General features: G+C 68.6%; 46 protein-coding genes and 2 pseudogenes (1 of these 48 only partly in view). 20 read left to right on the top strand and 28 right to left on the bottom strand.

What is annotated here, in order from left to right:
* The 3 genes from WMF19_RS07175 to WMF19_RS07165 all read right to left on the bottom strand — a co-directional run.
* On the bottom strand, positions 1–85 hold the start of the coding sequence (locus WMF19_RS07175) for a WD40/YVTN/BNR-like repeat-containing protein (protein ID WP_437898383.1). 1091 nt of this gene lie to the left of the window's left edge; the window shows 85 of its 1176 coding nt (coding positions 1–85); the start codon lies at positions 83–85; its stop codon lies off the left edge, out of view.
* A gap of 1 nt (position 86) precedes the next feature.
* Positions 87–365: a MoaD/ThiS family protein gene (locus WMF19_RS07170; protein WP_272100930.1), complete on the bottom strand. Its 279-nt coding sequence runs from the start codon at positions 363–365 to the stop codon at positions 87–89.
* Between the two features lie 231 nt (positions 366–596).
* Entirely contained in the window at positions 597–794 is a 198-nt protein-coding gene (locus WMF19_RS07165) for a hypothetical protein (protein ID WP_437898381.1), read from the bottom strand.
* 209 nt (positions 795–1003) lie between these two features.
* Between WMF19_RS07165 and WMF19_RS07160 the strand changes: the two genes are divergently transcribed.
* Entirely contained in the window at positions 1004–1225 is a 222-nt protein-coding gene (locus WMF19_RS07160; protein ID WP_437898380.1) for a hypothetical protein, read from the top strand.
* 27 nt (positions 1226–1252) lie between these two features.
* Here WMF19_RS07160 and WMF19_RS07155 read toward each other — a convergent pair whose 3' ends face one another.
* A complete protein-coding gene (locus WMF19_RS07155; protein WP_437898379.1) occupies positions 1253–2074 on the bottom strand; it encodes a LamG domain-containing protein in 822 nt (273 codons plus the stop codon).
* A gap of 418 nt (positions 2075–2492) precedes the next feature.
* Here WMF19_RS07155 and WMF19_RS07150 point away from each other — a divergent pair, with 418 nt between their 5' ends.
* From WMF19_RS07150 to WMF19_RS07135, 4 genes are all read left to right on the top strand, one after another.
* Positions 2493–4208, top strand: a complete 1716-nt coding sequence (locus tag WMF19_RS07150; RefSeq protein WP_437898378.1) for a DUF1592 domain-containing protein — start codon at positions 2493–2495, stop codon at positions 4206–4208.
* Complete coding sequence (locus WMF19_RS07145) at positions 4205–5506, top strand: DUF1552 domain-containing protein (protein WP_437898377.1); 1302 nt, start codon at positions 4205–4207, stop codon at positions 5504–5506. Before WMF19_RS07150 ends, WMF19_RS07145 begins: the two co-directional genes overlap by 4 nt.
* Positions 5507–5930: 424 nt before the next feature.
* A complete protein-coding gene (locus WMF19_RS07140; protein ID WP_437898376.1) occupies positions 5931–6881 on the top strand; it encodes a hypothetical protein in 951 nt (316 codons plus the stop codon).
* A gap of 185 nt (positions 6882–7066) precedes the next feature.
* Entirely contained in the window at positions 7067–8554 is a 1488-nt protein-coding gene (locus WMF19_RS07135) for a UxaA family hydrolase (protein WP_437898375.1), read from the top strand.
* Between the two features lie 99 nt (positions 8555–8653).
* Here WMF19_RS07135 and WMF19_RS07130 read toward each other — a convergent pair whose 3' ends face one another.
* The 5 genes from WMF19_RS07130 to WMF19_RS07110 form a co-directional block, all read right to left on the bottom strand.
* Positions 8654–9967, bottom strand: a complete 1314-nt coding sequence (locus WMF19_RS07130; RefSeq protein ID WP_437898374.1) for an MFS transporter — start codon at positions 9965–9967, stop codon at positions 8654–8656.
* 31 nt (positions 9968–9998) lie between these two features.
* A complete protein-coding gene (locus tag WMF19_RS07125; protein ID WP_437898373.1) occupies positions 9999–11129 on the bottom strand; it encodes a mannitol dehydrogenase family protein in 1131 nt (376 codons plus the stop codon).
* Positions 11130–11146: 17 nt separating this feature from the next.
* Complete coding sequence (locus WMF19_RS07120; protein ID WP_437328027.1) at positions 11147–11275, bottom strand: hypothetical protein; 129 nt, start codon at positions 11273–11275, stop codon at positions 11147–11149.
* Positions 11276–11313: 38 nt separating this feature from the next.
* On the bottom strand, positions 11314–12327 hold the full coding sequence (locus tag WMF19_RS07115; protein WP_437898372.1) for a zinc-binding alcohol dehydrogenase family protein: 1014 nt from the start codon (positions 12325–12327) through the stop codon (positions 11314–11316).
* 195 nt (positions 12328–12522) lie between these two features.
* Positions 12523–13554 carry an amidohydrolase family protein gene (locus tag WMF19_RS07110; RefSeq protein ID WP_437898371.1) on the bottom strand — a complete coding sequence of 344 codons (1032 nt, stop codon included), beginning with the start codon at positions 13552–13554 and terminating at the stop codon, positions 12523–12525.
* 1156 nt (positions 13555–14710) lie between these two features.
* Here WMF19_RS07110 and WMF19_RS07105 point away from each other — a divergent pair.
* From WMF19_RS07105 to WMF19_RS07095, 3 genes are all read left to right on the top strand, one after another.
* Positions 14711–15799, top strand: coding sequence for a sugar kinase (locus WMF19_RS07105; RefSeq protein WP_437898370.1), 1089 nt, complete (start codon positions 14711–14713; stop codon positions 15797–15799).
* Positions 15796–16467, top strand: coding sequence for a bifunctional 4-hydroxy-2-oxoglutarate aldolase/2-dehydro-3-deoxy-phosphogluconate aldolase (locus WMF19_RS07100; RefSeq protein ID WP_437898369.1), 672 nt, complete (start codon positions 15796–15798; stop codon positions 16465–16467). The genes WMF19_RS07105 and WMF19_RS07100 overlap by 4 nt, the downstream gene beginning before the upstream one ends.
* 146 nt (positions 16468–16613) lie before the next feature.
* The gene (locus WMF19_RS07095; RefSeq protein WP_437898368.1) at positions 16614–17246 is read left to right on the top strand and encodes a glutathione S-transferase family protein; all 633 of its coding nucleotides are present in this window, start codon (positions 16614–16616) and stop codon (positions 17244–17246) included.
* 479 nt (positions 17247–17725) lie between these two features.
* On the opposite strand, the gene WMF19_RS07090 is transcribed toward WMF19_RS07095, so the two are convergent.
* The 3 genes from WMF19_RS07090 to WMF19_RS07080 form a co-directional block, all read right to left on the bottom strand.
* The gene (locus WMF19_RS07090) at positions 17726–19000 is read right to left on the bottom strand and encodes an IS91 family transposase (RefSeq protein WP_437893383.1); all 1275 of its coding nucleotides are present in this window, start codon (positions 18998–19000) and stop codon (positions 17726–17728) included.
* Between the two features lie 6 nt (positions 19001–19006).
* Positions 19007–19870, bottom strand: a complete 864-nt coding sequence (locus WMF19_RS07085) for a tyrosine-type recombinase/integrase (protein WP_437893382.1) — start codon at positions 19868–19870, stop codon at positions 19007–19009.
* Positions 19871–20128: 258 nt separating this feature from the next.
* Complete coding sequence (locus tag WMF19_RS07080) at positions 20129–21709, bottom strand: tyrosine-type recombinase/integrase (RefSeq protein ID WP_437898367.1); 1581 nt, start codon at positions 21707–21709, stop codon at positions 20129–20131.
* 426 nt (positions 21710–22135) lie between these two features.
* On the opposite strand from WMF19_RS07080, the gene WMF19_RS07075 reads away from it, so the two are divergent.
* Positions 22136–22399, top strand: coding sequence for a hypothetical protein (locus WMF19_RS07075; RefSeq protein ID WP_437898366.1), 264 nt, complete (start codon positions 22136–22138; stop codon positions 22397–22399).
* A gap of 889 nt (positions 22400–23288) precedes the next feature.
* Here the strand turns inward: WMF19_RS07075 and tnpC are convergent.
* From tnpC to WMF19_RS07055, 4 genes are all read right to left on the bottom strand, one after another.
* On the bottom strand, positions 23289–24953 hold the full coding sequence (gene tnpC / locus WMF19_RS07070) for an IS66 family transposase (protein WP_437898365.1): 1665 nt from the start codon (positions 24951–24953) through the stop codon (positions 23289–23291).
* Entirely contained in the window at positions 24950–25372 is a 423-nt protein-coding gene (gene tnpB, locus WMF19_RS07065; protein ID WP_437898364.1) for an IS66 family insertion sequence element accessory protein TnpB, read from the bottom strand. The genes tnpC and tnpB overlap by 4 nt, the downstream gene beginning before the upstream one ends.
* Positions 25366–25704 carry an IS66 family insertion sequence element accessory protein TnpA gene (tnpA, locus tag WMF19_RS07060; RefSeq protein ID WP_437898363.1) on the bottom strand — a complete coding sequence of 113 codons (339 nt, stop codon included), beginning with the start codon at positions 25702–25704 and terminating at the stop codon, positions 25366–25368. The genes tnpB and tnpA overlap by 7 nt, the downstream gene beginning before the upstream one ends.
* A 153-nt stretch (positions 25705–25857) precedes the next feature.
* Complete coding sequence (locus WMF19_RS07055; protein ID WP_437898362.1) at positions 25858–26271, bottom strand: transposase; 414 nt, start codon at positions 26269–26271, stop codon at positions 25858–25860.
* A gap of 283 nt (positions 26272–26554) precedes the next feature.
* Here WMF19_RS07055 and WMF19_RS07050 point away from each other — a divergent pair, with 283 nt between their 5' ends.
* A complete protein-coding gene (locus WMF19_RS07050; protein WP_437898361.1) occupies positions 26555–27316 on the top strand; it encodes a hypothetical protein in 762 nt (253 codons plus the stop codon).
* A 514-nt stretch (positions 27317–27830) separates the two neighbouring features.
* Positions 27831–30905, top strand: a complete 3075-nt coding sequence (locus WMF19_RS07045) for a DUF3616 domain-containing protein (protein WP_437898360.1) — start codon at positions 27831–27833, stop codon at positions 30903–30905.
* Positions 30906–31700: 795 nt separating this feature from the next.
* Here WMF19_RS07045 and WMF19_RS07040 read toward each other — a convergent pair.
* From WMF19_RS07040 to WMF19_RS07020, 5 genes and pseudogenes are all read right to left on the bottom strand, one after another.
* Positions 31701–31916 carry a hypothetical protein gene (locus WMF19_RS07040; RefSeq protein WP_437898359.1) on the bottom strand — a complete coding sequence of 72 codons (216 nt, stop codon included), beginning with the start codon at positions 31914–31916 and terminating at the stop codon, positions 31701–31703.
* 629 nt (positions 31917–32545) lie between these two features.
* Entirely contained in the window at positions 32546–32863 is a 318-nt protein-coding gene (locus tag WMF19_RS07035; RefSeq protein ID WP_437898358.1) for a tyrosine-type recombinase/integrase, read from the bottom strand.
* 204 nt (positions 32864–33067) lie between these two features.
* Positions 33068–33217: a hypothetical protein gene (locus tag WMF19_RS07030; protein ID WP_437901602.1), complete on the bottom strand. Its 150-nt coding sequence runs from the start codon at positions 33215–33217 to the stop codon at positions 33068–33070.
* Between the two features lie 150 nt (positions 33218–33367).
* A pseudogene (gene ltrA / locus WMF19_RS07025) lies at positions 33368–34857 on the bottom strand (group II intron reverse transcriptase/maturase); the annotation flags it as partial.
* An 842-nt stretch (positions 34858–35699) separates the two neighbouring features.
* Entirely contained in the window at positions 35700–36002 is a 303-nt protein-coding gene (locus tag WMF19_RS07020; protein ID WP_437898357.1) for a hypothetical protein, read from the bottom strand.
* 252 nt (positions 36003–36254) lie between these two features.
* Between WMF19_RS07020 and WMF19_RS07015 the strand changes: the two genes are divergently transcribed.
* The 3 genes from WMF19_RS07015 to WMF19_RS07005 all read left to right on the top strand — a co-directional run bounded on the left by WMF19_RS07015 (position 36255) and on the right by WMF19_RS07005 (position 39614).
* Positions 36255–37553: a patatin-like phospholipase family protein gene (locus tag WMF19_RS07015; protein ID WP_437898356.1), complete on the top strand. Its 1299-nt coding sequence runs from the start codon at positions 36255–36257 to the stop codon at positions 37551–37553.
* A gap of 164 nt (positions 37554–37717) precedes the next feature.
* A complete protein-coding gene (locus tag WMF19_RS07010; RefSeq protein ID WP_437898355.1) occupies positions 37718–38794 on the top strand; it encodes a trypsin-like serine peptidase in 1077 nt (358 codons plus the stop codon).
* A 403-nt stretch (positions 38795–39197) separates the two neighbouring features.
* The gene (locus WMF19_RS07005; RefSeq protein WP_437898354.1) at positions 39198–39614 is read left to right on the top strand and encodes a hypothetical protein; all 417 of its coding nucleotides are present in this window, start codon (positions 39198–39200) and stop codon (positions 39612–39614) included.
* 463 nt (positions 39615–40077) lie between these two features.
* Here WMF19_RS07005 and WMF19_RS07000 read toward each other — a convergent pair whose 3' ends face one another.
* The 4 genes and pseudogenes from WMF19_RS07000 to WMF19_RS06985 all read right to left on the bottom strand — a co-directional run bounded on the left by WMF19_RS07000 (position 40078) and on the right by WMF19_RS06985 (position 42358).
* Positions 40078–41130, bottom strand: coding sequence for a LacI family DNA-binding transcriptional regulator (locus tag WMF19_RS07000; RefSeq protein ID WP_437898353.1), 1053 nt, complete (start codon positions 41128–41130; stop codon positions 40078–40080).
* A 239-nt stretch (positions 41131–41369) separates the two neighbouring features.
* Positions 41370–41492: pseudogene (locus WMF19_RS06995) on the bottom strand (MYXO-CTERM sorting domain-containing protein); the annotation flags it as partial.
* Positions 41493–41686: 194 nt separating this feature from the next.
* Positions 41687–41899 carry a hypothetical protein gene (locus WMF19_RS06990; protein ID WP_437898352.1) on the bottom strand — a complete coding sequence of 71 codons (213 nt, stop codon included), beginning with the start codon at positions 41897–41899 and terminating at the stop codon, positions 41687–41689.
* Between the two features lie 288 nt (positions 41900–42187).
* A complete protein-coding gene (locus WMF19_RS06985; protein ID WP_437898351.1) occupies positions 42188–42358 on the bottom strand; it encodes a hypothetical protein in 171 nt (56 codons plus the stop codon).
* A gap of 233 nt (positions 42359–42591) precedes the next feature.
* Here WMF19_RS06985 and WMF19_RS06980 point away from each other — a divergent pair, with 233 nt between their 5' ends.
* Positions 42592–44193 (top strand): PAS domain-containing protein, encoded by a 1602-nt coding sequence (locus WMF19_RS06980; RefSeq protein WP_437898350.1) that lies wholly within the window; start codon positions 42592–42594, stop codon positions 44191–44193.
* A 233-nt stretch (positions 44194–44426) separates the two neighbouring features.
* Here the strand turns inward: WMF19_RS06980 and WMF19_RS06975 are convergent, their stop codons facing one another.
* Together WMF19_RS06975 and WMF19_RS06970 are read right to left on the bottom strand one after the other, a co-directional pair.
* Positions 44427–45020, bottom strand: coding sequence for a hypothetical protein (locus WMF19_RS06975; protein ID WP_437898349.1), 594 nt, complete (start codon positions 45018–45020; stop codon positions 44427–44429).
* 14 nt (positions 45021–45034) lie between these two features.
* On the bottom strand, positions 45035–46474 hold the full coding sequence (locus WMF19_RS06970) for a PQQ-dependent sugar dehydrogenase (RefSeq protein WP_437898348.1): 1440 nt from the start codon (positions 46472–46474) through the stop codon (positions 45035–45037).
* A gap of 408 nt (positions 46475–46882) precedes the next feature.
* On the opposite strand from WMF19_RS06970, the gene WMF19_RS06965 reads away from it, so the two are divergent.
* The 5 genes from WMF19_RS06965 to WMF19_RS06945 all read left to right on the top strand — a co-directional run bounded on the left by WMF19_RS06965 (position 46883) and on the right by WMF19_RS06945 (position 52471).
* The gene (locus WMF19_RS06965; RefSeq protein ID WP_437898347.1) at positions 46883–47281 is read left to right on the top strand and encodes a hypothetical protein; all 399 of its coding nucleotides are present in this window, start codon (positions 46883–46885) and stop codon (positions 47279–47281) included.
* Between the two features lie 463 nt (positions 47282–47744).
* The gene (locus tag WMF19_RS06960) at positions 47745–49133 is read left to right on the top strand and encodes an MFS transporter (RefSeq protein ID WP_437898346.1); all 1389 of its coding nucleotides are present in this window, start codon (positions 47745–47747) and stop codon (positions 49131–49133) included.
* Between the two features lie 60 nt (positions 49134–49193).
* A complete protein-coding gene (locus WMF19_RS06955; protein ID WP_437898345.1) occupies positions 49194–49991 on the top strand; it encodes a YoaK family protein in 798 nt (265 codons plus the stop codon).
* Positions 49988–51217, top strand: coding sequence for an MFS transporter (locus WMF19_RS06950; RefSeq protein WP_437898344.1), 1230 nt, complete (start codon positions 49988–49990; stop codon positions 51215–51217). The genes WMF19_RS06955 and WMF19_RS06950 overlap by 4 nt, the downstream gene beginning before the upstream one ends.
* Before the next feature lie 300 nt (positions 51218–51517).
* Positions 51518–52471: a hypothetical protein gene (locus WMF19_RS06945; protein WP_437898343.1), complete on the top strand. Its 954-nt coding sequence runs from the start codon at positions 51518–51520 to the stop codon at positions 52469–52471.
* Positions 52472–52597: 126 nt separating this feature from the next.
* On the opposite strand, the gene WMF19_RS06940 is transcribed toward WMF19_RS06945, so the two are convergent.
* Positions 52598–57619 (bottom strand): AAA family ATPase, encoded by a 5022-nt coding sequence (locus WMF19_RS06940; protein ID WP_437898342.1) that lies wholly within the window; start codon positions 57617–57619, stop codon positions 52598–52600.
* Between the last annotated feature and the right edge of the window lie 52 nt (positions 57620–57671).

The raw sequence follows: 57671 nt of genomic DNA, 5'->3' as shown, positions 1-57671 counted from the left end.
CCGCGAGGCGCGGCTTCCACGAGCCGTTCTGTCTTTCGACGATAAACGTGCCTTTTCGCGTGCCTACCAGAATACGGCTTGCCATTTTACCCTCCGCTCAACGCTTGCAGAATATGGACCTCGTCGTCGGCAGCGACCGCGTCGGTGAGTCCCTTACGGTCGCGGATCATCTGCTTGCCGACGAAGATGTTGACGTGCGTCCGCAAACGGCCGCGCTCGTCGCAGATGTAGAAGCCGATGCCGGGCGCGAGCCTCTCCAGGGCCGCCACGACCTCACCTGCTGTCGACGCCTCGACGACGAGGTGTTGGCCTTCGAGGTGCGGGAAGAAGGTGTAGAGATGGCGCGTCAGGTGGACAGACGGCATGGTGGGCTTGCCGTACTCCCGAGCTTGTCGCGCGTCAATTGGTTTTCAAGGCCGGCAGGCAAGACGCAGCCACACGCAGAGCCCCGATGTTTTCAGGGCCCAAGCATTCCCGCGCCCGTTCCCGCTTACGCTACCGCCGCCGCGGCCGCGCTGCGTCGAGGTGGGTTGATTCGGTGGGAGCTCGCGCCTTCATTTGGGGAGATGAGTTGCCGCTGAAAAGGGGTTGGCACGTTATGCAGGCTCCTCGGGGATCTCGGGCGTGCCGGGCCACGTGATGCCCACCTTCTGAGGCATCTGTCGAGCGAAGACCGTGGTTCGCTTCATCACGTCGTCATGGATGTGGCTCGCGAGGTGCTCGATCGGCGCCCGGACCGCGGGCGGTAAGCCGCGGAGCGAGGTGAACGCGATGTGGACGATGCCCTCGGTCACGTACCGGCTTCCCAGGATCGAGGCTCGCCGGTCGGGCCCGGGGGGTCGAGCTGCGGGGCGCGCTCCTCGCGAGCCCGGGCGGCGTCGGCCCCGCGCTGCTCTCGGTCGGGCGCCTCCGCTTCGCGCCGCTGCGGCCGTTCCAGGCGCGCCTGTCGCTCGCGGGGCTCGGGACGGCCCCGCGCGTCGGCGGGCCGCAGGGCAGCGCCACGGTGGCCCGGCGGCTCGCGCTCGTCGCGCTCGCGGTCCTCCCCTGGCCCGAGCTGCGCGTTCGCCCGATGCTCTCGGCCGGCGCGGGGGCGCTGCACGTGTCGGTCGACGGCGAGGCGGCGTGGCCGTACCGGGGCGTCCACAGCGCCCGGTGGGCGTTCTCGGCGGACGCCGGTCTGGGCGCCGAGATCGAGCTCGTGCGGGGGCTCGACATCTATCCGTGAGGAGAGGAGCGCCGCAGGCGAGCCTGCTCATCGCGGATCCGGCGGAGAGCGCTGCGAGAGCTCGGCGACCTCTGCCGGGACGAGCGCCCGGCTGTGGATGACGATGTCATCGACGTCCGCAAAGAGGAACCGACCCGCGCCCCCCCATCGACCGACATAAAGGGTGTCAGAGCCGGGCGCTATCGTCACGTCGATCGGCGCCGCCTGGTCGAGCTGCCCGTCGAGGTAGAGGGACATGGTGCGCGCCTCGCCGTCGACGACCGCGGCGGCGTGCGTCCACCGGCGAGGCTCCATGCAGAAGCAGATGAGGAATTGATAATCGCTGGTCTCCGGCCCTTTCCAGAACCCGAAGTGCATGCCCGGCGGCGACTGCGCGTAGTCGATGTTGATCTCCCATCCGCCGATGTTCTCCGTGCTGACCACGGTCGCCAGGACCTCGGGCGCGGGCTCATCGCTCGTCAGGCGCACCCACGCCGAGACGCTCCAGCTCGCGGTGGCGTTCGGGAAGCTGTCGACCGCCATGAACTCGCCCTCGCCGAGGTGCATCGCCTTGCCGAACCGGCCGTCTTGCACCCACGTTCCTCCGGTCAGCGCTCCGTCGCGCATGTTGCCAGAGGAATCGCGCACGACCGTGCCCTCTCCCTCGTCGAACGTCCAGTGCGCGACCATGCCCTGGGTCAGCGTCGCGGGGGCCAGCTCGATGGCGTCGAGCGGCCCTGCCTCGCAGGCCGCGAGCCCCAGCAGCGCGAGGGCGGCCAGGCGGCGGGGCATCGCGCGGCCGGGGGGCCTCGCGGCAGAAGCCGGCATCGCGGTGGTAACCCGCGGGGGCAGCGTGTTCGACCGCTTCATGGTCAGGCCCTCTCCGTAGCAGCACAGAGAGGCGGCGCCGAGGGACACGGCGGGCCCGCCGGTCCTGTCCCGATCTCGGCCAATCCCCGGTTCCGAGCTTCGGTGTCCTGAGGCCCCCGGCGGTGACGCGGCGCAGCGTGCTGGGCTGCAACATATCCGATCTTCCTGCGTCGCCTCGCAGCGCGCGTTTGACCAGAAATTTGTCATGGAGTGCGAATCGACTGGAGGGTGAGCCGCTTCGGGGGCGATCCGCTACTGCCAGATGCTCCCTGCGACGGCCGACCTGCTGGTCGCCTGACCCTCCCCGCGACGCTGCCGTCGCGAGACGTCGAACCTGCGGCTTTCTCTCTCGAGACGCCCGGGTCGTTGCAGGGGTGCGCTCGCGGAGCGGATGCGTTCACACGAGGAGATGAACACGATGAGACTTATCTTACGGACTTGCGCAGGGCTCGTCCTTTGCGCGCTCGCAGCCGCCTCATGCACCGGGGTGCTCGGCGGCCCAGGCGACGCCGAGGAGCGGCCTGGCGGCCCGGGCGACGTCGAGGAGCGGCCTGGCGGCTCCGTGGCTCCTGACCCGAGCTTCGACGGGACCCCGGCGGATCCCACCTCGGCGGGCGTCAAGGTGCTCCGCCGGCTCAGCGGGCGCGAGTACCTCAACACGGTCCGGGATCTGCTCGGAGACACCACGCTGCACCTCAACGATGTGCCCGTGGAGAATGACGATCCGGTCCTCGGCTACCATCTGCCCGGCCCGGTCGACAAGCTGAACGCCGAGCTGTTCCGCGACGCAGCCGAGAAACTCGCCGCGAACGCGGCATCACGCCTGAGCGCGCTCGTGCCGTGCGACGCGCAGAGCGCCGGAGAAGAAGCGTGCGCCCGGCAGTTCGTGACGGAGTTCGGCCTGAAGGCGTACCGGCGCCCCCTCTCCGCCGACGAGGTGGACGGGCTGATGCGCCTCTATCAGACCGGGCGAACGGAGATCGAGCTCGACTTCAACGGCGCGATCGTCTTCCTCGTCGAGGCGATGCTGCAGTCGCGGGGGTTCCTCTACCACTGGGAGAACGGACAGGAGCCAGCGATCGTCGAGGGGAAGACGGTGAAGCTGGACGGCTATGCGCTCGCCAGCCGCCTCTCGTACTTCCTCTGGGGGACGATGCCTGACCAGGCGCTGTTCGACGCCGCGGCCGCGGATCGGCTGGCGAGCGCGGAAGACGTGGCCCGAGCGGCGCGCCGGATGCTAGGCGATCCGAGATCGCGCGACGCCGTGGCCGATTTCTTCGATGACTGGCTCGACCTCTCGGCGGTCGCTCGCAAGCCGAAGGACGCCGACGTCTACCCCGAGTTCGACGATGCGCTGAAGCGGGCGATGTCGGAGGAGGTGCGGCGCTTCGTCGCCGGGGTCGTCCTCGATGGCACCGGGCGCTTCGAGGAGGTGCTGATCGGGACGAGCTCGTTCGCGAACGAGCCGCTCGCCGCGGTTTATGGAGTGAGCGGGCCGAAGGGCGAGGAGATGCAGCCCGTGTCGCTCGACCCGGCCCAGCGGTCAGGCATCTTGACTTCGCCTGCGTTCCTGACCGTGACCGGCGCGGCCGACGGCTCGCACCCGGTCAGGCGAGGGAAAGCCATCCTTAACCAGATCCTGTGTCAGACGCTCCCGCCGCCGCCGAACGACATCCCGGAGCCGAAGAAGCCAGATGAGGGAGGTACCACGCGAGAGCGCTTCGCGGAGCACTCCCAGCTGGCGTGCGCGAAGGGCTGCCATGCGCGCCTGGATCCGCTCGGCTTCCCGTTCGAGAACTACGACGGCATCGGACGCTTCCGGACCATGGACAACGGAGAGCCGGTCGACGCGACGAGCACCGTCGAGCTGGACGGCCAGGTCCACGCCGTGGCCGACGCGCGCGGGCTCAGCCAGGTGCTCGCCTCGAGCGAGGCGGTCCACAGCTGCTTCGCCAAGCAATGGCTGCGCTATGCGCTCGGTCGAGGCGAGACGGGGGACGACAAGGCCTCGTTCGAGTCAGTGGTGGATGCCTTCAAGGGCGCTGATCAGGACATCCGCGAGCTGATGGTGGCGCTGGTGAGCTCACGTACGTTCCGCTTCCGGGCGATCATGGAAGGAGAGGTGCTGCAATGAACCAGGCGCGATTCTCACGGCGAGCACTGCTCCAGGCGCTGGGCGTGGGGGCGGCCATGCTGCCGCTGCTGCACGCCGAGCGCGCGGCCACGGCGGCGCCGAGCGCGTTCCCGAAGCGCATGATCGCCGTGACCTGGACCAACGGCATCTTCCAGCAGAACTGGCTGCCGGGCAACGACGACCTGAACGCGGCGCGCCTCCCGACCATCCTGGAGCCGCTCGAGAGCTGGAAGTCCAAGGTGCTGATCCCCCAAGGGGTCGACCTGAAGGTGATGCTGGACGCGAACCGGACGTACGACGGGCACTTCAGCTATGGCGCGCTCTTCACCGGCGTGAGCCCCGCCCCCGGGGTCAGCGACGGCGTCGCGCCGTCGATCGATCAGATCATCGGAGACGATCTCAGGAGCAAGGGGGTGAGTTCGCCGCAGCTCAACCTCGGCTGCCGCCCCTATGGCTTCTCGACGAGCTGGGCGGGGCGGAATCAGAAGAACAACGCCGAGACGGATCCCTACCGCCTCTTCAACAGGCTCTTCGGAGGGGCGAGCCTGCCGGCAGCCCAGATCGACAAGCTGCGCAAGCGCAGGCAGAGCGTCCTCGATCTGGTGGGGACCGACCTCGAGCGCTTCGGCCAGCGCCTCGGGACGGAGGACCGGCTGAAGGTGCAGGCGCACCTGGACTCGATCCGCGCGCTGGAGCTGGACCTCGAGGCGGCGGCCTCGCAGCGCGCGTGCACGCCACCCACGATCGGCGAGGGGGGGATCAACTACGATAACATCAACGACTATCCGAAGCACGTCGACCTGATGATGAAGCTGGCCGCGGCAGCCGTGAAGTGCGACCTGGCCCGGACGGTCACCCTCGATCTCATCGACGACGGCGGGGGCAACAGCCTCACGTTCCCGTGGCTCGGCATCGGCAGCCCCGACTACCACGCCATCGCCCACGAGGGCGCGAACAACGCGACCCAGAAGACGGCGATCGATCGGTGGTTCTACGAGCAGGTCGCCACGCTCGTGGCGCAGCTCGCCGACTCCTCCGAGGGGGACGGGAGCGCGCTCGACAACAGCGTCGTCGTCGTCGCCAACGACATGAACGAGGGGAACTACCACGCCGTAGACAACATCCCGTTCCTGCTCGTCGGGAGCTGCGGGGGGTTCTTCAAGACCGGGCGGAAGGTCAAGCTGGGGAGCATGCCGCACAACAAGCTGCTCGCCACGCTCTGCCACGCGATGGACGTCCCGGTGAGCAGCGTCGGCGACGGCTACGGCGGAGACTGCGACGCGTTCTTGAAGGCTTGACCGACAAGCGAACCTCCGGGGCGATTCGCTCGGGTCGTACACCGGTGCTCCCGAGAGCGGAGCGCCCGAGCCGGGCGACCAGGCGTGGCCTGTCTACGGCTCCGCGTCCTCGTGCATGGCGAAATTTCAAATTCATCGAGAAAAGCACGGCGCCCGCGCTTGTGGTGATGGAGTCCACGCTGCTCTCACGACCCAACTGCGGGACCTGCCCTGGGCTGATGGACGCGATGAGCGAGGCCGATCGCACCGATTGCGAACGCACGATTCCAGCATCGTTCGTGTCACTCTTCCCATCGAGAGTTCTGCGCGCGCCGAGGGGGTCTTGACATCACCCCATGACAAAAGTATCAAGGTGGGTCCGCTTGCTTGGCTCTCGGAGAGCCGGAGGTCCACCATGCATCGTGTTCACGCTGTGAGCCTTACCTTGGCCCTCATTGCATTCCACGTGGGCTGCAATTCAACTTCCTCGGACTCGAGCTCCGGTGGAGGCGACGGAAGCGGTGGCGCGACCAGCACCGGTACGACCGGCAGCGGCGGGGCCGGCGGCCACGGCGGGGGCCTCACGAGCAGCTCGTCGAGCGGCGGCGGACAAGGCGGCTCGGGCGGCGGCGGACAAGGCGGCTCGGGCGGCGGCGGGCAAGGCGGCTCGGGCGGCGGCGAGACCTCCCTGACAGGCTGCGCGTCCGGCAGGTACATCCTCTGCGAGGATTTCGAGGACACCGACGTGGGCGGCGTTCCGCAGGGCTGGACCAAGCATGGTGAGCCGGTCGCGGTCGCCGACGATCAGGCCGCGCACGGCAAGCACGCGCTGAAGATGGGCCCTGTCGCGAACGGGGAGCGGCGCATCTATCACGACGCTTCTCAGCTCGGGAGCGGGCACTGGGGCCGGATCCGATACCGGGTGCAGCGGCCGGTGCCTGACGCGTTCGTCCATTCGACGCTCGTCGCGCTGTACGGCAACGGCCCCACGACGGGCGCCCAGGAGGTCCGCGTCGTGGACACGGTGAAGGAAGACAAGGACGGCTGGAACAATGACGGCAACGGGTCGCACATCCAGTACCTCTACAACGTGCAGCCCGCGGGGGCGGAGTTCGGCAAGGGGAGCACATACCGCTGGTACTATGAGGACCAGTGGCACTGCGTCGAGTGGCACATCGACGGTCCAACGCAGCGCTACGACTTCTACCTGGACGGCGAGCTCCTCGACGAGATCAGCATCGCGAACGGGCCGGGCAACTACTCCGGCTCGGAGATCCCGGACGCGTTCAGCGAGGTCCGGGTCGGGTGGAACAACTACCAGAGCGCGCCGCCGGGGTTCACGGCGTGGATTGACGACGTCGCGCTGGACGACGAGCGGATCGGCTGCGAGGAGTGAAGTTCTGCTCGTAGATCGCGCCGAGGATCCGCGCTACTGCGCGTGGTTCCCCGTCGGTCCCCTTCGGGATGTGGACCCGCCGCACGGGCGGCGCGCGGTACGTGCCGGGCTTCGCGCGTTCGAGCAGCGACCTGAGGTTGCCCTCCAACTTGCCGCGCCAAACGACGCCGGTTACCATCGATGGAATGAGCTTGGCTGCCTCCCTGTTGCAGATCGATCCCCGAGATGATGTGGCCGTCGCCGTGCGCGGCCTGGCCGCCGGCGACTCGGTGGCCGACGCGATCACCGCCCGCGTCGACATCCCGGCCGGACACAAGGTGGCGCTGCGCGCGGTGGCCGCCGGCGAGCTGGTGCGAAAGTACGGCTGGCCCATCGGGCGGGCGACAGTGGACATCCAGCCGGGCGATCACGTGCACACGCACAACCTGGCCACCGCGCTCTCCGGCCTCGACACCTACACCTACGAGCCCACGAACCCTGATCCCCTTCCCGCCACCGAAGACCGCACCTTCATGGGCTACCGGCGGAAGGACGGGCGGGTGGGGACCCGCAACGAGATCTGGATCCTATCGACGGTGGGCTGCGTCGCGCGCACCGCCCAGAAGGTGGCCGCCGAGGCGGACAGACGCTTCAAGGGCCGGGTGGACGGGGTCTACGCCCTCACCCACCCCTTCGGCTGCTCCCAGCTGGGGGGCGACCTCGATGCCACCCGCCGGATGACCGTGGCCCTGGCCGGCCACCCGAACGCGGGCGGAGCGCTGATCATCGGCCTTGGCTGCGAGAACAACCAGCTCGGCCCGCTCCTCGAGAGCGCCCCGCACCTCGATCCCGATCGCCTGCGGTCCTTCACCGCCCAGACGGCCGACGATGAGCTCGAGGCGGGCCTTGAGGCCGTCGAGGAACTCGTGAGGATCGTCGAGCAGGACCGCCGCGAGCCCTGCCCCGTCTCCGACCTGGTGATCGGTCTCAAGTGCGGCGGCTCGGACGGCTTCTCGGGGCTGACCGCCAACCCGCTTGTGGGCCGCATCGCCGACAAGGTCTGCGCCGCCGGTGGCTCGGCCATCCTGACCGAGATCCCGGAGATCTTCGGCGCCGAGCGCCTGCTCATGACCCGCGCCGAGAGCGAGGCGGTCTATGAGGGCATCGTCGGCGTGGTGAACAACTTCAAGAGCTACTTCATCGCCCACGGCGAGCCGGTGTCGGAGAACCCCTCGCCCGGCAACATCGCGGGCGGCATCACGACGCTGGAGGAGAAGTCCCTGGGCGCGGTGCAGAAGGCCGGCCGAGCCCCGGTGACCGAGGTGGTCCACTACGGCGGGCAGATCCGCGGCACGCCGGGCGTGGCTCTGCTGGAGGCCCCCGGCAACGACGCCGTCTCGTCCACAGCGCTCGCAGCCGCCGGCGCGACGGTCATCCTCTTCACCACCGGCCGGGGCACGCCCCTCGGTTTCCCCGCGCCGACCCTCAAGCTCGCCACCAACTCCAGCCTGGCCCAGCGCAAGCAGCGCTGGATCGACTTCGACGCCGGCCGCATCGCCTCGGGCGAATCCATGGACGCGGCCGCCGACGCCCTGATGGACCTGGTGCTGGCCACCGCCTCGGGCCGGTTAACCCGCGCCGAGGAGAACGGCGAGCGCGAGATCGCACTTTGGAAGCGGGGCGTCACCCTTTGAGCCTACGACGCCTGCCGGAGGCCACGCTCGGCCTCGTTCCGCCGCACGTCGAACGGCCCGCCTAGCCTCCTCCGGTCAACGAGCCGGATGGGGACGACCTCATCCTACGCTAGTAGGCGAGCTATCTCTGTCAATATCCAGGCTGGGGTACCTCGCGGCGATCGGCGCCGACCTGCCCTGGAGCGGCTCGATCTTGCCGACGATGACGAGGTAGCTGAACGCGCCGAGCAGGCAGAAGCCGCCCGCCACGACGAGCGGGATCGTGAACGATCCTTTGGTCAGCGAGACCATCACGCCGGTGAACGTCGTGATGACGATGCCGGCCAGGTTCGACGCAAAGTTCTGGATACCGCTGATCGAAGCCACGTGGCGCGGCGTGGGCGCGACGTCGCCGGGAAGGGACCAGACGCTGGCGCCGGCGAACGCAAGGCTCGCGTAGGAGATGCCGAAGCAGGCGAGCATCAGATAGATGTTGGAGGTCAATGCCGACAGCGTGATCGCCGACGACACAAGCATGCCGCCGACCATGCAGGTCTTGCGCGCGGCGGTGAGGCTCCAGCCGCGGCGATAGAGCGCGTCGGAGACGAAGCCGCCGATCCAGCCGCCCGGGATCGCCATCAGCGCGGGGATCATGCCGAGCGTGCCGAGCGACTTGAGCGAGAAGCCGCGCGTCTGCACGAGGTAGCTCGGGAACCACGTGATGAAGAAGTAGTTGGTGAAGTTGAGGCAGAAGAAGCCGAGCATCATGCCCCAGAGCGTGCGGTGGCGGAAGAGCGACGCCCACGTCACGTTGCTCTGCGCGTCCTCGGCGGGCGCTGCGTGGACGACGTCCTGCGCGCCCGTCATGTCGCCATGCGCGGGGCTGCGGTAGATGACGACCCAGCCGAGGATCCACACCGCGCCGAACAGGCCCGTGATGATGAAGGCCGCCTTCCATCCGAGCGAGTCGATGATGAGCGCGACGAGAGGAATCGACAGCGCCGAGCCGACGCGCGCGCCGCTGTCGAAGATGCCCGTCGCGAGCGCGCGCTCGCGCGGCTTGAACCATTGGCTCACGAGCTTGGCGCAGGCCGGGTAGGCGCCGGCTTCGCCCACGCCGAGCAGCAATCGGCAGCCGAACATGGCCGCGACGCTCGACACACCGGCGGTCGCCGCGGTGAAGAGCGACCACCAGCCGACGGCGATCGGCAGCGCGATGCGCGCGCCCACACGGTCGACGAACCAGCCGAACGGCATCTGCATGAGCGCGTAGGTCCAGAAAAAGCCGCTCATGATGAACCCCATCTGGGCGGGGCCGATCCCGAGCTCCTTCTCGATCTGGGGCGCCGCGACCGCCAGATTGGCGCGATCGATGTAGTTGACGGCGACGGCGAGAAAGCACAGGAGGAGCACGACCCAACGCATTTTTCTCATCTGCATGTCTCCTTTGGGCAGCCTCACATGCTCATGCGGGCACGGCCGTGCGAAGCGCCGCGTGCAGCCGGGGCTGATCGAGGTTCAGGCCGAGCTCACGCGCGAGCTCGATCACGGGCCCGAAGCGGCGTCGCTTCTTCTCGCCGTGGTTGCGCGCGATATCGGAGAGCCGGTGATCGAGGAACGGGTTCTGGAAGCGCTGCCGCACCTCGTCGAGGTAGGCGCGCGCGGCAGCGCCCTTGCCGAGCGCATCGAAGACGGGCACCACCTCGTCGCGCCAGAGCGCCTCGAGATCGGCGCGCAAGGCCGGATCGCGCATCGCGCGCAGCGTGTTCTCGTCCGAGGGGCGCCCGTCCAGCTGCCAGCGCTCGGCGAGGTAGGTGTGCCCGAGGTTCAGGAGCAGCAGCTTCAAGCGTTCGTAATGGAGCAGGTCGTCCGTCACGATCATCGCTTCATGCTGGCACGGCAGCACCATGCCCTCGCGCTGCTCGATAGCCCAGAGCGCGTAGGGCTCGGCGACAGCGCCGACGGGGCGGATCGGCTCGGAGACGATCCGGTCGACGAGCGAGTTCACCCAGATGCACCTGTGCTCGATGTAGCGAAGGAAGGCAGCATCGGCGCCCCATTGGCGCGCGAGGCCGGCGACGAGCGCGCGCAGCGTGTCACCGTTGTTCGAGACGAGCTCGCAAGGCAGCAGCGTGAGCGGCGCGGCGCCCGCATCGAAGCGCGCGCGCAGCAAGATGACGAGCTTCGCGGCGAACCCGCGCGGCACGCCCGCGCCGGGCGCGAGCAACGTCGCCGTGTCCTCGGGCAAGCAGGCGTATCCGCTGTCGCTCGTGTTCGAGATCACGACGCGCGCATCGTTCGCGAAGCGCTCGCGCACGAGCGGCCAGTCGGTGTTCGCGTCGAGCGCTTCCGTGATCGAGCTGCATTCGATCGTCGTATCGACGACCTCTTCGCGGCGCAGCCCGCGGATCCGCACGGGGTAACGCCCCTGCGCGCGCAGCGCGTCGATGCGCGCGCGGCTCTCGGGGTTCGACGTGGTCTGCACCACGGTGAGGGTCCCGAGCGCGCGGCCGGCGCCGAGCGCCTCCGAGATGAAAAGGTCCGCGTGAGCCTGCAGGAACCGGCTCGTGCCGAACTGAAGAATCGGATTGCCCATGTCAGTGCTCCGGCGGCTCAGCAGGCGCGTACCCACGCGAGGCTCGTGTGCGCGAGGCTCCCGGTCGCGCTCGGCAACACGGTCGACCCGGGGTCGTGCTTCACGAGCAGGTTGTTCAGCTGCAGAAACTGATGGATCGTCTTCATCCGAAATCCCTTCAGTGAAGGCGCCGAATCGCGGACGCTCACGACATGCTCACCATGATCTTGGACGTTCGACCGGGGTGGGCTGCCCAGTCGGCGAGCGCCTCGGGCACGCCTTCGATGGGGATCGATCTCGAAATCAGGATGTTCGGGTCGAACGTGCGTCGCTCGAAGAAGGCGATCACGTCCGAGAACTCGTTCAGGCAGTTGCGCGCGCCGAGGATGTCGAGCTCCTTCATCACGAACAGCCTGGTCTCGTAGCTCACCGGCTCTTTGCCGTACCCGATGTACACGACTCGACCGCAAAACTTCACCCAGTCCACGGCGTTGCGGTAAGTCGCTGTCGCGCCCACGGCTTCGATGACGACATCCGGCCCGTCGCCGTTCGTCAGGTCCATCACGCGTTGGCGTGCATCGGCGTCCCCGAGCACCGCCTCCCGCGCGCCGAGCGCCCTGGCGAGCGCGAACTTTTCTTCCTGCGTGTCGAGCGCGATCACGCGCGCGCCGCGGCTCACCGCGCCGGCGATGGCCCCGAGCCCCACGCCGCCGCAGCCCATCACCAGCACGGTCTCGCCGGCCTCGACGCGCCCTCGCGCGGCCGCGTGAAAGCCTACCGAGAACGGCTCGACGAGCGCGAGCTCCGTGAGGCTCAGCTTCCGTGACGTGAAGAGCTTCTGGTACGGGACGGCCACGAGCTCTGTCAGCGCGCCATCGCGCTGCACGCCCATGGTCTTGTTGTCGCGGCAGGCGTTGCGCCGTCCCGCGCGGCATGAGGGACACCCGCCGCACGCCGTGTACGGCGTGAACGTGACGTCGGTACCGACGCGCCAGTCCGCCTCGACGCCCGAGCCGAGCTCCACGATGGTGCCGGCCACCTCGTGCCCCAGCACCCGGGGGTACGTCACCATCGGGTTCTTGCCCAGGAACGTGTTCAAGTCGGAGCCGCACAAACCGACCCGTTGCACGCGGATCAACACCTCATCGTGCGCCGGTTTGGGCTCGCGGATCTGGCTCACCTGTGCAACCGACGGACCCGTGATCGTCAGGGCTTTCATGCTGTCATTGCCTCGCTGAGCGACTTCGTTCACTCGCGGCTCTCACGGCGCGCTCCGCAGCCGGGGCCGCTTCGTCCTGCCAAAGAACAGAGCTCCATGTCGAATGGCCGAAGCCGAAGCGACGTGGCGTTGCTTCACGATCGGTGAGCGGGGCGGCGGGCGCCGCCTTCGCCGTGGCGCTCGGGACGCCGCTGTTCAGGGGTGACGCGCGTAGAACTTCTGCGCATTCTTGTACATGACCTTGTCACGCGCTTCCTGACCAAACTCCTTGAGGTAGAGCTCGGCGACCTCGATCTCCGACGCGAGGCTGCCGCCCATGTCGACGACGGGCCAGTTGCTGCCCCAGATCAGCCGGTCCTCGCCGAAGGCCTTCATCAGCACGTCGAAGTGCGCCTTGTACGCCGCGAGATCGGTCGGCGCCTTCCAGGGATCGTCCTCGGTGGCGGCCGGGTTGTACATGTCAAAGAACGACGAGAACTTGATGTAGATGTTCGGGTGCTTGGCCAGCCGCTGAACCGCGTCGACCCAGGCCGGATCCGGCGTCGGCCCTTTCGCGCCCGCCAGGTGGTCGATGATGATACGGAGCTTGGGCACCGCGGTCGCGAGCGCCTCGACCTTGTCCTTCGGGTTCAGGGTGCCGCGGCTGATGATGTCGAGCGTCATGCCCTTGGCCGCGAGCTCCTCCAGCGAGGCGAGCTGCTTGGCGTCGAGCGTCAGCTTCGGGCTCCAGAGGAAGCCGCGAATGCCGACCACGCGCGGGTCCGCGGCGAGGCGCGCCAGATCGGCGCTGAAGCTCGGCGAGCCGATCTCGAGCTGCGCGACGAGGAACTTGAAGAAGTCGTTGCCCTTCGTCATCTCGAGGACCTTGAAGTTGTCGTCGACGACGGGGCTGGCTTCGACGATGCCGGTGCCGATGACGCCATTCTGCTTCGCGATGGCTTCATACTCCGGGGGCAACACGTCGCGGTAGATCGGCTTCTGCTTGGCTTCCGGCCAAACGACGCCGCCCGGACGCGTGACCTGGTAGAGATGGATGTGCGTGTCGAGGATCGGACCATGCTTTTCCGCCGGCACGGCCAGCGGGGCCGCCGCTTTGCTCGTGTCGCCCGCCGTCCCGGGTGGCGTCGCGGTGGTCGCGGAAGAGGATGCACACGCCGCGAGCGGCGAGAGCGTCATCATCAGGCACAGCTTGGCGAGAGTCGTCGGAATACTCGTGAGTATTTTCATGGTGCAGTCTTTTTGGAGTCGGTGCCGAACTCGATCCCGAGAGCGAAGGTGCCGCTGCGCATGACGACCCCCTCATGACAAAGCCGAATAAGGAGGCCTTAATGTGAACGTTCACATTCTCAATGTCAACACCAATTCGTTCTGCGGCCAAGCTCGGACTCGGGTGGCGGGCAACTCTCTTCCGGAGCGGCGCGGCAAGAGAGGCGAGCACCGGGCCGCGGTTATGTTCGATGTGGTTTCCAATTTCCAATCCGCTCGCGCCCGACTGAGGGCCTATCCCAGCAGGGACCCTCTGGGCTCTGGGGAGACCTACATCGCTCTCCGGATGGGTTGCCGATGAGGAGCGCTCGATGCGCGCGGTAGCGCGTGCTCGAAGCAGCGGGTCACCTCCGACGTTCCGGTGGTCGCTGTCGCGGGTTGGCTGGGCGACTCGGTCCCAGTGGTCGCCGTGGCCAGCACGACGGCGGGGCGGCGGCCACCCGCCCTCTCCTCGACCTGGGTCATGGGCGCCGCGGCCGACCGCCGCTGCGCGCCCATCGGGATCGAGGATGGCCTCGCGCCCTTCCATTTTCGTTGACACCCGCAATGTGAACGCTCACAATTCGTCGCGGGGTGTCCTTTCGCTCTACCCTGAGCAGGCCGTCGTGCGCGGCCCTTCGTCCCTGGGATCGGGATCGATTTCTGCACCGACCCCGTTCGCCCGGTTGTCGTGAGCGCGAGCAACGGCGAGGTCGCGGGGGAACGGGAAAGCAAAACGATTCAAGGAGTTCAAGGGCGAATCGCCACGCTCACCTCGGCTGACAGAAGGTTCCCTATGCGATCCGACACCAACCCTGGAAAAGCGACGCCAGAGGACTATTCGAACAATTTTCCAACATAGTCGCAGCGCAGCGCCGCACGCTGCCGGCTCGCTTCCCACGCGCACGGCGTCGGGCATCGGAGATCGTGTCGAGAGCCTTGTCGAACGGTCGACTGGTTCAACAACTCGTCCATGCATCGAAGCGGCCGCGTTCACTCCACAGCCTGCGGGGCAGAGCTCGGTCGCCTCGACATCCTCGTGAACGACGCGGGGCGGATCCGCAGGTCGTCGGCCGCCCAGCGCTCGGCCACGGGCTGGTCGTCGACGGCGGCTGGATGAGCCGTTGAGGAGAAGAAGATGCAGATTCGCAGTGCGAAAGGTTGCCAGTGGGACCAGGTGAGCCTCGGCGAGGTGATGCTGCGTCTCGACCCGGGTGAGCGCCGCGTCCACACGGCGCGGACGTTCGACGTCGGTGAAGGCGGGGGAGAGTACAACGTGGCGCGGGGGCTCCGGCGCTGCTTCGGGCTCCGCACCGCCATCGTCACGGCGCTCGCGGACAACGCCGTCGGGCGCCTCATCGAGGACCTGATGCTCCAGGGCGGGGTCGACACGTCCTTCCTGCGCTGGGTCGACTACGACGGCGTGGGCCGGGACGTGCGCAACGGCCTCAACTTCACCGAGCGCGGCTTCGGGCCCCGCGCCGCCGCCGGCTGCTCGGACCGCGGCCACAGCGCGGCGTCCAAGCTCAGGCCCGGGGACGTGCCGTGGGAGACCCTCTTCGGCGAGCGCGGCGCGCGCTGGTTGCACACAGGCGGCATCTTCTGCGCTCTCTCGGAGACCACGGCCGGCGTGGCGCACGAGGCCATGGAGGTCGCGCGCGCGCATGACGTGCGGATCTCCTACGACCTCAACTACCGCCCCTCGCTGTGGAAGAACTTCGGCGGCCAGCGGCGGGCGCGCGAGGTCAATCGCGCCCTCATGCCGTACGTCGACTGCGTGTTCGGCAACGAGGAGGACTTCGTCGCGGGCCTCGGCTTCGAGGTGTCCGGCGTGGACAGCAGCTACAGCCAGCTCGATACGAACGGCTTCCGCCGGATGATCTCCGAGGTCGTCGCGGCGTATCCCAACATCTCGGTCGTCGCCACGAGCCTCCGGACGGCCAAGACCGCCAGCGTGAACGGCTGGGGTGGCATCCTGTACTACAAGGGCGAGTTCCACGAGGTCCCGCAGCGAGACATCGAGATCCTGGACCGCGTGGGCGGCGGCGACTCGTTCGCTTCGGGGATCATCTATGGCCTCTTGACCGAGCAGAGCCCGCGGTGGGCGCTCGAGTGCGGCGTCGCGCACGGCGCGCTGGCGATGTCGACCCCGGGGGACACCTCGATGGCGTCGCTCGCCGAGGTGCGGAGGGCCATGAGCGGGGCCGGCGCGAGGATCGAGCGATGAACAGGGAGCAAGTCGTCCGCCGCGTCGAGGAGATCGGCGTCGTCCCCGTCGTGCGCGCGCCGCGCGGAGAGCTCGCCGAGCGGGCCGCTCGCGCGCTGTGCGCGGGGGGCATCGAGGTCATCGAGATCACGATGACCGTCCCCGACGCCCTGTCCGTCATGCGCGAGATCGCCTCGCGGATGGGGGACCGCGTCCTCGTCGGCGCGGGCACCGTGCTCACCGCGGAGGCGGCCCGCCGGTGCATCGAGGCCGGCGCCGAGTTCATCGTGAGCCCGGGGCTCGACCTGGAGGTCATCCGCGCGGCGCACGATCTCGGGAAAGCGGTATTCCCGGGGGCGCTCACGCCGACCGAGGTGATCACCGCGTGGAACGCCGGCGCCGACACGGTGAAGCTGTTCCCGTGCTCCGCCATGGGGGGCGCGAAGTACCTGCGCGCCCTGCGCGCGCCGCTCCCGGAGGTGAAGATGATGCCGACCGGCGGGGTCAACCTGACGACAGCCAGGGATTTCATCGAGGCCGGCGCCGTGGCGCTCGGGATCGGCGGCGAGCTCGTGGACGCCGCGGCGCTCGCGGCGGGCAAGGACGAGGTCCTCACGGAGCGCGCGCGTGAGTTCATGTCCGTGGTCGGCGCCGCGCGTGCAGAGCTCAAGAAGGGCACGCGGGCGTAGAGAACAGCTCCGGCGGGCAGCGCTCGGGAGCTCCCCTCGATGGAGCTGCCCGCCGCGACATGGAGTTGCCGGGGCCCTCGACGCGGCCGGCCGGGGCGTGCACCGTCTGGTAGCCGCGCGGGGCAGGCTCGGTTAAACGAGCCGTCATGATCCTGATTGGCCAGTACGACTCTCCCTTCGTGCGCCGCGTCGCCGTGGCGCTCCAGCATTACGGGCTCGCGTACGAGCACCGCCCGTGGTCGGTGTGGGCCGACGCGGAGTCCATCGCGAGGTACAACCCGCTCCGGCGGGTCCCCGTGCTCGTGACGGACGGCGGAGAGCCGCTCGTGGAGAGCGCGGCGATCCTCGACGCCCTCGACGACCTCGTGGGGCCCGAGCGCGCGCTCCTGCCGCGCTCGGGCGAGGCGCGCCGCGCAGGGCTGCGGGTCTGTGCGCTCGCCACGGGGCTCGCGGACAAGGCGGTGAGCCTGCTCTATGAACACGTGCTGCGCACGGGCGATCGCCGGAGCCCTGTCTGGGTGGAGCGCTGCACCGCGCAGATCGGCGAGGCGCTCGACCTGCTGGAGCGGGAGCGCGCCGCCCGGAGCGGCGACACCTGGTGGCTGGGCGACTTCAGCCACGCCGACATCGCGGTCGCCTGCGCGCTGCGCTTCGTCGGCGAGGCGCACCCGGCCCTCACCGACGCCGCGAAGCGGCCGGCGCTGGCCGCGCACGCGGCGCGCTGCGAGGCGCTCCCGGTGTTCGCGGCGGTGGCACAGCCGCTCCACGTGGCCGTGTAGCGCCGCGTGCCAGGAATCCCGCCAGGATTTCTGCGACGACGAGGCGGAATCGGACAAAATATCAATAATTTCAATCTGTTCCGTCTGATCCGCTGCCGGATCGCTCGCCGACGTGGCCCAACGTGGGCCCAATGAATAGGCGTTTGCGGGACTGCGCCTGAGCAGCAGCGGCGGCGAGGTCCCGGCGCAGTCCCGCAAACGTCGGGTTGGACCGGGCCGGTTCGCGGCCGGGCGAGGCGGTCGCGAGGCCTATGGAGATCCTGCCCGAGAAGGCAGCAGAGGGCGGGCGTGGCGGGGCTCGCACGCGTGGTGCATCCCGCCGCCACGACGTTGGGCGCAGACGTGCCGAGGCAGAGCGCGGCGCCGACGGAGGCCCAGAAGCACGCACGCCGCCGACGTGGACGGCGCAGAAGGCGGATCGATCCCTGACCGCCGCGCAACGGAGGTGGTGTTGTTGCTCCTGCCCAGGCCAGCAATGCTCATGACGTGTCCGGAGGGGCAGCGGAAGAGGCGACGACGCACGACGGCAGCGGGCGGCGAGCCATCGCAGCCTGACCGCAGCGAGGACAGATGGACAGGTCGATCCCCGTGAGCTCGGCGAGCAGCGTGCACCAGTCGACCTTGACGACGTGGCGCGCAGAGGGCTCGTGCTCGTGAGAGCTGGCTTCCCGGTGCTCATCTCCCCCGACAGCGCACTGCCCTGCGTCTCGCGCCGCCAGGATCCTCGTGCGTGCCACCTCGAGCGTGGTGGTGGCGTGACACGCAGCCATCAAGCCGAAGTGTCGGATCTTCACGAAGCGATGAGGCAGCACGTGCAGCAGGAAGCGACGCAGAAACTCCTCTGCGGAGAGCGTCACGGTCTTGTCTCCGCGGGTCCGGAAGCACACGCCGCGCTCATCCATCCACCGCAGCCGGTGATTGGACAGCCCGACACGGTGGGTATAGCGACCGAGGTAAGCAAAGACCTGCTCGGGCCCAGCGAAGGGCGGCTTGGCGTACACCACCCAGGGTTTGCGGTAGAGCGCGCCGAGCAGCGCAGCGAAGGCAGCGGGGTTGGCCAGCGCGGCGGCCTCGCCGGTCAGGTCGAGCTCTCCTTGATCATAGGCCTGCCGGAGCGCGGCGAGCAACTTGCCACGGAAGAGCTTGCCGAGGACCTGCACAGGGAAGAGGTAGCCGCGCCGCCCCTCGATCCAGCGCGAGCCGTCGAGCGAGAGCCCACCGCCCGTGACGATGCAGTGCAGGTGCGGATGGAAGCTGAGATTGCGGCTCCAGGTGTGCAGCACGGCGGTGACACCGATGTCGGCGCCGAGCCGCCTGGGATCGCGGCCGAGCGTGAGCAGGGTCTGCGAGCCGCACTGGAAGAGCAGATCGAAGACCGTCTGCGGGTTGACGAGCGCCAGCGGGCGCAGCTCAGCCGGGAGCGTGAAGACGACGTGGAAGTAGTGCGTCGGCAGGATGCGCTGCTGCCGCTCGGCGATCCACCTGGCCTGGCTGAGGCTCTGGCACTTGGGACAGTGGCGGTTGCGGCAGGAGTTGTACGAGGGCTGCTCGTGGCCGCAGCTCGTGCACACGTCGACATGGCCGCCCAGCACCGCGGTCCTGCACGCGGCGATGTCGCGTAGGACCTTGCGCTGGGCGGCGGAGACGGCGTGGGCGCGCAGGTAGGCCTCGCCGTGGGCGCGGACGATATCCGCGACCTCGAGACGAGGCCTACCCGTCGCCGCGGGCCGCGGCGCCAGGCGATGCGGGTGCACGCGACCTCAGCCGAGCTTCTTCTTGGCCTCCTGGGTGCCGAGCACCTCGACCGGGCTGCGGGTGCGACCGACGTGAGCCTGGCTGACGCGGACGTAGCGGACGGTGGTGCGGATGGAGCGATGGCCGAGCAGGGCCTGGATGACGCGGATGTCGGTGCCGAGCTCGAGCAGGTGGGTGGCGAAGCTGTGCCGCAGCACGTGCGGGGTGACGCGCTTGTGCAGCTTGCAGCGCCTCGCCGCCTCGCGCAGCGCGTTGCGCACCGCCTCGTGCGAGATGACCGAGCCCTGCTTGCGACCCGGGAACAGCTCCGGTCCAGCGGGTCTCTCCGCCCGCCAGTAGATGCGCAGCGCGGTCAGCACGGGGGCGCTGAGCATCACGTACCGATCACGCCCGAGCTTGCCATTGCGGACGTGGATGAGGTTGCGCTTGCTGTCGACGTCCTCGACCCGCAGCGAGCAGACCTCATCGATCCGCAGACCGGCGCCGTACGCCGTCAGGACGATCGTGCGCTGCTTGACCGAGCCGATCGCGTTGAGCAGCGCCTCGACCTCGGTGCCGCTGAGGACCGGCGGCAGCTTCTGGGGTACCTTCGGCCAGGGGATCGCGACGGCGACCTCCGGACGCCCGAGCGTGGTGGCGTAGAGGAACTTGATCGCCGCCACGTACTGGTGCTGGGTCGCCTCCGCGATCTTTCGCTGCTCGGCGAGGTAGAGCAAAAACGCGCGCACCTCGTCGAGACCCATCTGCTGCGGCGGCTTGCGGTGGTAGGCTACGAAGGCCCGTGCGCAGCGGAGGTAATTGTCGCACGTCGACGGCTTGTATCGCCGCAGCTTCAGGTCTTCGGCCATTCGATCGCGGAGCTGTCCCATCGCTGCCCTCCTGGTGGACGCGGCGCCCGGGCAGGGGCGTCGCGAACGGCAGGGTGGGCAGGGAATGAGGCGGCGGGCGGCCAGTCCTGCGCGGCGCCGGGCTCTTTTTTCGCAATAAATACTGGCAAAATCCGCGCTGCGGCAGCAATGCCTGCCGTGACAACCGCAGCGAAGACAAGGATCCGAGCCGCGGCAGGAAACCGCGGCTCGGTATCCGCAATGCTTAACGGAGCAGGGCCCGCAGCAGCTTCTTGAGCCTCACGCCGAGCTCCTGCACCTCGTCCGCATCGCGCTCGCGGTCGCAGCAGTCATCGCGGTCGACCTCAGCAGGCACAGGAGCTGCCGCGAAGCGGCTTGGTCCAACGGGCCGCCTGCAGCCACCGGGACGCCCGCTTCGGGCTGGCCGGCGTGGTCAACGACCGCGGCCGGCGCTCGGTGGTGCAGCGCGCCGGCGAGGGACGCGACGTCGCTCGGCGACGACGAGCCCGCCTCCGGACCCGCAGACATGGGATCACTTCCACCTAAGCGGCCGTCCCTGCCGCTCAACTCGGGGATCGCCTCGTCGAGAGGCGCGAAATCCCCCAAGCCGAGCTCAGCGACCTTGCGCGCCGCGCGCTTGTAGTGGTGAATCTGACGGCTCGACTTATGCCCGGTCCGATCGGAGATCCACGTCTCCGTGCGGCCGTTCGCGAGCTTGATCGTGATGAAGGTCGCGCGGGTGTCGTGCAAGCGTATATTCAGCCGTGACTGCGTGGTCTCGAACAACTCGGGCCGATCGATGCCAGCACGGCGCAGGTGATTTCGAAAGTTGTGCGCACCACTGCGCCCCGGCAGGTGCCCGCTCGGCCCAATGAAGACACGCTCCTTCGGGGGACATATAGCGAAATAGGTCCGAAGCGCGCGCACGACGTCGGGTGAGAGTGCCCAGGCGCGTGGGTCATCCGTCTTGTTCTCGTCGAGCACCACGGCGCCGCGCTCGAGATCGAGGTCAGACGGCTCCAGCCTTCCGGCCTCGTCTGCCCGCATTCCCTCGCGAATCGGGAAACCATAATAGATCCGATAGGACAGCGGAATGTTCACCGCCGCCATGAGACGCCTATCCTCGTCGGGATAGAGGGAGCCTTTGGCCTTGTTGTCCTCCGCCTTGGGGATCCATCCACGCGGCAGCGGATTGCTGGCGATGATGCGCGCCGGATAGGTCGCGAGCGCGAGTATCCGATGAATGACCTTTGCGACTCCTTGACGCGAGGAGTCCTCAAGATGTCCTGGCAGCATAGAGATCGCTCGATCCGCATGGTCGAGCGTCAAACGAGAGAGAGGAACGGGGCCGAGTACCTCTAGAACATGATTGAGTTTATGCCGGTATTGCTCCGGATGGCGAAGCGCTTTCACATGCAATGGGTATTGCTCGGCGAGCCTTCCAGAAACAACCAACTCGGCGAAGGTTGTTTCCCCGGACGCGCGAGCACGCGCTTCGCCCCTGCAGAGCTGCTCGATGGCAAGCCGGACGTCGCGGAGCGCGCTGCCCTCGCGCGCCGCAGCCCGCTCCAGCAGCGGCAAGCCGAGGACGATCTGGCCGGCTGCGAGCAGGCGCCCGGCGAGGTCGGCCAGCACCTCCAAGCGCGCCTTGGCTTCGTGCTCGGTCCGGCACGTCGGCAAGCTGAACGTGGCTCGACCGGCCTCGCCGAGGCTGAGGCGCGCGGTCCACGTCTTCCCGCGCAGCCGGACGGACCCGGAGCCGTTGGCGCGCTTTTCTCCTGCTGCACTGCCAGGGGCGCGGGCGGTCAGCTTCGGGCGATCCGTCGTGCTCGCCGAGCCCGGCGAGTCTGCGACGGGCATAGTTCCATCCGCGGCCGGAGAGGGGCGCCCGCCAGAGCGGCCCGAACGCGGACGCCGGTCGGTCGACGCCGGTGCAGGATGGGACGAGGTGGTGAACGAAGCCGAGCGCTTGGCGCGCGCCCGTCGCTGGGGTACGTCGGTCATAGATCGGTCTCCGGTGAACGCGGGGGTCGATCAAGGGCCCGTCCGGCGTTCCACCGCCGAGCGGGCCCGCTCTACTTCGGCGGCAGCCTAGCACGGCGTGTTCCTGCGGGAGGAGCGCTCGCCCGGTCGGTGTTCGGGCATGGGACAGATTCAAGGCCGACAGAGGCCAGCACCGCGGCAACCCGTGTGCGCTCGTCCACCTCTGCGTCACCGCGCGATGGTGGGTCACTGGCCAGCGCCTGGAGGTAGGCCACAAACGCTTCGCGCTGGACGAGGCGCAGCTTGCCAAGCCTCGTTACCGGCAGCGGGAAGCCCGGCCCGCGGATCGTGTCGAGGAAGACGCGTGCTGGGATCCCGGTGACCGACTCGACGTTCTTCTGCGAGAGCATCTCCGGCTGCGGCGCTGTGAGCGTGAGCCCGTCCAGCGGGATCGCGAGCGTCGCCGTGGCCGTGGTGGGCTGGGGAAGCCCCCTCGGAGGGCACGATCTTCGGGCTGGCACGTCCGGGAATGTCCTCTCGACCACGCGCGTGCCGTTGTCCGCCTGACGAAGAGCAAGGGGTGCCGATACACGGGCGAGAGCCGCTCGTGTCATGATGTACCTCCATCCGTGTTGGGTTCGTTCGCAACCGTGACCGACGCCGCCCAAAGGTGCCCGAAACGGTAGTTCTGCGCTCCCGGTAGTTCGCCGCGAACTACCGGGGTACGCGCCCGGAAAGAACATCGAGCCGTATCGCGGGGTTAGGTGTTCTCGGAAGCGTCGCTGAGGGGCCGAAAACCGGGGAAAACGAAGGGCTCGATTTGGTAGTTCTGAGCGCCTCCTCGGCGTCGCTCGCGGAGGTGACACCGAGGGGTGCACCGGGACCGGCTGCGATCGCGGGTGCGGCCGTGCCGTGGCGGTGGGGCCATCGGCGGCACCGAATCATCTCCATCGCACATCGGCGCACGCTGCTAGCGGAACTGCGTCCATTCCGTGCGGTGTCGGCCGTGGGGCGCTCCTCGTCGGCAACGAGCTCGGGCGGCCTCCAAGCGCCCGGCGCGCTCGGCGAGCACCTCAGCCGCCGGTCGGCTCCGCCCTCGGTCCGGCACGCCGCGGTGGGGTTCAGCGTCGGCGATGCGAGGGCGCGGAGGGCGAGGCGAGCGCCGCCGCACGTTCGTCTGCCGGTCGGGCTCTGGTCCATGCTGGTGGCGAGCGCTGTGCTCGCGTGACTGTGTCAAGGCTCGGCGTGCCCGCGGCGCGCGTCGCGCTCGCGGGCGACGTCGTGCAGTAACCGCCCGGCCATCGCCATGGGCACGGCCCCTTGCGGCTCTCGCCGGAGGCGACGATGCTGGGCGCGGGGCGGCGTCGGCCCACGATTGAGCGCGGGCACAGGCGGTCCTGACAGAGGGCCCGGCGAGACGGCCTCCGCCTGCGTCGCCGATCGAAGCTCGCGTTGTTCAGGTCGCGTCGGCGTCGCCGGCGCTCGGAGCAGCGCGCGACGATATCGCCCATGCGTCGGGCAGCAACTCGTCGAGCCGACCGCGTGGCCAGCCCGCCTGCAACTTGCCGATCACGTCCGTCGCCCAGGCGAGCGGGTTGACTCCGTGCATCCGACACGAGCCGAAGATCGTATAGCCGATGGCCAGACGCTCAGCCCCTTTGTCCGAGCCCGCGAACAAATAGTTCTTTCTTCCCAGCGCCACACGCCTTAGCTGCCGTTCCACTTCCCCGTTGTCGATCTCGAAGTGGCCATCCGTGAAGCAGCGCCGCCACGCTGCCTCCTGGTTGATGGCGTACTGGGTAGCGATGTAGAGCGGCGTGCCTGGTACGAGCCGCAGGTGCAGCTCGTGAATCCACCAATACAGCTCGTCCACAACGGGGAGCGACCGCTCCTGCCGGCGGGCCAGGCGCGCCTCCGTGGAGAGCGCCTCCTCTTTGCAGGTCGCCTCGATTCGGTAGATGGCCTTGAAGTACGAGAGCGCCACCGCCGCTCGCGCGTCGCCGCCTTTGGCCGCCTTCTCGAACTTGGCGCGAATGTGCATCCCGCAGCCAAGCCAACGCTCCTCGGGCACGATCATCTCGCCGCCTTCGCCTCCGCGGAGCATCGCGCCATAGCCCGCGTACCCATCTCCCTGCAAGTAGCCGGTGAAGCCCTGCAGCAGCGCGGCTGGATGCTTCGCCTTCCAGTCCGGTGCGTACAGGAACGCCACGAGAGCTGCCCCGACAAAGGCCCAGATATGGCCTCGCTTCACCCCCGCCGGATGATCTCGATCCAGCACCCGCATCCCCGTGTCGTCCGCGCGCAGGTAAAACGAGTCCAGCACCCGCTCCTCGATCTTCTCAGCCATCGGAGCGAGCACGTCGAGGGCGAAGGCCGACCAGTCGCCCAGGGTCGACGGGGACAGCGACACGCCGAAGCGAGCGTATTGCTGCGACTGCCGGTACAGTGGCATCGAGTCCTCGAACTTCTCGACAAGGATGCTGGCGAGCAGGCCCGGTCCCGGACGCCCTCGGTCCATCACCTTCTCGCTGTCCGCCGTCGTTACGCCCTGCTCCGGGCAGCGCGGGCAGGCGAGCTTCTCCCGCTGCTCTTCGACGATCTTGAACTGCGCCGGAACGAACTCGAGCACTTCGCTCGTACGATGGCCAATACACTTCTTGTCTGCGCCGCACTGCGGGCACGTCCGCTCGGCCTCGGGGACGGGCACCACGCGCGTCTCACGCGGCAGATGCTCAGGAAGCGGCGCGCGCCCGCCCCGTCCTCGCGGCGGCTTCGGCGGCTCAGGGGGTTGCGGCACCAGCCCCTGCTCCGGCTGCGGCGGAGCATCCGCGCCGAGCTCCGATCCCGCCGCCCCCGGCGGCGCTTCCGCCCCGAGCTGCGCGAACATCAGCATCAGCTGCTCGGTAGAGACCTGCTGGCTCTTGCGGCCGTACAGCTCGCGCAGCGCGCTCGCGAGCCTCGCCGAGAGCGCGGTGTTCTTGTCGCGCAGCTGGACCAGCAGCCCGAGCACCAGCTCGATGAGCTCCGGAAGCTGCCCGGCGGCCGCCAGCTGCTCGAGCTTGCGCCGCACGTCTGCCAGGTCAACGGGGAGTTGTGCCTGGGACTGAACAGGACTGGTCACGTGGCGCGCGGAATAGCTATCCCACGCGCATCCATCAAGCTTTGCTTCGACGGAGCAATTTTTCTCACGCCGGGTCTCCAGCGCTTGCGCCGCACGGCCTCGGACAGGTCGAACCCTTCGAGCATCAGCGACAGCTCGGCCGCCTCGACCTCGACGTGGGTGGCCCCCTTGGGCAGGTCGAGGGCGAGATGGAATCGCCCGCGGGCTAATTTTTTCGCCACGATCATGTAGCCAGTGCGGTCCCAGAACAAGACGCGCACCTGGTCACCTCGCCGATTCCTGAACACGAACAGATGCCCGCAGAGCGGATCGGCTCCGAAGCGCTGAGAGACCAAGGCCGACAGCCCATCAAAGCTCTTGCGCAGGTCCGTTGGCTCGGCTGCGATGTACACGCGCACCGATGGCGGCAGTGTCAGCACAGCGTCTCCTCCGCCGCGAGCGCCAGTACCCGCTCGAGCGTGGCTGGGTCGAAGCCCGGCCGGACCCGCACCACCCGCCCGTTGGGCAGCGCGATCTCAATCGGCTCCAGCACGGCGGCCGATGCGTCCGTCACCACGTGGACCGGCAGAAAGCGCGGTGCTTCGGTCAACGACGACGGCGAGGGCTGTGAGGGCCGGTCAGTGCGCAGCTTCCAGCGCCACCAGTACAGCTGTTTCGGCTTGTACCCTTCACGCCGCGCGAACTTCTCGGCGCTCAGCCCGCTGCGCTCCCATCGCTCCACCCGCTCGGCCCACTCCGCCTTCGTCGCCATCGCTTCCTCCTTCGCGATGGGGACAGGTAACCGGCGCCACGCCGACGATCACGATGGCGTTGGTCGGGCGCTTACGGCGCAACGTCTACGCCGCCGAGGCGAGCGCGGCCCAGATCGGCGTAGGTGCCGGGGGTGAACGGTGAACGCCGGCGATCACGTGGCCGCGATCTTCACCGGCCCGACGCGGGACGCGATGATCACCGACACCGGCCCGCCCAGCGCCTCCAGCGCGGCCTTGCGCCACTCGCCGAGCTGCGCCTCGTGCAGCCCCTCGCGGCGGAGGAACTCGCCGAGCTCCCGCTCGGAGAGCGCGGCCGCCTCCGTCACGGCGCGCAGCTTCTGCTCCGGGGTCCAGTCCTCGGGGCGGCGAGCGGCGGCAGGAGGCGTGGGCGCGGAGCGGCGAGCGTCGTCGGACATGGCCGCGAGGCTACGGGCATCGCGAAGCCAGCGCGAGAGCGTCGTCTGATGCACCCCCGTCTCGGCCGACAGCGCCACCGCCGTCGGTCCTCCTGGGGCGAGGAGCCGTTGGACGATTTTTCGTTTGAAGGATTCTGAGTACTCTCTCACCTCAAAGCCTGTCTCCGCTCCCCGAAACCGGTGACATGATCCTGTCCAAGCGGATCAGCTAGGGCGACAACTTCTCTGACACGAGGGGCTGCCGAGATCGGTCGATGACGACTGGAAGGCGAGCCGGAATGTTTTTGATGATTGCTTGATGTTTGTTTGTTGCGAACGCTCCATTCCAGCGTCAATCGATCTCGCTAGCCTATTCGCGCTTGCGGTGATTCGAAGCTCGCTTCGCGCACCACAAAGCATCACCCAACGACGAGAGTGAATTCATATGAATAACATGTTGAAAACGATCGCTCGTGCGTGCACCGTGCTTCCCGTGGCGGGGCTCTTCATTGCAGGTCAAGCGGCAGCCGCCCCCACGGCGGGCAAGCTCATTCTGAACGAGTGGAACGGGGTGGGTCCCGCGGTGACCTTGAGCGTTGCCGACCAGGACCCCGCCTTTGCTGCTAGCCCGGTTGGGAACGGAAAGGATTGGATCGAGCTCGTCGTGGTAGCCGACATCGATACGCTCGTCGGCGTGAAGTTCGAGTGGGCGAACGGGGATCCGGACGCCGGCAGTCTGACCTTCGTCGATCCGGGAAATTCGGGCATCTGGGACAACCTCGTGGCCGGCACGATCATCACGATCCGCGCCGACAACTTCACCCCCGCGACGAACTACGATCCTTGCAGTGGTGACTTCAACATCGAGGTCGATGCCTTCGACACGAACTTCCTCACGATGGCCGGCGACAATTTCAAGACGGACAACGACAGCTGGAAGGGGCGTATTATCATCCCCGGGACCCCCGAGATCGTGATTCAGGGTTGGGTCGGTGAGCCTTCGAGCGGCGCCACTTACACGACCAGCTCCGGCATCGGCAATGACGAGGTCGGCAAGCTAGAATCTGATCCGGGCATCACCCCCGGTAATTGGGTGTACAACGACGGCCACTGCAGCAGCTATGGGCAACCCAACTGCTGGCACGACGAGGAAGACAACCTCTTCACTCAGGATGCCTGGTTCGAGGCTAGGCGCGAAGAAGTCGAGTGTGATTAATCTCCTGCCGATGCGTTGAGTCCCGTGGCCGCCAGCGCACATGGTCCGCGCTGGCGGTCGCGCTTCTTACTCCAAGCACCGTTTTCGGCGACCGACATGGCGCAAGGCGACGCGAACGAATTGCGCCGAGAGCCCGTCGGCACACCGGCGTGGGCACGGTCGAGCTCGCGAGCATAGCGCACCGATAGCGCGAGCACGGACGCACCCGAGAATGCCGTCGAGGACGCGCGATATGCCGCTGAGGACGCGCACGTGTGTTCCGCAGGTCGCAACGAAATATTGTACCCGGGGAGCAACCATTGAGCTGGTCCGACCATGCATTTGCGAGTTCGTTAAGCGCGAAGCTTGGCTCGCTACCGCGCTGCAAAGGGCAGGTCATCAATGCTTGTTGGATACGGCCCTCGCGACGAGCGGCCCCGGACCTGACCGGGGCAGGGCTGTCGCGTGCCGAGCAGCTAGAGCGAAGCCTGGCGCTGTGGCTGCAAGATCTCACCCAACCCCTCGGAATGGACACATGATCAAACGAATTTTGGGAATTGCGGGCGTTCTCGCGCTTGTTTCCGGTTGCGGCTCCTCCGATAGCTCTGATGACAAGAAGAGTAGCCTCGCCGGCATCGGAGGGACCTCTTGTACCGTCAAGGAAGGTAAAGACGGTTCCGCGATCATCGAGTGCCCCGATGGTACTTCCGTGACCGTCGGCAAGGGCGCCGACGGCAACGACGGCGCCGACGGCGCGAAGGGCAAACCGGGAGCCGACGGTGAGGACGGAGCACCCGGCGACGACGGTCAGGATGGTGGGAAGGGGGAGACCGGCGAGAAGGGTGACCAAGGCGAGCCTGGCGCGGACGGTCTGGACGGTGAAAAAGGCGAGCCTGGCGCGGACGGTCTGGACGGTGAAAAAGGCGAGCCTGGCGCGGACGGTCTGGACGGTGAAAAAGGCGAGCCTGGCGAGAAGGGCGAGCCTGGGGAGGACGGCTCCAGCTGTTCGGTAGAGTGCGTCGATAGCAAGACGATCCGGATCGTCTGTGAAGATGGAACCGAGCAGAGTTACACCGTCGAGTCCTGCGGCGCAGGTGATGGCATGGTGATTTCGGCCTCGATGCTGACCGCCAACGACAGTAACGGTTGTCGAGTGTTGCCGGCCGACGGGCGCCTCGTTTGCTGGGGCGAGAGCAGCAACGGCGCGCTCGGAAACGGCAATTTAGCGGACGATCAGCGAACGGGGAGCTTCGTCGACGCACGGGATTTGCCAGGAGGTCTCGACACGAAATGGAAGAGCGCCGCCGCCGGCGAAGGCCACACGTGCGGCATCACGGTCTCTGGCGACGGCTACTGCTGGGGCCGCAACGCGGGCGGTAAGCTCGGGGTCGGGCTCGGATTCGATGCTTTGGTTCAACAGCCCGTGCCGAAGGCGATCGACCGCAGCGCCCTGTCGCGGGAAGCCGGCTGGACTCTCCTTTCGGCAGGGTCGACCGCCACCTGCGGCATCACGACCGACGGCGTCGGATACTGCTGGGGTGACGATACGAACGGACTCCTCGGGAACGGTGCCGTCTCCGGCGCGCAGTCGAGCCCGAGTCGGATCGACCGGAGCGCGCTCAAGCCGGGCGTTGCGTGGTCCGTGATCAGCGTGGGCGGCGACCACGCCTGTGGTGTGACGACCGACGGTACTGCGCTCTGTTGGGGCAGCGACAGTCTCGGTCAGCTCGGCAACGGGCCGGCGCTCACCGAGGCGCGGACGAGCCCCACGCGCGTCGACCTCACGGGCCTCCCCCCTGAAACGAAGTGGGCGACGATCAGCGCTGGCCGCGATTACACCACCTGCGGCGTGACTACGGCGGGGCAGGCCTACTGCTGGGGATGGGACAACGTCGGGATGCTGGGCAACGGCACGCTCGGAAACACCGATCGCCCCGGGCTCGTCGATTCGGCGGCTCTACACCAGGGCACCGCCTGGAAGCAGGTCAGCGCCGGCTCTGGGGTCACCTGCGGGTTGGCGACGGACAATGCTGCTTACTGCTGGGGTCGTGGTGGAGTCGGCGACGGCGGAAGTAACTCGACCACACACCAAACTCCCGTTGCGGTCGACGTCACAGCGTTGCCCGCTGGGACTGCCTGGGCGGCGGTGGACGCTGGCAGCCAGAACGCCTGCGGCCTCACGACCACGGGGACGGCGTACTGTTGGGGTTCCAACAGCTCCGGTAAGCTCGGCACTGGTACTAGTAGTGCGCTGACGAAGCCCCAAATCGCCGTAGGGACCTCGGTCGGTCTCTTGCCGAGCGCGTTCAAGCTGGCGGGCGCCCTGGGCGATTTGACGAATCCGGTTATCGGGCTCACCTTCATTCCGAGTGCCACCTCGGCGGAGGACATCACGGTGAGCGTCACTTCCTCGGACGAAGCCGTCATTCCAGCCGCCGGGGTGACCATTTCCGGCACTGGCATCGAACGCACTGCTGCCTTCGCGCCAGCGGGAGTCGGTAAAGCTACCGTCACCATCACCGCTCAAGACACGCTCGGAAACCAGACTGCGATCAAAATTGCATACGCCGCTTCGGGCGCGGCCCCGGACCCCACCGGTCGCTACCATGACGGCATCTCCGATGCTTCGACGGCAATCGACGTCGGAGGCGGCTACATGCTGCTCGGCAACGACGAGACGAACGAGATCTTCCTCCACAAGCAGGACCAATCAGGCCCTGCGCTGAAGGTTTGGAACCTCAACAGCGTCCTCACCGGGAGCGAGATCGACATCGAGGCTGCCGCTCGCATCGGGGACACGATCGTCTGGGTGACTTCGCACGGCAATTCCCGGGAGGGCGAGGTCAAGGAGTGGCGGCGCGTGATCTTCGCGACGACGATCACCGGGACCGGCGCCGATGTCGAGCTCGAGTTCACCGGGCGCTACGGCGGCGGCGCGGCGATCGAGCCCAAGCAGCAAGTGGGTCTCCGCGGGATTTGGTCGGACATCATTGCCTGGGATCGGACGAACGGCCACGGCCTCGGCGCGGACCACCTCGGCTTCTACGAAGCGACGCGCAGCGGCGTCATCCCGAACGCGCCGAGCGGCTTCAACATCGAGGGCTTCGAGTTCGCGGCGGACGGCAAGACCGGGTATCTCGGCTTGCGCGCGCCGACGGTCGACGTCAACGGGACCCAACATGCGCTCATCGTTCCGGTCACGAACGTCCTCGACCTCGTCGATGGCGTCGGAGCGGTCCAGACGGGTCGTTCAAAGTTCGGTGCGCCGATTCTCCTCGACCTCGCCGGCCGCAGCATTCGTGAGCTTCGACGAAACAACGCCGCCGAGTATCTGGTCTTGGCGGGACCTCCGGACAACGCGACGGCTGGCGTGAACGACACGTTTGCGCTCTACGTCTGGGACGGTTATCCCGGTCATGCTCCGGTGCTCAACCAGGAGCTGCCACAGCCGAACCTCCTCACCGGCGGCGTTTGGGAAGGCATCCTGAGCACGCCGAACCCGCTCGCCTCGGGCGCACAGGTTCGCATCGTCGCCGATAGCGGAGACACCGTGTACAACGGCACGTCCACCACCGCGAAGTCCTACAGTCAGCTCATCACGCTGCAGTAAGAGGAGCCGCAAGGAACGCTGCCGGGAGCCTGCGCTCCCGGCAGCTCGTTCGCGTGGTGCTCGCGTGCGTTGAATCAGCGAGGCCCGGCGCACTCGGTCACGATGTCCGGCACGTCCTGGACCGTACATGACGCGCGGCATGCGCTGGTCGACGAGGTCGCTCCACGAGTTGTGGTGACAGGTGATCTTCAGGTTGTCCCAATCTTCGGGGTGATCACCGCCACCCGAACCTTTCAGGCTCGCGCGTCGGTGATCGTGCGACGGAGAGCACGATACCGACGCCCTCGTCGCCAGGTCGCAAGGGGACAGAAGCGCCGCGCAAGCGGACGCCGCCGACTGGCGTCACCGGCACGAGCGGGCCATGTGCACGATGGCGGCAACGACGCCTATGAGCATGACGAGGCCACAGCGGTAGATCAGGTATCGTCGTGCCAGAGTCGACGACTCCTCGGCTGCGCGCCTCCTTAGGTGATGCTCGCTCGGAGAATACAGTCGCGCGCTGTAAACGAAACGGTAGCCGCATTCGCAACGTTGAGAGCGTTCGGGACTCAGCAATCCGCATCCGGGGCAACGCCGTGGCACTTCTCGCGGCTCCGAAATAACAGGTTTTTCTCGGTACGCCATCTCTCGGCTCCTCGGGACATCGAACATAATCCTTGGCGGAGATTCGATTCCGCCACCGCGGCGGAATGGCCAGAGCAACGTCGTCGTCTTGCAGTGCCACCGTGTGACCTGGGAGGTCGAGGCCCCAACGCCGCAGCAGCCGGAGGCCGGCGAAGCCGGCAGAGCGCCGACTCACTGCGGGCGCCTGGTCTTCTGCCAGTCATCCAAGAACTTGCCCACGACATTTTCTTCCTCAGTACCGTCCGGGCGGCTGATGAGCCAGTCGATCAAATCGGCCTCCGGAAAGTCATAGGCATCGCCTCGCTTGTACCCCTTCACGCCGAGGACATCGCTTGCGATTCGCCCGAAGATACGACCGTCTTTGATCGACGAGACCGCAACGAACACCTGCTCGCGTAAACCGGTGGAGTCTCCCAAACGCGCGACCGCAAATAAAACACATGACCAGCGGGCAGGCCATCCTGGTATCGCTTCTTTGCGCTCGGGTACGTTCGACGCGCCTGCTCGACGTAAGGGGCAATTGCGGCCTGGGTGTCTTCGACCTGCGACCTCCCCTCCGCCATGATCGGTTGATCTCGGGGCGCGTTCGGGGACAGCGTTGGCTCGGGTGGCGGCGGTCCTTTCTCGCACGCGAGCAGGAGGACCGCCATCGGGATGACCATGTTCACCTTCGAGACGTATGCACCCATGTTGGCCTACCGGTGTCACGTTGGCATCGTAGAGGAATCAGGTGCGCGCTGTAAACACCGCGCGGACCCTAATTTCTCGCGGCCCGAGTACACAAGAAGGGTGCCCACGAGGCTGCGAGCGACGCGCCTGGCAAAGCGCAGGACGACAGCTGACGGCCCGCGGATGCCGACTGCTCCGTCGAACTATCAGTCGATTGGTCAACCGAAGCCGCCGGACCAGGTCTGTCTAGCTCGTTGCCTTTTGTGACCTCCCCCCACGGAAAGTCTCGCGGATCGGCTCTGCGCCGCAAGGCCCCAATGCTGTCCAGCGCCGTAGGATAGATCCGTCTAACTCCGGCGGCAATCGCCGCCTTTCCGGGGCTCGGAGGCCCGTGGAGGGGGCGCGGCGGACGCGTCGGGGAGGGTCACCCAGCCGGTGCCGGCCGCGACGTCGGCGGCGTGCTGGGCGCGCACGGCGGTGAGATGATCGCGGCACGGGGGGACCAAGCGGAGCGGCAGCATCGTGATTCGATCCTTCCTGCCCTTGCCGTCGCGAACGAGGATCTCGCGGCGCTCGAGGTCGAGGTCCTTCACGCGGAGCTCGGCGCATTCAAGCAGATGGAGGCCGGCGCCGTACAGGAGGGAGGCCAAAAAGGAGCGGGACACCGGTCATGCGATCCAGGAGAGCGCTCACCTCGGCCTGCGTGAGCACCGCGGGGAGGCGCGCGGGACGCTTCGCTCGGGTGAAATCGACGTGCCGCGCGGGGGGGAGCGCGAGGACGTGGGTGTGGAGAAAGAGGATGGCGGCGAGGGCTTGGTTCTGGGTCGAGGCTCTGACGTGCTGGTCGGTCGCCAGATGCGTGAGAGGGCTCATGCCTCCGGTGCCATCGGCAGCCCGAGCAGCCGACCGATCGCCCCGTGAACGACCCGGGCCGCCACCTCGTCCCCGAGGGCGACGGCGCGGCTCAGGGTGCTGGCAAGCGAGGCGACCACCGCAGCCCGACGTGACGCCTCGGTCACGGCGAGCTCCCCAAGCCCGGGGCTTGGCCCTTGGGCCCGGGTTGGGCCCATCCCTCCCGAGGCGGTGCGATCCGTCGATTGCGGTAGGGACGGCCCTTCACCTTGTGGGCTCGGGCCGCCCCCCGCGCGGATCCCAGCGAGCGGCACTACCGCACTGGGCTCTTGCCTCGGGTTCTGACGCGGAAGCGCTCGTCCGGCCAGGGATGCAGAATGCGTACAGGGGGGATCCAGCGCTGACCGAGTCGCTGCATTCGTGCCCAGGTGGTGCGGTCACGCTGACTTCGGCGGCGGAGCGCGCGATGCCAGTGACGGGTCACCTGGGTACGGAACCACTGCAACGATTGCCCGTTGGACGGAACGGCGTAATACAAGAAATGTCCTTGCACTACACTTCGCAGCCATTTCCCCTGCTCGGGGATGAGGAGATGTCGGCGCCGCTGCAACTCGGCCTTGACCTCGTGCAGCTTCTTCCGCATCCGCTCCCGCATGGTTCGCCGTACGACGAGAAATTTCCCCATCCAAGTCTTTCCGCAAATATGCGTGAAACCCAGGAAGTTGAAGCTCTCCGGCTTTCCCTGACCTTTCTCCTGTCGATTGGACGCCGCGAAGCGTCCAAATTCGAGGATGCGGGTCTTGTCGGGGTGTAACTCCAGCGCGAATTTCCGCAATCTCTCGCGTAGATCTTGCAGGAACCGCTCGGCGTCCGTGCGGTACTGGAATCCAACGACGAAGTCGTCCGCAAAACGCGTGATGATGACGCTCCCGCGCGCATGCCGATTCCTCCATTGCTGGACCCATAGGTCGAGTACATAGTGGAGATAGATGTTCGCCAGCAAGGGTGAAACCGTTGCTCCTTGCGGAGTGCCATCCTCCCCCCTCGTCCACTCCTCACCCTCTATCACTCCTGCGTTCAACCACTTCTGAAGGAGACGCAGCATCCTCTTGTCCGCGATTCGGTGCTCGAGGAATTTCACCATCCACCCGTGATCGATGGCATCGAAACAACCACGGATGTCGGCATCGAGCACCCAGCTCACCTTACATCGACGAATCCCGACGGCGAGAGCATCCAGCGCATGGTGCTGGTTGCGCCGCGGCCGAAATCCGTACGAGAAGCCGAGAAAATCCGCTTCGTAGATGGTATTCAGCACTTCGACGACGGCTCGCTGGACGATCTTGTCCTCCAACGAGGCTATGCCGAGCGGCCGCTGCCGCCCGTCTGCCTTCGGAATGTACACCCTCCGCGACGGTTTTGCTCGATACGCCCCACTGCGCAATCGAGCGTGCAGATCCAGGAGGTTGTCCTCCAGGTTGCCCGCGTATTGCTCCCACGTCACCCCGTCGACTCCGGGTGCCGCATTCCGTTGCAGGGCAATGAATGCGGCTCGTAGTCGGTCGATGGTGAGATGGCGGAAGAGCGCCGTGAACTTCGTTTTCCTGTCCCGTCTTGCGACTTCCCGTACGCGATCCAGCGCACTGGGCACGCTTGTCCGGCGCTGCGTCCGGGGCGTGTTTTGCTGGTTCGCGTTCCCCTTGGCCAGACCCCTTCCCTCCACGGCCTCCGCGTCCGGTTGCCCGGCCTTGTTCGGCAGCTTCGTCGGTACTATGGGCCTGTCTGACCTCCCCTGGCCGTTCATCATCGGCTCACGGCCTTGGCCTTTCCTTTGCGTCCCACCTCGCCATCGAGGGCGGGAGGCCAGGGGATCTCCCGGTTCTCGCACACGGAGAGTCCGCACATGCTCGGGGTCTTCGACCGCGCGGGGTCGCCCAGGAGCTCGCGCTGGCGCTCCTGGTCGTGTGGCCTTCCGCTTGCGTGAACAGCGTCGGCACCCCGATCGAGGGTATTTCGCGGCTCAGTGTCCCTGCCTGCGCGTACCCCTGCCAACGCTTCGCCGACCTCCTCACGGATGCCTGCGCATGACTCGGGGCCATCATGGCTCGCTACGCCTTTGATGTAGGTCTCTTGCATACCCATCTCCGTGCCGGTTTATCCCGGCGCACTCACGCCCTCCCCAAATCCCCAGGGATGCGACGGATCGCGACGGTTCGCCGCCGCGGATTCGCCCCGCCAGAAGAGCCGGTCGATGGCGAGCGGTCGCCGGAAACGGCTGCGATTTTCACGGTTTTCGCCCTAGCTCGCGCCCCGCGCGCCCGGTTCTCCCTGGAACCGGCGCGGCCTCTACGATTTGTCGCGGCATGTACGATTTCGTGAAGGACGGCCGGGCCCAGCCGCATCCAGGGAGCCGGAGGCGGTTCAATGAACCTGGCCCGCCCCGATGCGTCCCCCTGCCCGGCCTTCAGGCGGCCGCTGGCCCTGCTGCACCTCCCGTGTGGACGGCGCTCCCCCTCGCGGGGCGCCCCGCAGGCTCTTGCGTGAAGGAGGTCCCTTCGAACCCTCGATAGGTTGTTGAATCAGCGTCGCTCTTCCAGGAAGCCGCATCGCATAGAACAATATTCTAGCGATCCAGGGCAGGTCCCGCGGTCAGGGCTCGATATCTCCGTAGCGCCTGGACTTCCTTCTCCCCACAGGCACGCGGCTTCGAGGAACGCGCCCGCTGGGCCAGGTGACCTGCGTCATCTTGGCTTCACCATCGTACGCGTATCGCGTCACACCGCCCTGCTCGTCGTAGGTCGCGACATGATCGCCCCGGCCTGAACAGGCGAAGCGGACGACCGCGCCGAGAGGATCGATCACCGACGTCCTGCGCCCCGACGCGTCGTAGCCGAACCGGGTGACCGCGCCGCTCGACCTGAAGACCGCTCTGCACGCGCGGGGGGACAGCATCACCAGACTCGCGTTCCGCCGTTGCGCCGCCGGGACGGCTCGAGCATCGGACTTTGCCGTCCCGAGCCTGCCTCTTGGCCCCGCCCTCCCCGTGCTCCGGCGACCCGATCTTTGGACGCGCCGCCCGCGCGGTGCCTGGGTACCTGTCGGGACCGTAAGGGACAGATTCGGATCGACCTCGGGACCTCCATTACATTGGATTTGATAGAAAGCGACGCCGCGCTACGCTCGGAGTCGGCGAGGAGGGTCAACATGAGTGATGTCGGCGCGCGGGACGATGATCGTCCGTCTGCGACTGAGAAGGTCAATCTCGTGCTCGAGGGCGGCGGGGCGAAGGGGATCGCGCTGGTGGGGGCGCTGAGCGCCCTCGAAGAGGATCGTAGCAGCGGCCGGAAGGTCGAGATACGCCGGCTGGCAGGCACCTCCGCGGGCGCGATCGTCGTCGCCCTTCGAGCTGCCGGCTATACACCGAAGGAGCTCACGGACATCATCACTGGTCCAGAGATTGCGAAGTTCACCGACCCGTCGTTCAAGCTGCCCGTTATCGGTCCGGCCTACGGAATCCTGAATAACCTCGGCATGTACAAGGGGGATTACTTCCTGGACTTCATCCGGTCGAAGCTGCTCGACAAGGGCGTGCGGACGTTCGGCGACCTGGTGGACCGCGACTACATGCGCCTATGTGAAAGGGCGTGCGTCCGACCTCAAGCAAGGTGGAAATACAAGGCCCACATCGTGGCATCCGACATCACGCGGGGTCGGATGCTCATCATCCCGGACGACTTGAATGAATGGAACTATGGGTACGATCCAGATCACATGGATGTGGCGCTCGCGGTCAGGATGAGCATGAGCATCCCGTTCGTCTTCATGCCCGTGCGCACGAGAGGTCGCAGCGGCACCGCGAGCATCATCGTCGATGGTGGCCTGCTGAGCAACTTTCCGCTGGAGATATTCGACCCCGCCATGTCGACGAGAGAGTGGGACCGAGAATCCCCCTACTGCGCGGGTATGGTGGCGAACTGTCCGGACGAAGTGAAGATGCTGCAGTACTTCCTCGGGGTGACGGGGATCATCGAGGAGGGGCCGTCGGGGAGCGCGTGTCGAGAGCTGTGGGACAGCAACAAAGAGCTGCTGCGCTATCTGAACGAACCGAAGACCCTGGGCATCCGGATCATTCAGGGAGGCCCCCACGACGTGAAACGTCCATGGCTGGCGCTCAAGATGCTTTATGCGCTCACCCGCACGGCGATCGACGCGCACGACATCAGCACGACAGAGAAGTTCGAAGAGCTCCGCTTCGCGAGGACGATCGACATCAACACCGACAATGTCCCCGTCACCAAGTTCGATCTGCCCGCTCTTCATAAGGAGATGCTGTACGACAGGGGGCACAGGGCGATGAAGAGGTTCATGCGCGACAAAGGGCTTTCCAACATCCAGTCGATGACGAGGCACAACGCGCTCGCCGCTCTTGCCTTGCTCGAAAAGAAGGATCTGGAGGAGCTCAAGAAGTTGCTGCATCCCGCTCTTCCCGGCGGCCGCGGGTGAAGCACGCTCGCTGTCCGGCTCGCTCCGCAGACACGGGCTGTTGTCGCTTGTCCGCGTCGAAGCGCTGAGATGCGTCGGGGGCCTTGAAATGCGCGCGCCGCGCGGTGGAGGGGTCGTCCACCGCATGGCCCTGAAAGAACGCACAATGATTGGAGAAATGGACCATGGGATTCGATGATATTCTCAATGATCCGCTGCTCGCCGAGGAGATCCGCCGGGTCTTCCAGCGCAAGGGCCAGCCGCACCCCATCGACGAGCTGGAGATGATGGCACACAGGGCGATCTCCAGGGGTGAACCCGGCATGGGCCTCGCACCCGCGCGGGCACCCGCGCCCACCGGGCAGGCCTCTCAGTCCTCCGCCGCGACAGCGCCACAGCCACGAGGCGCTCGGCCTCCGGCGTTCTCCGTCGATATGTCGATGCTCAGCAAATTGATGTGGCAATATCGAAGTATTGTCGAGTTTGGCCGACCGATGCTCCGGATATTGAACCACAGATTTGAGCTGCCCGAGAGCGGTGAGTGGAGACAGCTGCTGGAGGACGCCCGCGCGAGGATCGAGCGCTTCATTCCCTCCGTGGGACGGATCGATATGGAGAACCATCCCAGCCTGGATTGGGCTGGTACAGGGTGGCTCGTCGACCACAACATCCTCGTGACCAACAACCACGTCGCCAAATTCTTTGCCTACCCTGAGGGGGACACGTTCTCATTTTTCAACCATCCAGTCAACAACAGGCGCATCCGTGCGTTCGTCGACTTCTCGAAGGAAGACGCCCGAACCGCAGAAGGAGCGAAGGTCGAGGTCACCAAGGTGATATACATGGCGCCAGGCGACGACGGCCCGGACATCGCATTCCTGGAGCTTGAGCCATTACCCGCCGGAGCGCCCGTTCCTGAGCCGATTGCGTGGGCGAGCGACGAGGAAGTAACGTCGGGTGTCAGGGTTGCTACGATCGGACACCCGGCGATCGACAGCCGCACCGGTGATCTCCCCGTCATCGAGGGCGCTCTGCGCGGACCTCCTGGCACCAAGCGACTCTCGCCGGGTCGGATCAAAGCTGTCCATGGGGAAACCGTTCTCCATGATTGCTCGACGCTGGGAGGCAGCTCGGGATCGCTCGTGATGAGCATCGAGAGCGGGAGCGTGCTCGGTCTACATTTCGGGGGACGGCCCCAGGAGTCGAATTATGCCGTTTCCGCGCGCGTCATCAAAGACATCCTCGGGGGAATCGGGCGGTAACCGCTTCCCGCCCGGACGCGAACGGCCGGTACGCAGGCGACGTCCCTCCGTTCAGCGATGCAGCGAGCACCCGTGGCGATGACTTGATCGCCATCGCGCATCAGAACGATCGGAGAGGCCCGAACCAGAGGAGCTGGCCGACGGGGGCGGCAGCGGTGCGTCGCCTGGGGAGGCGGGGCCTCATGTGGACTTGATCAGGGTGGCCAATCGCGGGCGACGTGCTAGCGGCGATGGTTGGCGGGCGAACTCATCATTTGTGGCCTCGGCGGGAAGCGGCGAAATAGGCGTCGAGAGGACGCGTGGCTCGTGGTAAAAGGCGCGTCCTCGATCATCTGGTCACCATCGCGGCACGACGCTCGTCTCGCAGATACCGCGACGGTCCGGTCGCCAAGGAGAATCCACCATGCATGTGTCCGCCATTTCCATCGTCCTGATGCTCGCTTTGCTCATCCTGGGCTGCGGCGACGGCACCATGGGGGACAGCGAGAAGGCGGAAGAGGCGCAGGATACAAGCGAGCTGCTGAAAGCCGACAATCCGCTGGGCGAGGTCGCCGCGGCCTGCGCGGGACTGTGTCGCAAGCAGGCTGAAGGGGCAGGCTGTCCAGCTTATGTGAAAGACGACTCGAAATGCAGGAGAGTCTGTGATGAGACCGTTTCTCGGTTCAGTGCCGAGTGCGCGCCGAAGGCGGAGGCCTACTTCAATTGCGGCAGTCGTGCTTCATGGGCTTGTCGCGCGGGCGGTAACGTACCTCAGCTCACGAGCGGTAGTTGCGCATCGGAGCTCCAGGAGTATGTAAAAGTCTGCTTCGGCGATGAGTAGCGGCCTTGCTGCGCAGGCTCATATTTATACTTATATTCTCGCGAAAATCGCGTAATTACCGCTGAGCCAGCGGTGCTCTTGGCGTTGGGCTGGGTGACCACCTCTCCCGCCTCGTTCATGAACGGGCCGCAGACCCCCTCGCTGCCGATCGGCACCATCGTGCCGTCAACCGTCACGTGCGCTCGGAATCGGCCGTCACGTCGGCCCGGAATACGCAGTTTGCTGAGCGGGTGCTATCTGGCCAGCTTGCCGAGCAGTACCCGCTGCATGTGAAACCACTTCGACATCCGGAACAGTGTGGACGGGTTCCCGAGGCGGACAACAACAAGGCCCCAAGCCCTCTATCCCCCGACGAGGATAAGCGCCTCATGGCTGCGGTGGATATTCGACTGTCTCATCGGATCTATTACGGGTCTCTGATCCGTGAGGGGATGCGTGCAGACGAAGCTGGCAGGCTGGAGTCTCATCGGTTCCGGGCGATCGCGGCGGTGCTCTTGCGCAAGATCAGCTCGGCATCGACCACGACGCGCGAGCAGGAGCGGCGGCCGCTCTCGATCTGCCCGAGCAGCAAGTGGAGGCACCTGCGCCCCAGCTCGGAGAAGTCCTGGCGGACGGTGGTGAGCGGAGGCGTGAAGTAGGCCGCCTCCGGGATGTCGTCGAAGCCGACGACGCTGATGTCCCGCGGCACCGCGCGTCCGCTCTCGTGGAGGTAGCGGAGAACGCCCAGCGTCATCTGGTCGTTGGCCACGAACACGGCGGTGACGCCTGGCGTGCGCGCCAGCTGCGGGGCGAGCTCGTAGCCCGAGCGTGCGCTCCAGTCGCCGCGCAGGAGAGGCGGCGGCTCGACGCCCGCGGCCTCCAGCGTCGAACGCCAGCCTTCGATGCGCTGCTCGGCCTCGAGCGAGTCGACCGAACCGGCGATGTGCCACACCGTCCGGTGACCCAGGTCGAGGAGATGGCGGGTCGCGGCCGCCGCGCCGCCGTGCTGGTCGACGGCGACCACCGGGACCGAATCGTCCGGCCCCCCTTCGACGGCGACCACCGGCACGTCGGAGGTGACGTGGCGGAGCGCGTCCACCGCCGACCGCAGCGGGGCGATGACCATGATGCCGTCGGCGCCCTGATCGCACAGCCTCTTCACCGCATCCACCACCGGCGCGCGGCTGAGCGATTTCAGGCTGACGACGCTGACGCCGTACCCGGCGTCGTGCGCCGCCGTCTCGAGCCCGTGGAGCGTCGACGCCGGGCCGTAGTGCGTCGTGTCGAAGCTGACCACACCGAGCGTCCGCGAGCGCCCGGTGACGAGCGCCTGCGCCACGGAGCTCGGGCGGTAGTCGAGCTGGCGGATCGCGTCGAGCACGCGCTCCCGCGTGTCCCGATGCACGTGGGGGCTGTCGTGCAGGACCCGCGAGACCGTCTGGTACGAGACGCCGGCGAGCTTGGCCACGTCGACCATGACCGCGGCACGGCGCCCGCCTCTCTTGATGCGCCCCTCGGGAGGAGAGTTGTCGTCCATCGGGGCCAAGCTTAGTCGCGCGCGGGGGGAATGGTATCGACATCCACCACGACCGCGCCCCGGCGCCCGCTTCTCCTGATGCGCCGCGCGAGCGGCGCCTTGCCATTGGCCGGGCCCGATCTCGGCGGCGGAGGGGCGGCTCGGCGTGAACGTCCCCGGTCGGGCCTCGTCCTCCGGCTTTGCCCTGAGCGGGTCGTCAGCCGCCGGTGGTCGCGCCGCTCGCCTCGATCCGGACACGATCAGCCCCCGCACGCGTCGGCGACCCGACTCGCACCTGCCTTTCGCGCGCGCCGCTGCGCCACGACCGCGCCCAGCGCGACCAGGGCGGCGACCGCGCCCGCCGGGGAGCCGGGCCCCGATTCGACCCGGCAGGCGCGCCCATTCTTCGACCTCGCCGCTCTCCCGGAGCTTCGTCAGGTGTCGCCAGACAGCTGGTCTCGGAGGTGATCTTGTCGATGAACCGCTTCACGGTGGCGGCGGACAGGTCACCCGTGCCGTGGGCCTGGCAGCCAATGGCGTCGATGGGGGCGCCGGCCTCCTTGGGCCGGCCCGCATCTCACGGCGTGGTTACCTCGAAGGAAGCAACGTTCACCGAGCCGCCTAAAGACTGCGTGGCGTGATTGAAGATGCCGGAGCGATAGCCCAGGAAGTATTGCCAATCCTTGTTCATGTCGAGCGTGTTGCCCAGGCTGGTGAATCGGGTGCCGTCCGTGCTGCAGGAGAATCGCGCTTGCGCGCCGCCCATGTCTGTGCGGACGTTGACCTCCACGCGTAGGCAGATCTTGTTGCCGGCTCCACCGGAGCCCGGTGCACCCATCAAGAGCACGTTGCGCCTCGCCGCGGCGGCGATGTTGGGGCCGCCTTCTCCCGGTCGCGTGGCAGCTCGGACTCGCCAGGTCGTCGACCGGAGCGGGCGCGTCGTCGGCCCGCTGCGCTCCCAGGGATTGGCGGTCCCTGGGTCGTGCCAAATCCATGGCGAAGCGGATCGTGACGACGCGGTTCGGCCTACGCGGATCTCCGCGTCTATCGCACTCTGGCACCTCGTCTACATGGCCTGCTACTGTCGACGCGTCCTTGCTCGCCCGTTCGGTGCTGGCGTCAGGCCGAGCAGCCGGCCGATCGCCTCGTGAACGACCCGGGCCCCCACCTCATCCCCGAGGGCGACGGCGCGGCCCAGGGTGCTGACGAGCGAGGCGACCACGGCCGCCCGATGCGACGGATCCGTCACGGCGAGCTCCCCAGGCCCGGGGCTTGAGAGCTGGACCCGGGTTGGGTCCATGCCGGCTGCCGGTGTGCCACGGCACGTGGTCGTCCAGGAGGCGCCGCGTCGGCGGCCGCGATCGTCCGGCGGTTCAAGGCTTGAGCCCACGCCGAGCTCGGCGGAAGCTCCGCTGTCTGCGGACGCGCCATGGGGTCACCGAGGCCAACACCGTAAGGAGATCTTGCTCTACGCTGCTCCCGATGCCTAGCGACGCTCCTGTCGATCTCTACTCGCTCGCCTTCACCTGCAGCGTCGATCCGCTGCTCTTGCTCGACGAAAGCGGCCGGATCCTGGCGCTGAACCCCGCCGCCGAGCGCCTGTCCTCCACGCCTGGGGCGACGGCGCGCGGAGCGCCCGTCGATGAGGCGCTTCGGCCCGATCCGCCCCTCGGCGCGCTGCTCGAACAGGTGCTCCGCGATCGCGCCCCGCGCGCCCTGCCGCCCGACTTCACCCTCCACCTCGCGAACGAGCGCGTCGTCCTCGCCGAGGGGAGCCTCAGCCCGCTCGTCGACCCCGCGGGCGCGTGCGCCGGGGTGCTCCTCGCGCTGCGCGGCGTGACCGAGCAGCGCCGGGCCGAGCGGGCGGCGCGCGATCGAGGAGCGCGCATCAACGACGCCATCGAGGCGCTCGACGTCGGCTTCGTCATCTACGATGCCGAGGATCGGCTCCGCTTCTTCAACACGGCGTACAAGTCGCTCTACCCCGAATGCGCCGCCGCCATGCAGATAGGCAATACGTTCGAAGACGTCGTCCGCGAGGGCTGCCGGAACGGGATTCACCTCCACAGCGGCCTCAGCGAAGACGAGTGGGTCGCCGCTCGCCTCGCGGAGCATCGCAGCCCCGGGGACGTCTACATGCGGCGGTTCGGGGACCGCTGGATCGCCCTCAAGAGCGGCCGCCTCGCCGACGGCAGCTTCGTCGGCCTGCGGATCGACACCACCGCGCTCAAGGAGGCAGAGCTCGCCCTCGAGCGCGAGCGGCAGTTCATCCGCCTCGTGCTCGACACCATCCCGATCGTCGTCACGGTCAAGGATCGGGACGGCAAGATGAAGCTCGTCAGCAAGAGCTATGCTGAACTGTACGACACCACGGTGGACGCCGCGGTGGGCAAGACCGTTACCGATCTGCCGCGCTCCCACGCCGAGCTCTCCGCCATCGGCGAGATGGACCGGGAGGTGCTCACGCGCATGCAGCCGATCTCGAGGGTTCAACCCGTCACGCGCCCGAACAGCAAGACGCGGTGGATGTCCGTCGTCAAGGTGCCTCTCGTCGAGCAGGACGGCACGGCGCACATCCTCGCCATTGGAACGGACATCACGGCGCAGCGGGAGCACGAGGAGCACATGACCGCCACCATCGCCGAGCTCGAGCGGCAGAAGCAGGCCATCGCCGCTCAGCTCGCGGTCATCCAGCGCCAGCAGGCGCTCATCCGCGCCCTGTCCACGCCCATCCTCCAGGTCGCCGAGGGCGTGCTCGCCGTGCCCCTCATCGGCGCGCTCGACGACACCCGCGCTTCCGACGTCACCAGCAAGCTCCTCGACGAGGTCGTGCGCACTGGCGCTCGCTTCGCCATCATCGACGTCACCGGCATCGAGAGCGTCGACGCCGCGACGGCCGACCACCTCGTCCGCATCGTCCGCGCGATCCGCCTGCTCGGCGCGAGCGGCGTCCTCACCGGCATCGGGCCCGCCGTCGCGCAATCCATGTGCGGCATCGGGGTCGACCTCTCCGGCGTCACCACGCACGGCAATCTGCGCGCCGGGATCGAGGTCTGTCTCCGCTCGCTGTCCGCACGGCGCTGAGCGCCGCCGGCGCCTCCCCTCCTCCGCGAAGGCGACGGGGAACGCCGTGCAGCTCCTGCGCGGCAAACAACCCGGCTCACAACCATCGATCTCCGCCACGAGGCAAGCACGTGTGCACCGGCGCGCGACCCGGGTGCTCTACATGCACCGTGCTCGAATTCTGCCGTCAGGTCGGGGTCGGTGAACACCGTCGAGCCCGCCGGCGCGGTCCGCTTGGCCCTGAACCTGTGCCCTCAGACCCGCTCGCCGTAGAGAATCGAGACCGCCGCCATCTCCAGCATCAGCTCCTTGAGGATGAGCTGGTCGGTGGACTTCTCGGCCTCGACATCGAAGGCGAGGTCGCGCAGCTCGTGATGGGCGAGGGCGAGACCCAGCTGCTCGGCAATGGCGAAGGCGCCCATGGTGTCGAGATTGAGCATGAGAAGGTGGTGGAGCTCCTTCCAGTTGCCCTTGGCGCCCCCAGCGATCCCCTCGACGGCGTCGAGCGCCCTGCGCGCCACGTCCATCACGACGCCCGCGAGGCCTCGCGTCCCCTCCGCCGCCTCGCGGCCGATGGTGCGGGGAAGGCGGTGGGCCACCTCCTCGTGCCTCCGCGCGCGGTCGAGGATCTCCGAGAGGAACTGGCGGATGTTGGGCTCTTCCACCTTGGGGACGGCGATCTCCAGGGCGTTGCGGAAGGCCGTCTGCGCCGTGATGACATGGGCGAGCCACCTGGCCGCACGATCGAGGTGCGCGTCCCAGGTCTCACCGTGGAGATTCAGGAGGTAGGGGCCTTCGAGCGCCGCAGGTCCGGCGCCCTCGGGATCGGCCGCTTCGATTCCATCCATCCTATTTCCCTCCCTCACCGCCTGGTCACGCGCCAGATCACGCCCGTATGGGCGTAGGCGACCACGTAGCTGCGGTTTGCCGTGTTGTTGCCGAAGTCGAGCACATAAAGGCTCTTGCCATCCGGGCTGAACGCGCAATCCACGGGCCGCTCGATTCCACCGCTGCCCGGCGTGCCGGAAGCGGGACCGGGAGCTCGGTTTCGCAGGAAGGGCTCACCGGCGCCGGCCGCGATGTCGCAGCGGACGACCTGGAAGCCCCGGCCCAGCGCAGCCTCGCGGTTGGTGTTGAGCGGCGCATAGGTGCCGAACTGGCAGACGAACGCATGGCCGCGGAAGCCGAACGCGTCCGAGCGGCTGAAGGTGAGCTTGCCGAGCGCCGTGTGCGGCGGGAACAGGAAGACGGCGGGGCCGGCCCAAGGCGGCGGGTTTTCAAGAAAGGGCTCGGCCGCTTTACCCCGGATCGGCCGGTGGAGATCGTGCCAGACGGGGAGGCCGTCGCCGCAGAGGTCCGGATAGCCGAACCACTCGGGCTCCTTGACCTCGCCGGGCGGCACCCGAGCGTTCTTGATCCGCCAGATGCGGTCCGGGTCCTCGCCGATGGCGCGCTCGCCCTTCTCCTCGAAGTCGTTGTCGGTGGCGTAGAGGTGGCCGTCTTCCCCGAAGGCAAGTCCAAAGGGGTTGCGGATGCCCCAGGCGAGGAGCTCGAGCTCGCTCCCGTCGGGCCTCGAGCGCCAGACGGCCGAATTGCACTTGAGCTCGCCCTTGACGACCTGACCCCTCGTCACGGGCGTGCCGAAGGGCTGGAAGGGTCCGGTTTCGGTATAGTAGGGGAACGGCAGGCGTGGATCGCGCGCCCATACGGTATTGCCGGTGAGCGTGACGTCCTGGCCCGGCACGTCGTGCGCGTGGGGGTGCTTGGCGAGGTCCACGGTGAAGCCCTCGGGCACCACGACGCCCTGCAAGCCCACGGAGCCCTGGCCGAAATACATCATCCCGTCATGCGGCCCGAAGACCGGCCCCCCGGGCTCGTGCCAGCCGCCCGAGGGGATCCCGTCCACGAGGACGATACGCTCCCTGGTCCGCAGGTCATGGCGCGTGACCCGCATGTGGTAGCCGCCCTTGAGCGAGACGTAGAGATAGCCGCCCTGCGCCGCCATACCGCGGGGACCGCCCAGGTCCTCCACCGCGAAGACCTCCGGGGCCCGTCCAGGGGCCATGCGCCAGATACGCGGCGTCATGTAAGGTCGCGTGGGCCAGGTGCTGCCGCCTTCGGCGAAGAAGAGCGTGCCGTCCTCGTCGAAGCAGAGCGCACAGGGGAAGGATAACCCCGCGACGACGGGTTCGACCTCGTAGCCCTCCGGGACCCAGACATCCGCGGCATCCACGCGGCGGCGCACGGGCGTGGGCAGGTCCTTCAGCGCGTCCATCGAGACGCGCGTCATCTGCGGCTGCATGGAGTCCCCCCTTCGCGTCCGGCCCCCTCCGGCGGGGTCGGCTGAACGAACGTGGCGCATCCAAGACGGCCGTCGAGGGGAATCGGCCCTCTCCACGCGTCCGATGAGCATCGGTTATGGATGTACAGGTTTGCCCGAAGAGCATTGAGCCGGACGGACAGCTGGGGGTCCCAGGACACGGAGCCGCAGCCTCCCGAGCTGAGGGCTCGCCACGACGAGCCGAGCGCCGCCGCGACGTCGGTCATCGGCAGGGCTCCGCGGCGGGCAACCCGCCATCGTTGCGGGCGCGGGGGACGACGACACGGCTGCCGCCATGGATGACACACGCCCGACCGCCCGCTCCTGGACTGCGGCCCGCGGTCACGACCCGACGCCTCGCGCGTTGGGGCGAATGGACAGGAGGTACCGATGGACGACGAGCCCTGTGGACGCGATCTGGCGAACAACGCTGTGGTTCCCGAGCGGCTGGCGGAGCTGTTCCGACACGTGGCCGACAACCTGGAAGCCCACGCAACCTGGGTGGGCAGCGCCACGCCCGAGGCCCGCCTCGAACACGACGCGATGCGCCGGGTGGCCGCCGGCTACCGCGGGATCGGCGAGGCGGCGGGCCGCGCCGCGGAGGCGATGCGGGCTGCAGGCGATCTGCCCGCCGCCCCCCACGACCTCGCGCGCTTCGACCGCGGCGCCTTCGAGGCGTGGATGCGCCGCAAGATCGAGCTTCAGCGCGGTTTTGCGGCGCTGCTGCTCGAGCACGCCGAAGCCTCCGAGCGCGTCCTGCGCTCCATGGCGGCCGACGATCACGGCTGACGGCCGCGCGCTGCATCAGACCATCAGCGCGTCGAGCTGCCCGGGGAGCGGATAGGCGCTTCAAGTGCCTTCCAGAAAGCCACCCATTTTTGGCTCACCCAATCGAGCTTGCACGACGCCACGCCCGCCCAGTTTGCCCAGCGCGCCGCAAGGAAGCATCCACGCTCAACAGGTCCGGTGACCTCTCGCGCCCCCTCGGAAGAGCCCGCCCCCGCGCGCGGCGCAGCGTATGCATCGTGGGGGCATGGGCAGCGCTCCCGGCGCTGAAGGGGGAAATCATGACAACGAGGGGGCCCGAAGATCGCGAATGGTCCGCAGAGCGGGGCGAGACCGTCTCGAGCCGCACGGCATCCGTGCTCCGGCGGTGACCGACCCTCCGAGCGAACCCCTCCCGCGGACGCGCCCCGCACGCCGGATCGGCGATGCGCTGCTGCAACAGCTCGGAGGGCGAGCGCAGGCCAGGGTGATCGTCCTGATGGCGCTGGTGCTGTCGCTCGACAGCGCCGACGCCGGCGCGATCGGGGGCATGGCCACGCCGCTGCAGGGGTCGCTCGGCATCGACAGCACCAAGCTCGGCCTGTTGTTCACGGTCGAGTCCGTCGTCGCCGCCGCCGGCACCATCGTGTTCGGCTGGCTGGTCGATCGCAGGGCGCGGACGCGGCTCCTGGCGCTGACGATCGTGCTGTGGGGCGTGGCGATGGTCGCCTGCGGCGCCGCGACCTCCTACGCCGGCCTCCTCGCCGCGCAGGTCGCGCTCGGCGCCGTCATCGCGGCCGCGCAGCCCGCCGTCGCGTCCCTCGTCGGCGACTACTCTCCACCCGATCTGCGCGGTCGGGTGTTCGGCTTCATCCTCTCGGGCGAGCTGATCGGCACGGCGATCGGCGTCATCGCCGCGGGACTGTTGGCCGAGATCTCGTGGCGCCTCGGCTTCTGGGCCCTCGCGCTGCCGACGCCCCTTCTGGCGTGGGCCATCCATCGCCTCCCCGAGCCGGCGCGCGGCGGCGCGAGCTGGCTCCAGCCAGGCCAGGAACGCATCGAAGCGCGTCCGGGCGCGGCGGCGTCACGCGACGAGGGGCCGTGGCCCCGTCCGGCGCAGAGCGTCGGCGCCAGGGCGCGCGCCGCCGGCGTCGAGCCGCGCGAGCGCCTCGTCCGCGACGTCGACCCGCGCAAGCGGTCGTTTGTCTGGGGGCTCGGCTACGTGCTCCGCATCCCGACCAACCTGGTCCTGATCATCAGCTCCGCGCTCGGCTACTACTTCTTCGGCGGGCTGCGCATCTTCTCCATCGAGCTCCTGACCGGCCGCTACCACCTCAGCCACCAGGCGGCCCTCGGCGTCGCCGCGATCGTGGGATCCGGCGCGGTCCTCGGCGTCTACGCCGGCGGCAAGGGCGTCGATGGGCTGCTCGCCCGCGGGCACGACACGGCGCGCATCTGGGTGGCCTCGTGCGCGTACCTGGCGAGCGCGGCGCTGTTCCTCCTCGGCCTGCTCTCCGTCGCGCTCGCCACCGCGCTGATCCTGTACTTCCTCGCCGCGTTCGCGCTCGCGGCCGCCAACCCTCCGCTCGACGCGGCGCGGCTCGACATCGTGCCCTCGCACCTGTGGGGTCGCGCGGAGGGCGTCCGGATGACGGTACGCAAAGCGGCGGAGGCCGCCGCGCCGGTGGTCTTCGGGTACGTCGCCGAGGACGTCTTCGGCGGCGGCCCGTCACCCCTGCGCGCGACCTTCTCCGTCATGCTCATCTCACTGTTCGGAAGCGGGCTCATCAGCCTGATCGCGCTCCGCACGTACCGCCGCGACGCCGCCAGCGCCGACGCGCTCACCGAGCGAGCGCGCGGGCGTGGTCGCCGCTGAGCCCCGGGCGCGACGATCGCGCGGTGTCACGGCGCGATCCCCGTGGCGCAGGGGTTGCAAATGTGCAAATCGCGCGGCGGCGTGGGCAGGCCGGTGAACGTGATCGAGGCGAGGTTCGGCGTGGCTGCCGCGCTCGCCTTCGTGTCCGGGGCCGTCGACGTGATCGGCTGGCTGTCGCTCGATCACCTGTACACGACGCACATGACGGGCAACAGCGCCGCGCTCGGCCAGGCCATCGCCCGCGGAGATGCGCGCGCGATCGTGACGCGCGGGCTCCCGGCCGTGGTCTTCGTGGCGGGCGTGGTCGGCGGCGCCACGCTCGCCGAGGTCTGCATCCATCGCGGCGTGCGCGCCGCCGTCGCGCCGGGCCTCGCGCTCACCGCGGCCCTGCTCGTGGGCTTCCTCGCCGGGGTGAGCGTGACCGCGCACGCGGGGCCGGTCCCGCTCGAGCCGGCCTGGGCGTTCGACCTGCAGGCGTCGCTCGTCAGCCTGGCGATGGGGGTGCAGACGGCCACGTTCCGCCGCATCGACGGCGTGACGGTGCGCACCACGTACATCACCGGCATGCTCACCACCTTCGCCGAAGAGCTGGCCCAGCTGCTCGCCAGGCCTCGCGACGCCCCCGTCGACATGCGCTCGACGGCGCGGCACCTCGTGGCCACGGGGCTGATCTGGCCGAGCTTCGTGGCGGGCGCCGCCGCGAGCGCGCTCGCGTACGCGCGCTGGCGCGCGCACGCGCTGGCGATCCCGGTCCTGCTGCTCGTCTCGCTGGTGGTGATCGACCTCGCGTGGCCCATGGGCGGGCCCAGCGGGACGGCCGCGTGGCGCCGGGAGCAGCGGCGCCGGAGCGGCGAGTGAAGCGGCCGGCACGGGCGCGGCTCTCGAGCGCGGAGCGACGCCTCCTCCTTCTCCTCGGCGCCCCCGGCCTGGGGCTGTCGCTGTCCCTCACGGTCATCTCCACGTACCTCCCCGTGCTCGCGCGCGGGTTCACGGGATCGCGCGCCGGCATCGGCGCGCTCGTCGGCGGCGAGGGGCTCGTCGCCTTGCTCGTCCCCCTCTGGATCGGCGGCTTCTCCGATCGCGTCGACACCCGGTTCGGCCGCCGTGTCCCGTTCCTGATGGCGACAGCGCCCGTCGCGGCGGTCGCCCTCGCGCTCATCCCGCTCGCGCGCTCGCTCCCCGTCATGGCCGTGGAGGTGTCCTTCTTCTACGCCGCCTATTTCACCTACCTCGCGCCCTACCGCGCGCTCTACGCCGATCTCGTCCCCGTGGACCTGAGCGGCCGCGCGCAGGGGATCCAGGGCATCTTCAGCCAGGTCGGCCTCGGCTCCGCGCTCGTCAGCGGGGGGCTGCTCCTCGAGCTCTGGCGGCCGCTGCCGTACCTCGTCGCGGCCACCGCCTTGCTCCTCGGGACCGCGCTGCTCGTGCTCGGGCTGCGCGGGACCGCGGGGCCGCCCGCGGTCCCCCAGCACGGCTCCCGCTCGCCCGCCGCGGAGGTCTGGGCGCTGCTCCGTGACCACCGGGCCATCCGCGCTCTCATGATCGCCAACGCGCTCCTCTCGCTCACGCTCGGCGGCTTGAAGGCCTTCGTCGTGCTCTGGCTGACCGAGGGGCTCGGCAAGAGCATGAAGTTCATCGCCGGCGCGATGACCGTCGTCGCCGTGGGGGCCCTCATCGGCACGCTCGTGAGCGGCCACCTCGCGGACCGGCACGGCGCGGCGCGCGTCCTCGCGCGCACGCTCGTCGTCTTCGGGCTCGGGCTGGCCCTCCCCGCCTTCTCCAGCTCCACGATCCTCCTCGGCGCGGAGCTCCCGCTCATCGCCTTCTGCGGCGGGGCAGCGAGCACCCTGCCCTACGCGATCCTCATGCAGCGGATGCCCGCTCGAAGCCACGGCGCCGCGGCGGGCCTCTTCGACGTGAGCGGCGGCATCGGGACGCTCCTTGGGCCCGCGCTCACCGGCGCGGCCATCGATCTCCTGCGTCCGCTCTTCGCCTCCACCGAGGGGTACGCCGCGATGTGGCTCGTGCTCAGCGCGTCGACGCTCGGGAGCGTCGCGATGCTGCGGCGCGCGCGGAGCGGCTGACGCCCGGGCGTCGCGCGCGCACGAGGAGACGGGCCTCGAGCATCGCCCGACGCTACCTCACGGGCCGCACGCTCGCGCGCCCCGCCGGGCTCGGAACAAGGCGCGAGGACATGAGTCGCCGCCTTGAACGATCCTCCTGCTGCCGGGCACTCCTTCGGAGCTCGCTCCAACGTGATGGAGCCCAAGCGCCATCCGATGAAGGCGGAGACCATGGACGCGAACAGGAGGAAATTTCATATGGATACGATCCACGGCGACGCGGCGATGAGAGCACGTCGCCGTCGAGCCAATGCGGCTGCAATGCTTTGGCCTACGGTGATGGCGCTCCTCTTCTTGCCGGCCGCCTGCAGCGACGAGGCAAACGACCCGGGGAACAGCGGCGATCTCGGCGAGATCCCGGCCACAATGACGCCGGTTTTCCTGAGCGAGGATGAGGCACGTGAGGAAATCAGCCGCCGAGACGAATTCGTCTCGGCCATGAGCGCGTTCGATCTGGAGAGCAGGACGGGCGCTCCGCGGCCCGTCGCGGTCGAGGACTACCTGCGCGTCGTGCGGGAGCATGCCCTCGCGTTCTCCGAGGCCGAGAAGGAGAACGTCGGCGAACAGGTGAACGCCGTCCTCGACCGGATGGCGGAGCGCGGCCTGCGTCTCCCGGCGAATCCCCCGGAGGTCCGCTTCGTCCGCACGGATGGCGAGGAAGAAGGAGCGCCGGCCGCCTACACACGGAGCGGAACGGTATTCCTCTGCGATCTGTTCTTCAGCCTGGATCCCGCCCTTCAGATCCATACCGTGGCGCACGAGCTGTTTCATATCTGGAGCCGCGCGAACCCCGACGTCGTCCGCTGGCCCGCGCATGAGGCGCTCGGCTTCTCCCGCGTCCAGGGCCTGACCCTTCCGCCGGGTCTGGCGGACAGGAAGATCACAAACCCTGATGATCCGCTCTTCGAGGAGGTCATCCGCGTTTCATTCGATGGTGCGCCGGCGGACGTGGCCCTCGCCACCATCGCGCGCTCGGACTACGAAGGTGGATCGTTCTTCGACTATCTGGAGCTGTGGCTGGTGGAGCCCGAGAGCGGCGCGCTTCACTCCCTCGAGTCCGCGGAAGGTCTGTTCGAGCAGCTCGGGACGACGACCGAGTACATCCTCTCCGCCGAAGAGATCTCCGCGGAGCACTTCGCCATCGGTCTCCTCCAGAACGTGGAGATCCGCGATCCTGAGCTCATCAACGCGGTGCTACTGCCGTTCGAGCCGTGATGTGGGAGAGATGCCCGAAGCCGTCCTGGCGCCCCGGGCCGGGGCGGTCGGCACGCCGTGAGCCCGTCGGCCCAGTGGCGAGGCGCGAGGGAGCGGCCGAAATGCCCCGGCCGCGGCGCCGGCGCCTCAGCCGCGGGTATGGGCGAGCGCGTAGGCCATGCCGCTCTGCAGCGTGCCGAGCGTCAGCAGGCCGTCGAGCCCGGCGGCGTCGCGGACGAGCAGCTGGGCCGCCTCGGGCCGCACCCCGGTAAGGATCGCCTGGGCGCCGACCAGGCGCAGCGCGCTCGCGGCCCGGGCGAGGATCGCCGCCGGGGCGGCATCGAGCTGGCGCACGCCGGTGATGTCGAGGATCACCACCTGCGCGCGCGTGCGGACCGAGCCATCGAGGGCCGTCGCCAGCACCTGCGACGCGCGGGCGTCGTCGAGCACCCCGATCAGCGGCATCACCACGATGCTGTCCGTGATCGGCAGCAGCGGCGCCGCCATGTCCGCCAGGCGCTCCTCCTGGACGCGCAAGATCTCCGCCTGCGCCGCCGACCGCTCGCGCTCGGCCCGCTCGCGCTCGCCGATCTCGCGGCGCGTCTGCGCATGGGCCTCGCGCAGCGCCTCGCCCTGGCGCACCAGGTCGGCGTTGACCGCCCGGAGCTGCTCGATCGCGGTCTGCAGCTCGTGTGTGCGCGCCTCGACCTGCTGCTCGAGCTGCTCGCGAGCCTGCTGCACGCTGGCGTACAGCCGGGCGTTCTCGATCGCCACCGCAGCCTGCGCCGACAGCAGCTGCAGCAGTTCGACGCGCTCGGGCGCGAAGGCGTCGCGGGTCGCGTTGTTCTCGACGTAGAGGATCCCCGACAGCCGGCCCTGGTGGAGCAGCGGCAGGCACAGCACCGAGCGCGGGCGCTGGCTGGCGACGTAGGGGTCGCGGGCGAAGCGCGGCTCGGCGCCGGCGTCGCCGAGCAGCACGCCCTCGCGGCTGCGGGCGACGAAGCGGACCACCGAGGTCGCCAGGGCGGCGTCGTCGCGCATCGGCTGGTCGAGGCCGACGCAGACCTCGTCGGGCGCGGTGCGCATCTCGGCGGCGATCGACAGGTCCTCGCCCTGCGGTACGAGCAGGAAGCCGCGCTGGGCGCCGGCGCGGAGCATGACGATCCGCATCAGGCGGTCGAGCAGTCGGTCGAGCACCAGCTCGCCGGCGACCGCCTGGGCGGCGCGCATCAGGCCCTCGACGTCGAGCGAGCCGCCGCCGAGCATGCGGTTGGTGGTCGTCGAGCGGCCCGTGCTGTGCCCGGAGCGCGCGGGCGCGGGCGGGGCGAGCAGGTCGGCGCGGGTGAGCAGCAGCTGGCTCGCCTTGGCGGCCGCGCCCCAGCGGGCGAAGCCGACGTGGGCGTCCTGCAGGTAGGCGCCGGCCAGCGCGCGACGGTTGCGGCGCAGGTGCAGCCGCGCCGCGCACTCGCTCGCCAGCGCCGCGTGGAGCACGAACCCGCGCGCCTGCGCCTCGGCGATCGCCTGCTCGTAGCCCGCGATCGCCTCGGCGTCGCGGCCGGCCAGGCGCGCCGCCTCGGCGTCAAGCAGGTGCTGGAGCGCCACGAACTGCGACGGGTTGCTCGTCGACCACGGCCGCAGGGCCGCTCGCTCGCGCTCGAGCTGTTGCGCCAGCGCCTCGCGCTCGGCCTCGCCGGCCGCGTCCCAGCGGGCCGCGGCGACCAGGCCCGAATAGGAGTACTGCTCGGGCGAGTACATGTGCCCGGCCCCGGCGCCGCTCTCGTGCAGCTCGCGGGCGCGGACGGCGAGCTCGAGCCCGCGCTCGTACTCGCCGTACAGGTAGGCGAGGCGCAGCTTGCTGACCGCGTAGAGCCACGGCACGAGCCCCCCGGGCGGCATGTGGGCGACGAACGCGTCCTCATCGAAGCCGTCACCGCCGAGGGCGCTCGTCGCCGACTCACCCATCAAGTTGACGACCACGCGGCGCATGAACTCGACCACCGCCGTCGACGCGACGTCGCGGGTCTTCCGCAGGAGCGCCGTGACGTCGTCGATGCGGGCCTCGGCGCCGCGGATGTCGGCGTCGGCGATCAGCGCCAGCGCGGCCGATTGCAGGCAGTAGAACGACACGTAGGCGAAGTTGCCGACATCGAGCGCGACGCGCCGCGCCGAATCGCGGTACTCCTCGCCGGCCGAGTACGGCTGGCGGTAGAACACGACCGACGTGCCGAACAAAAAGTGCACCATGCAGCGGGTGCGCAGGTTACCGGTGCGCTCGTTGAGCTTGACCCCGAGCTCGCCGAATTCGTAGGCCTTGCCGAGCTCGCCGGTGACGCCGGCGAGCAGGATGCTGTACACCGCGTAGCTGTAGTCCGACCCGTCGACGTTGCCGTGGCGCAGCGACAGGTTGACCATGTGCAGCACGATCAGGGGGAACAGCGCGGGCCTGCCGACGAACACCGGCCCCGACATCGACGCCAGGAGCCGCATCACGACCTCCACGTCCGGGTCGCGCGCCGGGGGGGCGTCGAGGAGGGCGCCGATCCGCCGCTCGCCGAGGTTCTCGTGGGCCGCCGCGAACGCGGCAGCGACGGCCTCCTGCAGCGCCGGGCCCTCATCGGGCAGGCCGAAGCCGTACATCGCCAGCGCCGCGCGCCCGGCCGCGACCACCGCCGCGAAGTCGCCCATCGCCGCGTGTAGGAGGACGCGGAGGTCGTAGACCTGCGCCCGCTCCTCGCGCGAGCGCGCCCGCGCGAGCGCCTCCTCGAACAGCGCGTCGGCCTCGGCGAACGCCCCGCACAGGTACGCGCACTCGGCCAGCTCGACGCGCAGCGCGAACGCCAGCTCGAACCAGCGCGCCCACGGGTCGGCGCCGAGGCACTCGCAGCCGGCCTGGAAGTACTGCCGCGCCGCGTGGTAGGCCGTCGCCGCGCGCGCCCGCCGGCCCGCGCGGAGGTTGAGCCGCGCCAGCTCGATCCGCTCGTCGCCGCCGATCCGCGGCAGCGCCAGGTCGAGGTGGCCGACGACCTCGAACAGCGCCTCGTCGGGCACGCCCGCCGGGTACGCGTCGCGCAGCAGCCGGCCGACGCGCAGGTGCGTCGCCTCCCGCACCTCGCTCGCCAGCAGCGAGTCGGCGGCCTGCTGCACGCGGTCGTGGAGGAAGCGGTGGAGATCGTCGCCCTCGCCGCCGGCTAGCGGCATCACCAGGCCCTCGCGGACCAGCTCGCCGAGCGCCGCGGTCGCGTCGTCGCCGTCGTCGCTGCCGACGGCCGCGAGCACGCGCCACGAGAAGCGATAGCCGACGCACGCGGCCCGCTGCAACAGCCGCTGGGCCGCAGGGGTCAGGCGGCGGATCTTGCTGGTGACGAGGGTGACGACGTTGTCGGTGACGTCGCGCGCCTGCACCTGCGCGTCGTCCCACACCCACCGGCACGCGGCGGAGTCCCAGCGCAGGAGGCCGTCCTCGGCGAGCAGCAGCAGGAACTGGCCGATGAAGAACGGGTTGCAGTGGGTCTTCTCGCCGACGATCCGCGCCAGCGCGGCGACCTGCGGCCGCTCCATCACCAGCGTGTCCGCCAGCAGCTCCTCGACGTCGGCGAGCGCCAGCGGACCGAGCGGCACATCGCCGACCTCGACCCCCGCCGCGCGCAGATCGGTGAGCGCGGCCGGCAGCGGGTGCCCGGGGCCGACCTCGTCGTCGCGGTAGGCGCCGAGCACCAGCAGGTGCCTGCATTCGGCGTCGAGCAGCATCTCTTGCAAGAGGCGCAGCGACGCCGGGTCGACCCACTGCAGATCGTCGAACACGAGCACGAGCGGGTGGTCGGCGGCGGCGAAGACCCGCAGCAGGGCGGTGAAGATCAGGTTGAAGCGGTTCTGCGACTCGGCCGGGCCGAGCCGCGGGACCTCGGGCTGCGGGCCGACGATGAGCTCGAGCTCGGGGATCAGATCGGTGAGGAGCTTGCCGCTGCTGCCGAGGGCGGATGCGAGGGCGCGCCGCCACGCCTCGAGCACCTCGGGCGCGGCCGTCAGCAGGGTGCGGCACAGCTCGCGCAGCGCCGTGGCGATCGGGGCGTACGGCGCGCCGCGGTCGTATTGATCGCACTTGGCGGCGACGAAGAACCCGCCGCCGCGGGCGACCGGCGCCGCCAGAGTCTGGACCAGCGCCGACTTGCCGGCGCCGCCCGGCCCGCGCACGAGCAGCAGCGTGCGCGCGCCGCCGGCGACGCCGGTGGAGGTCGCGAGCAGGACGTCGATCTCGTGCTGCCGTCCGTACAGGCGCGGCGGGATCCGCGGGGTCGACGGCCGGTCGGCGCTGCCGAGCGCGAACGGCTCGATCGTCCCCGTCGCCGCCCACGCGGCCGCGCAGCGCTGCAGGTCGGCCCGCAGCCCGGCCGCGCTCTGGTAGCGATCCTCGGCCGCCTTGGCGAGCAGCTTCATGATGATGTCCGACAGCACCGGCGGCACCTGCGGCATCAGCACCGCCGGGGCGACCGGCACGCGCGCGAGCTGGCTGTGGACCAGGGCCATCGCGTCGCCGGCCTCGAACGGCAGCACCCCGGTCACGAGCTCGTAGAGCGTCACGCCGAGCGAGTACAGGTCCGAGCGCGCGTCGACCGGCCGGTTCATCCGCCCGGTCTGCTCGGGCGACATGTACGCCAGAGTGCCCGCCATCCCCGCGCCCGCATCGACACGCAGCGCCTCGTCCTCGCCGCCGGCGATCGCCAGGCTGAAGTCGATCAGCTTCACCTGCCCGGTCGCCGGGTTGTAGACGATGTTGTGCGGCTTGACGTCGCGGTGCAGCAGCGGAAAGCGGTGCAGCAGGTCGAGCGTGCCCGCCACCTCGACGCCGATCGCCAGCACCGCCGCGAGGTCGAGGGCGCCGGCGTGGAACAGCACGTCGAGCGAGCGGCCGCCGCAGTCCTCGAGCACCAGCGCGAGCTCGTCGCCGATCGTCTCGAGCGCGTGCGCCTTGATCACCCCCGGCAGGTCGAGCGATCGCAGCACCGCGAACTCCCGCCGCAGCGCGCCGTGGATCGCCGGCGCGAGCAGCCCGCCCTTGCCGATCTTGACGACCACGCGGGCGCCGTCGCGGGCGCGGACGGCCCGATGGATCACCACGCCCGCGCTCTCGTGCAGCTTCGCGGTGAACGTGTACGCGCCCTGTTCTGCCATGATTGTGTCTCGTGACCCGTCGATCGTCGCGCCCAGCCGCCGCGCGAATCAT

The organism is Sorangium sp. So ce124 (assembly GCF_051525235.1).
In the GTDB taxonomy this organism is placed as follows: Bacteria; Myxococcota_A; Polyangia; order Polyangiales; family Polyangiaceae; genus Sorangium; species Sorangium atrum.
The sequence above is the reverse complement of the archived record's forward strand: the minus strand, read 5'-3'. Positions and strand labels throughout refer to the sequence as shown.

What these genes read in the sequence shown, in the direction of transcription:
- WMF19_RS07115 (WP_437898372.1), bottom strand. Translation starts at nt 12,327, where the DNA reads ATGAAAGCCCTGACGATCACGGGTCCGTCGGTTGCACAGGTGAGCCAG.
- WMF19_RS06965 (WP_437898347.1), top strand. Translation starts at nt 46,883, where the DNA reads ATGGACGACGAGCCCTGTGGACGCGATCTGGCGAACAACGCTGTGGTT.
- WMF19_RS07010 (WP_437898355.1), top strand. Translation starts at nt 37,718, where the DNA reads ATGGGATTCGATGATATTCTCAATGATCCGCTGCTCGCCGAGGAGATC.
- WMF19_RS06980 (WP_437898350.1), top strand. Translation starts at nt 42,592, where the DNA reads ATGCCTAGCGACGCTCCTGTCGATCTCTACTCGCTCGCCTTCACCTGC.
- WMF19_RS07130 (WP_437898374.1), bottom strand. Translation starts at nt 9,967, where the DNA reads ATGAGAAAAATGCGTTGGGTCGTGCTCCTCCTGTGCTTTCTCGCCGTC.
- WMF19_RS07100 (WP_437898369.1), top strand. Translation starts at nt 15,796, where the DNA reads ATGAACAGGGAGCAAGTCGTCCGCCGCGTCGAGGAGATCGGCGTCGTC.
- WMF19_RS07020 (WP_437898357.1), bottom strand. Translation starts at nt 36,002, where the DNA reads ATGCTGTCCCCCCGCGCGTGCAGAGCGGTCTTCAGGTCGAGCGGCGCG.
- WMF19_RS07120 (WP_437328027.1), bottom strand. Translation starts at nt 11,275, where the DNA reads ATGAAGACGATCCATCAGTTTCTGCAGCTGAACAACCTGCTCGTGAAG.
- WMF19_RS07015 (WP_437898356.1), top strand. Translation starts at nt 36,255, where the DNA reads ATGAGTGATGTCGGCGCGCGGGACGATGATCGTCCGTCTGCGACTGAG.
- WMF19_RS07110 (WP_437898371.1), bottom strand. Translation starts at nt 13,554, where the DNA reads ATGAAAATACTCACGAGTATTCCGACGACTCTCGCCAAGCTGTGCCTG.
- WMF19_RS07005 (WP_437898354.1), top strand. Translation starts at nt 39,198, where the DNA reads ATGCATGTGTCCGCCATTTCCATCGTCCTGATGCTCGCTTTGCTCATC.
- WMF19_RS06955 (WP_437898345.1), top strand. Translation starts at nt 49,194, where the DNA reads ATGTGCAAATCGCGCGGCGGCGTGGGCAGGCCGGTGAACGTGATCGAG.
- WMF19_RS07085 (WP_437893382.1), bottom strand. Translation starts at nt 19,870, where the DNA reads ATGGGACAGCTCCGCGATCGAATGGCCGAAGACCTGAAGCTGCGGCGA.
- WMF19_RS07045 (WP_437898360.1), top strand. Translation starts at nt 27,831, where the DNA reads ATGATCAAACGAATTTTGGGAATTGCGGGCGTTCTCGCGCTTGTTTCC.
- WMF19_RS07135 (WP_437898375.1), top strand. Translation starts at nt 7,067, where the DNA reads ATGAGCTTGGCTGCCTCCCTGTTGCAGATCGATCCCCGAGATGATGTG.
- WMF19_RS07170 (WP_272100930.1), bottom strand. Translation starts at nt 365, where the DNA reads ATGCCGTCTGTCCACCTGACGCGCCATCTCTACACCTTCTTCCCGCAC.
- WMF19_RS07150 (WP_437898378.1), top strand. Translation starts at nt 2,493, where the DNA reads ATGAGACTTATCTTACGGACTTGCGCAGGGCTCGTCCTTTGCGCGCTC.
- WMF19_RS06940 (WP_437898342.1), bottom strand. Translation starts at nt 57,619, where the DNA reads ATGGCAGAACAGGGCGCGTACACGTTCACCGCGAAGCTGCACGAGAGC.
- tnpA (WP_437898363.1), bottom strand. Translation starts at nt 25,704, where the DNA reads ATGGCGACGAAGGCGGAGTGGGCCGAGCGGGTGGAGCGATGGGAGCGC.
- WMF19_RS07000 (WP_437898353.1), bottom strand. Translation starts at nt 41,130, where the DNA reads ATGGACGACAACTCTCCTCCCGAGGGGCGCATCAAGAGAGGCGGGCGC.
- WMF19_RS07050 (WP_437898361.1), top strand. Translation starts at nt 26,555, where the DNA reads ATGTTGAAAACGATCGCTCGTGCGTGCACCGTGCTTCCCGTGGCGGGG.
- WMF19_RS06970 (WP_437898348.1), bottom strand. Translation starts at nt 46,474, where the DNA reads ATGCAGCCGCAGATGACGCGCGTCTCGATGGACGCGCTGAAGGACCTG.
- WMF19_RS07080 (WP_437898367.1), bottom strand. Translation starts at nt 21,709, where the DNA reads ATGCCCGTCGCAGACTCGCCGGGCTCGGCGAGCACGACGGATCGCCCG.
- WMF19_RS07125 (WP_437898373.1), bottom strand. Translation starts at nt 11,129, where the DNA reads ATGGGCAATCCGATTCTTCAGTTCGGCACGAGCCGGTTCCTGCAGGCT.
- WMF19_RS07155 (WP_437898379.1), bottom strand. Translation starts at nt 2,074, where the DNA reads ATGAAGCGGTCGAACACGCTGCCCCCGCGGGTTACCACCGCGATGCCG.
- WMF19_RS06945 (WP_437898343.1), top strand. Translation starts at nt 51,518, where the DNA reads ATGCTTTGGCCTACGGTGATGGCGCTCCTCTTCTTGCCGGCCGCCTGC.
- WMF19_RS07095 (WP_437898368.1), top strand. Translation starts at nt 16,614, where the DNA reads ATGATCCTGATTGGCCAGTACGACTCTCCCTTCGTGCGCCGCGTCGCC.
- WMF19_RS06975 (WP_437898349.1), bottom strand. Translation starts at nt 45,020, where the DNA reads ATGGATGGAATCGAAGCGGCCGATCCCGAGGGCGCCGGACCTGCGGCG.
- WMF19_RS07145 (WP_437898377.1), top strand. Translation starts at nt 4,205, where the DNA reads ATGAACCAGGCGCGATTCTCACGGCGAGCACTGCTCCAGGCGCTGGGC.
- WMF19_RS07105 (WP_437898370.1), top strand. Translation starts at nt 14,711, where the DNA reads ATGCAGATTCGCAGTGCGAAAGGTTGCCAGTGGGACCAGGTGAGCCTC.